The organism is Paenibacillus nanensis (assembly GCF_003583765.1).
Taxonomy (GTDB): domain Bacteria; phylum Bacillota; class Bacilli; order Paenibacillales; family Paenibacillaceae; genus Pristimantibacillus; species Pristimantibacillus nanensis.
Genome location: NZ_QXQA01000003.1, coordinates 1 through 57671, shown reverse-complemented (window position 1 = coordinate 57671; position 57671 = coordinate 1). Strand labels below are relative to the sequence as shown.

The following is a 57671-nucleotide window of genomic DNA, read 5'->3' as shown; positions in this document are numbered from 1 at the left end:
CATGGTTCGTAAAAACATTAATCATTAAATGATTTCCTTAACCTTGTGTTTAGAATAATATCATGTTCCATCAATTGTCAACTACTTTTGTTAAATATTTTATGTTTATATGAAATACTCAACAAAATAGTTTCATTGTTTCACATAAGTACCTTGTCAATAGGCATTTACGTACGATATATTTAATATAAAACTAAAACACTTGGAAGAGGTCGCATGGAGACAATCGTATCTGAGAACAATCTGCTTCTATTCGAAGCGCTCGCCAGCAAAGTCCGCATTAAAATTATTGAATTGCTCGGCCAGGAGCCGATGATTATGAAGGATTTGGCCTCCTCGCTCGGTCTTAGCAACTCGATCATTACCATGCACATCAAAAAACTTGAGAACGCCAATCTTGTCCGAACCGAGATGATCCCCGGCAAGGGCGCTTCTCAAAAGCTGTGTACGCTGGTCGCAGACCGCATCGAAATCGTGTTCCCAAGCAAGGGTCTGATTCCTCGTAATTTCCATATTTGCAACATATCCATCGGCCACTTTACCGACTTCGATGTCAGCCCGACGTGCGGGCTTGCGTCCAAGTACAAGGTGATCGGCGGCGGCTTCGACGATCCTCGGTACTTCCTGGACCCGGAACGCGTGGATGCCAAGATCCTTTGGTTTTCCAAGGGCTATATTACTTACAAAATTCCAAACTACCTGTTGCCGGAAGAACAACCCGAAGAATTGGAAATGACAATGGAGCTCGCCTCGGAGGCGCCTCTTTCGAACGAGCAATGGCCATCGGACATTTCGTTTACGTTCAACGGCTGCCCGATCGGAAAATGGACCAGTCCAGGCGATTTCGGCGGCACGCGGGGCAAATACACCCCGGAGTGGTGGGACATTAACATGAATCAGTACGGGCTCCTAGTCCATATCCGCATTAATAACGACGGCACCTTTATTGAAGGAACCAAAGTTTCGGAATATACGATTCATGATGTCAACATCCGCCGCCTGCAGTGGGAGCTTAAGCTCGAGGTAAAGGAAGACGCGAAAAACATCGGCGGTCTTACGATTTATGGCGCCGGCTTCGGCAACTATTATCAGGACATCGTGTGCAAGCTGACTTATATAGACCGAAAATAATGAAAAAGAGATCCAGTCTTATTGAACCGGATCTCTCTTTCGCTATTTCATATAAATAAACCGCTCTCCCGGAGAGAACAGATGGATGCTGCTGCGCGGATAATGCTTATACATGTAATCAACAAAGTAAGCCGGATTCTCGTCGTTATGCGCGAACAGACCATAATGCATCGGAACGATCAGCTTCGCGCCGATTGCGACGCCAAGCTCGGCGGCTTCCCGGTAATTCATGTTCCCGACGATTCCTTGCCGTTTGCGGATGTAATCCCGTCCGTTTATAGGAAGCAGCGCGACATCGACCGCTTGCGGCTTTAACCAATCCTCCAGCTCCGTAAACCCGACCGTATCACCCGCATGCAGCAGCTTGATCTCGCCAAGCGACAGCACATAGCTCAAATAAAAGTGTTCGCCGTCCTCATCCGTTTCGAACTCTTCATGCTTCGCGGCATGGGCTGCTAGCTTGATCTCGTCTCCAAGCTTAATCTCTTCGCCATGAGAGACGCAGATCAGCTGCTCCTCGCTAAATCCCCATTCCTTCATCAGACCGCGATGCGCCTTGGGCACAATGAATTTGGTAACGGCCGACTTGCCTATCTCTTGAAGCGTAAGCTTATCCATATGGTCCTCGTGATGGTGCGAGCAGACCACATAATCGATATTCATGCATTCAGCCGGCTGAAGCGGCGGCTCGAAAGCGCGCTGCCACGGCTCTCCGGCAAGCTCGTACACCCAATTCGACAGATAAGGATCGAATAATACGGTCGTATCCTTCCACTTGACGAGAAAACCTTCCTGCCCGAGCGACCATAACGCAATGGCTCGTTCAGGCAGCGATGTGCTGTTTAGTTGATCATAGACGGTTTGTTTTGGACGCATTGGTATTATCATCTCCTCATTGGTCGCATGAAAGCCTATCTATACTTTGTTATCGTTTAAACCGGTTAATAGCGCCTTTCAGTTCGATTGCCATTTCATTCAGCGCATTCGACGAATGATTGATTTGTTCCATTACTGCTATCTGTTCTTCGGTTGCTGCCGATATCAATTCGGAGCTTTCAGCCGAACTAGCCGCAATTCGGTCCAGCTCCTTAAGGGACGCATAGATTTGTTCTGAACTTGCCGTCAGCTCCTCCGCTGTCGCCGAAGCTTCTTCGATTTGAACGACGACATGTTGAGCTGCGCCTACAATCTTCTCAAAGGCTGTGCCTGTTTGCTCGATCACATTCACCCCTTGTTCAAACTCGTTGAGACTTGTTACAGTCGAACTGGAAGCTGCTGCGATATCGAGCTGCACCTTTTTCACAAGCTCATTAATTTGCTCGGAAGAGGCTTTTGACATTTCCGCTAGCTTTTTAACTTCTTGTGCGACTACCGCAAATCCTCTTCCTTCTTCTCCTGCTCTCGCCGCCTCGATGGACGCATTCAAAGATAACAGGCTTGTTTGGGAGGAGAGCTCTGTCATTACCGTTACAATGCCACTAATTTCGGCGGACCGCAAGGTTAACGTTTCCATGACATGAACAATTTCTTTCATAGTCTGCTGGACGGCGTGCATTTTTTCGATAGATTGTCCTATCAGTGAATATCCTTGTCTCGCCTCTTCTTCAGACCGAATGGACGCTTCAAAAGCTTTTGACGAAGAATCTGCGATTCTTCCAATCCCTTGGGTCATTTCTTCCATCGCCTTCGAGCTTTGTTCCGTGCTAAGCGCCTGCTTCTCAGTACCCGAAGCGATCAGCACCGTGGATTCGGCAATATTTCGTGACGCCTGCGTCGTTTCTTCAATAGAGGCCCGCAGCGCTGTTGACGCATTCGATACATGATTGGAGCTGACCGCAACTTGCTCGACCAGTGCCTTTAAATACTGCTTCATTTGATTAAAATCGCTTGCGAGACTACCGATCTCATCCTTATTCCGAACTCGCAGCTCTTCCGAAGTCAAATCGCCTGCCGAAACCTTTCGCGTGTCGGCCGCAATTTGCCTTATCGGTCTTGCAATGTGGTTGGCAAACAAAATAACCCCCGCCGCGCCTACGATAATACAAATGATAAGAGTCACAATTGTAGACTGTAATATCTGAGTTTGTCCTGCATTATAATCTTTATAATAAGATCCGGCAACGACGACCCATTCCCATTCCGGCACTTCAAGTGCATAAGTCATTTTTAGCGCTTCTTTTGAGCTATTCGGCAGCGGCCAGTTATAGAAAGTAAATCCGCCGCCGTTTTGTCCTTGTTTGATCACATCCTGAATGTAGTAAAATCCGTCAGAGGTTTTTTTGTCCCAAATATTTTGGCCTTCCATATTAGGATGCGCGATTAAGTCACCAGTTTTGTTAATGACATAATAGTAGCCGTTCGAACCCAAATCGATTCGTTTATTAATGGGTCTAGTGCCGTCCGGCTGTTTAGCGCCTAACATGACAACCTTTGCATTTTCTTGCGCTTCTTCCAGCGTCAGCTGGCCGTTTTTCACCATTTCATTGAATTGCGAGATATTTTGATTGATCAGCTTTACGCTATTTTCAAGGTTCTTCTCAATCAGGTCGTCAGTTGCGCTTTTCGCAGTTTGGTAGCTGGAGTAGCCGACAATTATGGATGGCAAAGCCAATAAAAATATGCAAAATAACAACATTTTCTTAAAGATTGAAAAGCTAAACTGCCAATTAACCCCTTTGTGTTTGTTCAAAATCTCCCTCCCCCAGTTTGTTTGTCTATTAATTGGTACTAAAGAACCATAATGTTCCTCTAAAACATAATACTTTTGCAAAGTGACATAATGCAAATAAACAAAACTATATTTATATACATAGTAGTGGAAGAGAGATTATCCAAGCGGGCAGATTTCAATCCGTCCAAGACCCGGGATGGTCCCTAATGAAGATTAAATGAAAATTGTTCTCAGGCGTTGATTTCCAGACAAAATTACATTATAAATTAAATAAGAGCAATTCTAATTTGCTACTTAAACTTAATCTAAATCTAAGAGGAGATGATCACATGGACACGACAACTTCGGCTAACGCAGGGAAATGCCCATTCATGCACGGCAGCGCTACCACTCTTAAATCTACTGTGACAACCAATCGCGACTGGTGGCCAAACCAGTTAAACCTGAACATTTTACATCAACATGATAGAAAATCTAATCCTATGGGAGAAGACTTTGATTATACAGAAGAATTCAAAAAACTAGACTACTTCGCTTTGAAAGAGGATCTTCGCAAGCTCATGACGGACAGCCAAGATTGGTGGCCAGCCGACTATGGTCATTATGGCCCATTTTTCATACGTATGGCTTGGCACTCCGCCGGTACATACCGTACAGGCGACGGACGCGGGGGCGGCGGCAACGGCACACAGCGCTTTGCTCCTCTTAACAGCTGGCCGGATAACGTCAATTTGGATAAAGCCCGCCGTCTGCTATGGCCCATTAAGCAAAAGTACGGCAACAAGATCTCCTGGGCTGACTTGTTCATTCTAACCGGTAATGTCGCGATCGAGTCCATGGGCGGCAAAACCTTTGGTTTCGGCGGCGGACGCGTAGACGTCTGGCATCCGGAAGAAGATATTTACTGGGGCAGCGAAAAAGAGTGGCTCGGCGATAACCGTTACACCGGCGACCGTGAGCTCGAAAATCCGCTTGCTGCCGTTCAAATGGGTCTCATCTATGTGAATCCGGAAGGTCCTAACGGCAATCCGGATCCGCTTGCAAGCGCCCGCGACATCCGCGAAACCTTCGGACGTATGGGCATGAACGACGAAGAAACCGTAGCGCTGGTAGCCGGCGGCCATACGTTCGGCAAGGCACACGGTGCCGGCGATCCTTCTCATGTAGGTCCGGATCCAGAGGCCGCGCCTATCGAAGCGCAAGGCTTAGGCTGGGCGAGCACGCACGGCTCCGGCAAAGGACGCGACGCGATCGGCAGCGGTATTGAAGGCGCTTGGACCCCTAATCCGACGCAATGGGATAACGGATTTTTCGAAATGCTCTTCGGCTATGAGTGGGAGCTCACGAAGAGCCCGGCAGGCGCACATATTTGGCATGCTGTAAATCCTGCCGAATCGCATCTTGCCCCGGACGCGGAAGATGCATCCGTTCGTGTGAAGACGATGATGACAACCGCGGATATGGCACTCCGTGTTGACCCTGTATACGAGAAAATTTCCCGCCGCTTCTACGAAAATCCGGAAGAGTTCGCTGATGCGTTTGCCCGCGCATGGTTCAAGCTGACACATCGCGACATGGGGCCTCGCGCAAGATATCTAGGTCCTGAGGTCCCAGCGGAGGAATTGATTTGGCAAGATCCTATTCCTGCTGCCGAATATGTCGTAACAGACGCGGAAGCGGAAGAGCTGAAAGCAAAAATTTTGGCATCGGGTCTTACGGTGAGCGAGCTTGTCACTACGGCTTGGGCTTCAGCCAGCACCTTCCGCGGCTCCGATAAGCGCGGCGGCGCCAACGGCGCACGCATCCGTCTCGAACCGCAAAGAAATTGGGAAGTGAATCAGCCCGAACAGCTGGACAATGTGCTGTCAATCCTTGAAGGCATCAAAGACGATTTCGGCAAAAATGTCAGCTTGGCCGATCTGATTGTGCTTGGGGGAACGGCCGCGGTAGAGAAAGCTGCGCGGGATGCAGGCTTTGACGTAACCGTACCTTTCACTCCTGGTCGCGGCGATGCGAAGCAGGAGCAAACGGATGTTGAAAGCTTTGCGGTGCTGGAGCCGGTCGCTGACGGTTTCCGCAACTATCAGAAGAAGCAGTACAGCGTAAGCGCGGCGGAATTGCTCGTAGACAAAGCACAGCTGCTGAACCTTACCGCTCCGGAAATGACCGTGCTGATCGGCGGAATGCGCGTGCTCGGCACAAACTTCGGCGGCACAAAACATGGCGTGTTCACTGAGCGTGTGGGCACCCTTACGAACGATTTCTTCGTTAACCTGCTCGACATGAACGTCGCGTGGAAGCCAGTTGAAGGCGGCGTTTACGAAGGACGCGACCGCAAGACGGGCCAAGTCATACGTACGGCAACGGTTGTTGACCTTGTATTCGGCTCGAACTCCATTCTGCGCGCCATTGCAGAAGTTTATGCCCAGGACGACAACAAGGAGAAGTTTGTACGCGACTTCATTGCCGCATGGGTAAAGGTGATGAATGCGGACCGTTTTGACCTAGTGGCGAACTAATTGCTGCGAATTCGAACTCATTTATTTGGAAAAAGCGTCGACCACTTTGGTTGGCGCTTTTCTTATTGGGAAATGGTTTTGCACTCACGGGCGGGACTTCCATCTCCATGACTCTTTTCATCTGCACGCGAACTCTCAGATTAGATCAGGACTTTGAATGGACCCGATATATTCGTACCCATAGATTTTCCCGGTCACACCTGTTGGAATGGCGCGGAACTTGCCCTTCTCAACCAATTGGCGGCAATATTTGATGACGGTTTGTTTATGCATCTCCAGTTCACTTGCGGCTTTCGGCGGGCAAACGATGCGATCATGCCGAATCGCCAGGAGCATCAACTGGCGTTCAACTTTACCGAATTTTCGGTTGATGATTTCGGTCCCGTCACGGTTCGCAGCGAGATAAGGGGCTAAGATGCTCCTCAACGTAGCAAGCACGAACGACGGATTCTCTTTCATCTCGTCCAATGAGATATGGAACACATGGCAATCTTGCGATTGCAGGAACAACGCTCGGTTCAGATCGGACCGGTATTTGGAACGATCTTTCCCATGTGAACCATAGTCCATGATTTCAAAAACAAATCGCAGCGCCCCTAATATCCAAATAAAGTCCACGAAGTAAGACCGGCCGCGCCAATCTCTAACCTCATATTCAGGATGAAGCCCAGCAAAATGCCCCATCAGCGTCCACCATATCTTTTCTACAAAAAGTTGATTGCCGTACCCATGCCCCCTTAACAATGCGTCCTTCCGCTCTCCACGGCGTCTTGATAGATGCTCCTTTAACCATTTCTCATGTTCGATCTCGAAACTCAAGTCGCGTCACCCTTTCCAGGCAAACAAAAAGCCCCGACTTCCCTTCAGTGTGAAGGAAATTCGGGGCGTGCTTCGCCTCATGATTAATACCTCTATAATACCTGATCCGAACACTTGTTGCAATTCGCATTTTGCACGATGTATCGTATACGCTGCAGACGCCGGGCATCTTCTCGCTTGGTTTTTTACGGTTTTTCCACAAAATTTCGCCTCGAGCACCTCATTCGTACAAACTTCCGCAGCATGCACCTTTCCCGCTCCTTTTTGTACGTTTTTTCGCACAAACTTTCCCCTCAAGCACCTCATTCGCACTCTTTTGTACAATTTTTTCGTACAAACTTCCGCCTCATGAACCTTTCCCGCTCCTTTTTGTACGTTTTTTCGTACAAACTTTCGCCTCGAGCACCTCATTCGTACAAACTTCCGCAGCATGCACCTTTCCCGCTCCTTTTTGTACGTTTTTTCGTACAAAATGCTGCTGCAAGACGTCCACACGGGCACTTTTGTACGATTTTTCGTATAAAGTTCCGCCTCGAGCACCTCATTCGCACCCTTTTATACGATTTTTCGTACAAACTTCCGCCTCATGAACCTCTCCCGCTCTTTTTTGTACGTTTTTTCGTACAAAATGCTGCTGCAAGACGTCCACACGGGAACCTTTGTACGATTTTTCGTATAAAGTTCCGCCTCATGAACTTTTCCAGTTCTTTTTTGTACGTTTTTTCGTACAAAATTATGCTACGGGATAGGCGGGTGCTAAAGTTTGTACGATTTTTCGTTCAATATGCTGCTGTGAGAAGGACAGGCTCTCTCTTTTGTACTATTTTTCGTACAAAATACCCCTGCGGGGCGCACAGGCGACTACTTTTGTACGTTTTCTCGCTCAAAATGGTACTGCGGGATGGGCGGGTGCTCCAGTTTATACGATTTTTCGTACAAACTGCTGCTGCAAGACGTTCACACAGGCACTTTTGTACGATTTTTCGTACAAAATTATGCTGCGGAAAGGCCGAGCGCCTTCTTTTGTACGATTTTTCGTACAAAACGCTGCCGCGGGACGGACGGGCTCTCTCTTTTGTACGATTTTTCGTACAAAATGCTGCTGCGAGGCGCACGGGCGCTCCAGTTTGTACGATTATTCGTACAAACTGCCCCAGCCGGACGCCCAGGCGCCTACCTTTGTACGATTTTTCGTACAAAGCGCAGCTGTGGAGCGCGTAGGCGTTCCAGTTTGTACGATTTTTCGTACAAATTGCCCCAGCCGGGCGCCCAGGTGCGTCGGCCGATTGTATTGCCGCCCGACATCGTTAATGCCGGTCATAATCGACAGCCAATCCGGCTTCAGATCCAGCACGTCCGTCTGCCAGCGTTCCTTCAAATCGCGAACCGTATTGCTGCTTATGCCCATGTTCACGACCCGAATCCCGTACTTTCGGATAAGCTGCCGTCAGAAGCCCGTCTAACAGCGAAACATAGCCTTGCCGAGCGCCCCGAAAAGCCCCTCCCCGTAAGGTCTTGCCCGTTCGCAATCGGTACCCGAATCATCAATCATGACCAGCTTCGATTTTGGTTCCAGCAACATTGCGCAAGCCTCCTTCGACCATATAAAGACGTATTAGTCCTTTGCGTTACTTTCCTCCATTTCAAGGACTGCCGCCAAAAACGCAAGAGCGAGTCCTTGTCCCCAGCCTTGAGCCCATTTCCTGTCGATGCCAAGGTAGCCGGCCATATCCTTCATAACGGCCGTGCCACCCGATACGTTCATGACCCGGCCGTTGTCTGCGATGTTCTCGAGCAGGCCTTCAAGCGCCTTCTGCACGTGCTTCGCGTGCAGCGGATTGTTCTGCGTGACCATCGCCGCCCCAATGCCCGCTGTCGCCGACACCTCGCCATAGGCGTCCGAATAGTTGAGAACCGTACCCCAAAGTCCGTCTTCCTTCTGCAGCTTCTTGATCGCAGCCAATTGGTCCCGCAGAGAGCTCCAAATATGCATCATTGGAGGGTACAGGTAGCCTTCCGGTAAAATCTTGGCTGCCCGGGACATCGTATAGGCCGCCCATGCGTTGGCGCGCGCCCAATAGATGCCGGACATATGGTCCTTCTTAATATGGTTATAGCCGTGATACCACAGCCCGTCGTTTTCATCCTGCAAGTAATTGATATGCCAGAAAAACTGATGCAGCGCATCGTCGATCAGATGCTTCTTATCGAACATAATGCCTGCGCGCAGCATAAAATACGCCGCCATAAACAGCGTGTCCGCCCAGGCCTGCTCAGGGAAGTCGTTGCCTGCCGACACCGTATGCTGAAGCACCCGGTCGCCGAAGCGCAGCGCTTTATTTTCGAGGTAGTCGGTCTTGCTGAAAATAAGCTCGGCATACTTCTCGTGCTTCGTATGCTCATACAACGTGAGCAGCATATGCCCCATCGCGCACGTATTGACCGTCCATCCCGGCAGACCGGCTTCCACATATTCGTCCACCCATGCGATCATCCGATCGAGGTAAGCTTGTTCACCCGTTACTTCAAACGCCCGGCTGACGCCATAGTAAGCGACACCACCAGGCCAATCCCATGTGAGGTCCATGTCGAACGTATACTCGGCCACGCGTCCAACGGCTAGCTTCAATTGAATCGCTTCTGCATTTACCTTCATCCCGTTCATCTCCTCATCTGTCGTTTAAAAATCGCGAGCCCCCGCCGGAAGCAGGGGCTCTGAAATGGAAACACTCTCTACTTATTTAGCTTAATAATCCATACATCATGGCCAGCAAGCTCCGCCTTGCCTCCGTTCAGCTGGCGGTCGTTCAGCAGTTCAACGCCAGCCCGGTCGCCCAGTTCGACCGTAACGGCATCCGCGTTATGGTTTAGCACGAACAAGTAATCTTGGCCGTCCTTGGTCCGGAGCGTCGTCTCCACGCCTTCCGGCACGGAAGGAACAAGAGGCTTGATCCCGCGGGAGGCGCACAGCTGCGACAGCCAGTCTTGAAGGAATGACGCCTCCGGGCTCGTCGCCAAATACCAGGCTTCGCCTTCGCCGAACTTGTTCACGGTAAGCGCCGGCATGCCGCGGTAGAAATCGTCGCCGTATACCGCTTTCACCTCGGCTCCTTCCGAATGAATCAAGTCGCAGAGCATGCCGCATTCATATTCAGGCTTTAAGCCGGAAGCGATGTCCCGTACGACAATCCGATTGCGCTGGCTTGGAAGCAAAGCATCGATTTCTTCCGCCCATATGCCGAGAAGCTTCCGCAGCTCGCCCGGATATCCGCCTGTTTTGACCAAATCGTTCTCGTCGACAATGCCGCTGAAGAAGGTCGTAATGAGTGTGCCGCCGGCGCCTACATACTGCTCCAGCTTATTCGCTACGCCCTGCTTCACCATATACATAACGGGCGCAATGACGAGATCGTAGCCGCTAAGGTCGGCTTCCACGCTGACCACATCCGCCCCGATACCTAAGCGGTACAGCGCGTCGTAAAATTTGTGCGCTTCGTCCACATATTTAAGAGCGACGGAAGGGCCGCTGGACATTTCGACCGCCCACCAGTTTTCCCAGTCGAACAGAATCGCGACCTTGGACTGAACCCGGGAGTCCAGCAGCGAGTCGCCGAGCTTGCCGAGCTCCGCGCCGAGCTGAGCGCATTCGCGGAACACGCGGGTATGCTCGTGGCCGACATGCTCGATGACGGCTCCGTGATATTTCTCGCATGCGCCAATCGACCGGCGAAGCTGGAAAAACATGATCGTATCCGCGCCTCGCGCCACAGCCTGGTAGCTCCACAGCCGCATGACGCCCGGACGCTTCAGCGAGTTGTAAGGCTGCCAGTTTTGCTGGCTCGGCGTCTGCTCCATCAGCATGAACGGCTGCCCGTCCTTCAAACCGCGCATCAAATCGTGCATCATGCCCGTGTAGCTGTGCGGCGTATCGAAGCGCGGGTAGTTGTCCCATGACACAACGTCCATATGCTTCGCCCATTTGTGGTAGTCGAGCTTTTTGAAGGCGCCCATCAAGTTCGTCGTGACAGGAATGTCCGGCGTGTGCTTTTTGACCGCTTCATATTCCAGCTTGTAGCATTCGAGCAGGCTGTCGGAATGGAACCGGGTATAGTCGAGCGAGATGCCCTGGAAGTTCGTTGCCTGACGGCCGTTCATGCCCTCCCATTCCTCGCTTTGGCCGCTAGGCAGCACGATCTCTTCCCAGTCATAGAACGTATGGCCCCAGAATGAGGTATTCCAGGCGCGGTTGAGCTCCTCAAGCGTCCCGTAGCGCGCTCTCAGCCATTCGCGGAAAGCCGCCTCGCAATTGTCGCAGTAGCAATTCCCGGCGCCGCCGTATTCATTGTTAATATGCCAGATGAGAAGCGCCGGGTGATCCTTATAGCGCTCCGCAAGCTTCTCCGCCATACGTGCCGCGTACTTGCGATAGGTCGGACTGTTCGGGCAGGAATTGTGACGCCCGCCGAACTTGCGTTTGTTGCCGTTGAAGTCCACCTGAAGCACATCCGGGTATTTACGCGCCATCCAGGCAGGATGAGCCGCCGTGCTCGTCGCGAGGCAGACGCCGACTCCGCCCTCATGAAGCTTGTCCATCATCTCGTCCAGCCAGTCGAAGTTATAGGTATCCTCATCCGGCTGGTTCTTCGCCCAAGCGAATACGTTCAGCGTCGCCACATCGATGCCGGCCAGCTTGAACATGCGTAAATCCTCGTCCCAAATCGACTTCTCCCACTGGTCCGGGTTGTAGTCGCCGCCGTACCAAATTTTCGGCATTTTCGCGTTAATCATAAGCTCGCACCTCGTCATATATGATAAAACTGCATTTTCTATCTTTATCTTATGGCTTATAATGTCTATATCCAATATAAAAAAAGGGAATACGCGTATAAGAATTTGGAGGTTTTTCAGCATGCGCCTCGTCGTTCCGGCTTCCCCTGCCGAGCTCTTGCCTCTGCAGCTAGAAACGATTGGAATTAAACATGACCAAGAGAAAATTGATCGGCCAAGCGGGTATCCCTACTATCACTGGCTTCAGACGCTGGAAGGTGAAGGCGAGCTGTCGGCGGCCGGCCGCACCTGGAGAATGGCGGAGCGGTCGGGCATCCTTCTCGCGCCGGGCACGCCTCATCGGTACGAAGCAAGGGGCGGCCGATGGCTGACCGGCTTCATTACGTTTCATGGAAGCGCGGCGGCCGGGCTCGTGCAATCGCTCGGCTTTGGCATAGCTGAACATTTTCAATGGGAACCCGGCCAAAATCAGATAACCGATCAGCTGGCAAGCTTGCTCGCATTCGCCGAATCGGGCGTGGATCCGTCAGGATGGCGGTACTCCGCTGATTTGTACCGCTTTCTGACGCTTCTTCGAACCGATGCCCGCATGGACAATCGGCCGTCTATGTCAAAGAGGCTGGAGCGGATTCAAGCCCTGCTGGACTGGCTGGAGAAAGAATTCGCCAACCCGGAAATCGGCCTCTCGGATATGGCATCGCGGCTTGGCATAGGCGAACGGCAGCTGAACGAAAGGTTTCGCGAGCTGTTCGGCCAGACGGCCTACGCCTATTTGATCCAGCTGCGGCTCCGCAAGGCGAAAGAATGGCTTCCTTCCCGGCCGGATTGGTCCGTTCGCCGTATCGGGGAAGCGGTCGGGTTCCGCGACGCAAGCCATTTCGTGGCCACATTTCGCCGGATGGAAGGCATGACGCCCGAGACGTATCGGAGGCTGTACGGCGCGGGGGTTGTTTCGGATCGAAAACCCGATTAGCGGATGCGCAGCGGTATAAACGTCATCTGACGAACGCTCTATGAAAATCCTCGACTTTCGTCGGGCCCCGCTCCCTGCTGCGGTCTATTTCGGGTTGCGGCGTTCTCCGGTACAATAGATCCAAATCTTTTAGAGGAGCGCGGGCAATGGATTATAACCAAAAAGTCCGATTTGAAATTTCGGCTTGGGAGCATCAGTTATTTAAACCGCCCGGGTGGCTGGAGCGAACATCGAAAACGATCGGCAAGCGAATTAATGACATGATTCCCCCCAAGGTTCATGATTTCATGACGGCAACGATAAGATCAATCGTGCGCACGGCGCTGTTTGGAGCGGAATATACCCCATCGAGAGCGGTGCAGCGGTTTTCCCTGGAGCTCGCCGACGAAGAAGCGAAACGATTATTGTCGTTATACCAAAAAATCGCGGCTGCCGAAGGCGCAGGCACCGGGGCGGGCGGCATTCTGCTTAACGTCGTGGACTTCCCGGCGCTTATTGCAATTAAAATGAAATTTTTGTTTGAATTAGCCCATATCTACGGGTACGACACGAAGCATTTTTCCGAGCGGGTTTTTATTCTAAAGGTGTTTCAACTGGCGTTCTCCGGGCAGGAGCAGCGTTTCCATTTGTTAAACTCGATTAAACGTTGGGATAGAGAGAAGGCGCAGTGGTTCTCGGACACCGAATATTATAAAAACATGGATTGGGAGACTTTCCAGAAGGAGTATCGCGACTCTATCGACTTTCGGAAAATGCTGCAAATGGTTCCGGGGATCGGCGCGGTGGCAGGCGCATGGGCGAATTACACCATCCTTGAGGAGCTTGGCGAGTCCGCAATGAATGCGTACCGACTGCGAAGATTGGATGAGGGAGGAGGAGACCAGGGTTAATCCCCGCCGCCTCCCCCACCGCCGTCGCAGCCGCCATCAGAGCTTCCGGAATCTGAATAGCCGCCCGAATAACTATCCCCGCCTCCGTTTTTGCGGCCTGACTTCGGTGCATTCATCGAAGAAACGGCAGCCCATACGATCATGATCAATGTGAATATTAGCAGCAGTGTCGGTATCATTAGCATCCACTCCTTTTTTTGTTGTAAGGAAAGATTATCATGAGATTGTAAAGAAATGATTAATGCAAATGTGTAATTGTGTTAATTTTCTGATAATTCAGACTACAGTCGACAACATAAAAAAGCTCGGCTGCTTGACTCATTCAAGCAAACCGAGCTGCAATCACTGCCTTTATTAGATAAGCTGCGGAGTAATCCGAACCGCCTGCTGCTGGGCCTTCAAGCACAGCTCGGCCGCCATGAACGCATGCTCCTGCGTCATTGCGTTTTCGGTCCGGTTCAGGCAGTCCAGAATCAATTCTCCGAAGAACGGATATCCGACCTGCCCGCTGACATGAAAGTGAAATTCGCCGTCATGGTTAACCAAGTAGACATGATTACTGGACTGCTCCCTGCCGACATCGATGTATTTTCTCACTTCGATATAACCTTTGGTTCCCAATATAAGGGTACGGCCGTCTCCCCACGTTCTGAGACCGTCCGGCGTAAACCAATCGACCCTGAAATACTGCGTGGCGCCGTTGTCCCCAAGAAGGGTCGCGTCCCCGAAATCTTCAAGCTCCGGATAGTCCGGGTTGTCGTAGTTGGCGATTTTACTGTGAAGCACCTCCGCCTTCTTACAGCCGGCATAGAACAAGAACTGCTCGACCTGGTGGCTGCCGATGTCGCACAGGATGCCGCCGTATTTCTCCCTCTCGAAAAACCATTTGGGCCGGGATTTGGCGTTAAGCCGATGCGGCCCGAAGCCCGTCACTTGAATAACCTTTCCGATTGCGCCTTGTTCGATAAGCTGGCCAGCATAGACGGCGCTTTCGACATGGACTCGTTCGCTATAGTAAACCGCGTATTTCCGGCCGGTCTCGCGTACCTTCACGCGGGCCGATTCCAATTGCTCTAGCGTTGTAAAGGGAGCTTTATCCGTAAAATAATCCTTGCCGGCGTCCATCACCCGAAGACCGAGCGCGCAGCGTTCCGACGTTACAGCCGCGCCTGCTACGAGGGAAACCTCCGGATCCGTAAGAATCTCCTCCTCCGAAGCCGCAATTTTCACCCCAGGGTAGACGCTCGCGAATTTCTCAGCCTTGGCGGCATCAGGGTCGAACACCGACTTTAACGTTGCCCCCGCTTCGATCAAACCGTTAACCATGCCGTAAATATGGCCATGGTCCAGCCCAATGGCGGCAATCACAAATTGTCCAGGCCCTACGACCGGATTCGGCTTTCCCTTCGGCGCGTAATTCATGCCGTCGTGCTTCTGCATCTCTCATGACCCCCTTCTTATTTTTTTTCGGCAAAGCTGCCCGTCGTAATGTTCTGATCCGAGAAGTTCTCGACACTGGCGCTCTTCTGATAGAAATAAGGCACGTTACGCTTGACGCCCTCCTGCGTATAGAAAGGATCATCCGGCTGCAGGGGGAGCTGCACCTTCGAGCCCGTGCTTGCGGATTTATAAATGCTCATAATGAGCTCAAGCGTGCTGCGGCCGCTTACTCCGTCTATTAGCGGCGGCGTTCCGGTCTCAATAGCGCCGAGTACGTTGTCTATTTGCGCGGTATGCCCTTCATAAGGCAAATCCGGCAGCTTGTCATACAAATCTTCGATCTGCTTCTCAAGCTCCGCATTCCGCTCGGGAAATCCGTTCGGCCTCGATACCGACGCCGTAACCTTCCAAGGCGCCGAGATCCGCGCGTGTTGCCCTTGGAAAATAAGCTGCTGTTCTTCGCCGTGATGGACGACGGAGCTCGTAATCTGTCCCAACGATCCGTTCGGATACCGAAGCATCGCGATCGACAGATCCTCCACCTCCGCGTTATCGTGGGCGACATTGCTCATGAAGGCTTGAATCTCGCTAGGTCGTCCCAGCATCCACAGCAAGGCGTCCATATGATGCACCGCATGGTTCAGCGTCGGCCCGCCTCCCTCCTTCTCCCAAGTGCCGCGCCACCATAAGTCATAATAGCAATGTCCCCGCCACCAGAAGGAGTCAACCTGGGCATGCAGAATATTCCCCGCCAGTCCGCTGTCCAGAACGCTCTTCAGCTTCATAATTGGGTTTCTGAACCGGTTCTGGGCGATGACCGATAACATTTTTCCGTTGCGGTCCGCCGCTTCAATCATCGCGTCGCATTCCTCAAGGGACGCTGCCATCGGCTTTTCCACCATGACATGACTGCCCGCATTCAGGAAATCGATCGTGACTTCCGCATGTACGAACGGGGGCATACAAATCGATACAAGGTCGATGCCGTCTTCGAGCAGTTCTTTGTAATCCTTCACGACTTTGGCATTCAAACCGAACTGCTCCCGCTTCGCTTCCGCTTTCTCGGGATACAGATCGCACAGAGCGACGATTTGACAACGATCTTTGAACCGCAGATACCCTCCGATATGGGCGGCTGATATCGCTCCGGTTCCGATAATGGCTACTTTTAACATGGCTCTTCCTCCTAGGAATTGATGTCCATACGTAGTATCTTAACCGAGCCGGCTTCCCAATTGTGATACAGCATAGAGGGAAAAATAACGCTAGATTGCGGTTTTTGCTCGCGGATAGACTTGAATTAGCCCCTATGCCTTGCTATATTGGGGGTAGCTTTGAAATCGCATACATCCTTGTGACAATGGGAAGGTGAGTCTCTTGCCGGTCTCGACGAGCAATTTCAGCGAGGTGCCCCTATATTTCGCTTATAGACGCCTTAGCGTAAATAACGAGCATAAAGAGACGTTCCATTCCCACCTTGGCGTAGAGATCTTGTACATCCATCAGGGAAGCGGAACGATGATCGTGAACAATAACAGCTATGAGATTAAGCCGGGGATGCTTTGCATTTTCCAGCCGAATCAGCTCCATCATTTAACGCTAGATTACTCCGACGGCCAAAGCTTCGAACGCTCCTTGGCGATTTTTGAACCGACCATGTTTGAAGCGTATTTCGAGAATTGGCCGGGGCTTCACGCTTTTTACCGTTTTATTTATTTAGGACAGCTGCCCTCCCCATGTCTATACGAGATCAGGGATGCCCGCCTGCTGGACAACCTGTTCAAAAGCATGCACGACCGCTTGCCGGCGCTTAGAGACACGGATAAGCATGAAGAAATTTCTCTTTTCTTAGTCCCCTTATACCGCTGTCTTAAGCAAGAGTGGAGCAGCCTGAATGAGCATCCCGCAGTCTACCGGACCCGCCGCAGAAACGATCAAGTGGAGCATATCCTGAACTGGATTGAGGCTCACTATTCGGAGCCGTATTCCTTGGACGAAATGGCGCGGTCGCTTCATCTGTCACCCTTCTACCTGTCCCGCTTGTTCAAAGAGGCAACGGGAATCAACATTTCCGAATACATCGCGACGCGCAGAGTTCATCAATCCGTGCTGCTGCTGACCACGACAAATAAGCCCGTATCTCTTATCGCGGAAGAGATCGGGCTTATGAATAGCTCATATTTTTGCAAATTGTTCAAATCGCATATGGGAATTACGCCGCATCAATACCGGAAGAGATGGACGAGACATTAACGCTGACGCGTGTGAATGGGTCACCCTTCAATCTCATAACTTCGCACTTCTCAAGATTAATGAAGCCTCTTGAGACGAGTCGCTACAAGTTTGCGGAGCAAACAAGCCTGTATTTAGCCCCCTTGGCCGTCTTAAACGATATGCAGCCCGAGGTAGCCCCCTCTTCAAAAGCGACCGCACTTCCGCTCGCATCCGTCACCTTAACAGCCGACCGCGTATAGACCGCGCACGGTTCGCCGTTCAAAGAATGGATTTCCGCTTCGCTCAGCTTGCCATCCTGCCACTTCATACGCACTTCGAATCCGCCGCGCGCCCGCAGTCCGCTTATTGAACCAAACGACCACGCTTCGGGAAGCGCGGGCAGCAAGTGAAGAAATCCCTGATGAGACTGAAGCAGAAGCTCCGCGATGCCGGCTGTCGCCGCAAAGTTGCCGTCGATTTGGAATGGCGGGTGCGCATCGAATAGATTCGCATAAACGCCGCCCTTCTCCCCCGTATCGGCCTTCACAAGCTGCAACAAATTGGAGATCAGGCGCAATGCTCGATTCCCGTCCTGGAAACGCGCCCATAGGCTGATTTTCCAGCCGAGGCTCCAGCCCGTGCCCCCGTCCCCTCGGCGCTCCAGCGACGTGCGCGCCGCGGCGTACAGCTCTGGCGACTGTTCATGGTCCAGCTGCCTGCCCGGATAGACGCCGAATAAATGGGATACGTGGCGATGATGCGGATCCTCATCCTCGAAGTCTTTGTACCATTCTTGCAGCTGGCCGTATTTGCCAATCCGCAGAGGGAGCAATCGGCCCCGGGCTGCTCTCAGTTCTTCTCGGAATGCTTCATCGGTTTGCAGCGCTTCGGCCGCTTCGATGCAGTTCGTAAATAAATCCCATAAGATCGACAGATCCATTGTCGAAGCCGCGCCGACAGCCGCCAAGGCGCCGCTAGCGTCCCGGAATTTATGCTCCGGCGAAGTGGACGGGCTTGTTATCAGGTTGCCGTGCTCATCCGGAATCAGCCAGTCCAGACCGAACAACGCCGCTTCTTTCATGACCGGATAAGCTTTATTGCGAAGGTAGTCCTCATCCCGGCCGAAAGCGTAATGCTCCCACAGATGCTGGCATAGCCAAGCGCCGGCCATCGGCCAGAACGCCCAGGCCGGATCGCCATGTCCATATTCGCCTACCGGCGCGCTTTGAGCCCAAATATCCGAGTTGTGATGGGCCGTCCAACCGCGGGCGCCGTAATTGATTTCCGCGGTCTTCTTGCCTGTTACCGCCAAGCTGCCGATGTAATCAAGCAGCGGCTGATGGCACTCCTGCAGGTTGCAGGTCTCGACGGGCCAATAATTCATTTCGGTATTAATATTCAGCGTATAATTGCTGCTCCAAGGCGGCCTCGTGTCCTTGTTCCAGATGCCCTGCAGGTTAGCGGGCTGCGTGCCGGGACGGGAGCTGGCGATCATCAGATAGCGGCCGTACTGAAACAGCAGCTCCACCAAGCTTGGATCCGAAGCCCCAAACTCGGTAATTCTTTTGTCCGTCGGCATTTCTTCGGGGCTCACCCGGTCGCCGAGATGAATTTGCACACGGTCGAATAAGCTGCAGTAGTCGCGGATATGCTCGTCCCGAAGCGCTTGGTATGTACGCCCCATAGCTGTGGTCAAGCTGGCGTTCACGATTTCCCCCGGGTCCTTCCCCTCCTTGCCCGGAGAACGGTCAAACCCGTTGAAGCTCGTAGCGGCGCTAAAATATATGGTGACACTCGTTGACTTGCGGACATGGATCCCGTCGGAATCCACCCGCACTTCGCCGTCGTCGGCAATGGCCGTAAGCCTTCCTTCGAAGGACATCGCTTCGCCGTTTTCCTCTTCTTCATATTGAATAGGCTGATCGACGCGATAATAATTGGGCGCGACATAAACCGGCGCCTTGCCGCGAATGATCCACTGGCCGTTCTCTTGGGACGACCGTGCTTGCAGTCTGCCATCCAGACGCGCGGTAAAATTCAGCATGCCTTCATGGCTGGACAGCAGCCTTATCGCGATGATCTGCCCGGGATAAGAGGCGAAATATTCCCTCGAGTACCGAACGCTCCCCACCATGTATTCAGCGCGGGATATGCCCTGCCGCAAATCCAGCTCCCTGCGGTAGGAGTGCGCGTGGTCTCCGTGGCCGAATACAATGGAAATATCGCCAAACGGCAAATACGACTGCGTATAAGGCCCAAGCATCTCCTTGCATAGCCGATCGGCTTCCGCGTACCGGCCTTCCGCCACAAGCCGGCGCACCTCCGGTAGCACTACTTTGGCGCGCGGGTTGTTCCAGTCCTTCGGACCGCCGGACCACAGCGTGTCTTCGTTTAATGGAATGGTTTCTGTCTCGATGCCGCCGAATATCATGGCACCGAGCCGTCCATTGCCAATGGGCAGCGCTTCCGTCCATTCCTTCGCCGGGCGAGAGTATGAAAGCTTCATCTGGTATCCTCCCTTTTTTACAGCTCCACAATCGCTTTAATCACCTTAGACTCCGGTTTCAGCCACGTCCCGAACGAATCTGCCATACGGTCAAATGAGGACCGGTGCGTTATGAATGATTGGATATCCAATGTTTGGCTGCCTAGAACATCCATCACATGACGGAAGTCGGACATGCACGCGTTCCTGCTGCCCATGAGCGTTAGCTCGCGCTTATGAAACTCCGGGTCCGAGAACGTAATATCCCCTTTCACCAAGCCCACAAAAACCAGCTTGCCTCCATGGGCGGCCAATTCGAACGATCTCGTCATCGATGCCGCGTTGCCCGTCGCGTCGAACACGGCGACTGGAAATTCTCCATTCGTTAATTCGGACAGCCTTTCCTTTCCTTCGCATTGAACCGCGTTGACCGTCTCATCCGCCTTCGCCCATTTTTTGCAAAACGCTAGCCTTTCTTCGTTAATATCCATCGCGATGACCCGAGCTCCCGCGTATTTCGCGAACGCCATGACGCCAAGACCAATCGGTCCCGATCCGATAACTAGCACCGTATCGGACGCCCCGACATCGGCCCGACGTACGGCATGCGCGCCGATCGCTAACGGCTCGATCATGGCCGCTTCATCGAACGAGAGCGTATCGGCTTTCAGCAGATGCGTAAGAGGGACAGAAATCCGCTCCCTCATCCCGCCGTCTATATGCACGCCAATCACTCGCATATTGGCGCAGCAGTTTGTGTGGCCGCGGCGGCAGGCGATACATTCGCCGCAATGAAGGTAGGGAATGATCGCGACCTTATCGCCAGGTGCCAGACCTGCGCTATTTTCGCCGATTTGATCAATGACGCCCGATAATTCATGCCCCAGAATTCTTGGATATTGGAAAAACGGCTGATTGCCCTTAAACGCGTGATAATCCGTTCCGCAAATGCCGATTCGCCGAATGGTTACGACCGCATGCCCCTCCGTCAGCACTGGTTCCGGCAAATCCCCTGTCATACGGAATTGTTCAATTGCTTCACATACAATGCCTTTCAATTCGATCACCTCTTTTCCTTAGGCAAGTATATTGGCGTTATATTGAGGCAGTCCGCTGACCCAGGTTCGGTTATGCACCGGCCTAAGAATGTCCAGCACCTCTTTCAACAGCTCTTCGTCCATCGGCTCATCCGTCCATTCCGCGTTTTTTACGATATTTTCCGGGTTGGCCGTACTGACGAGCGTTGTCGGGATGCCGGAGTGGCTCGTCGAGAATTGAACCGCCAGCTTCGCGATGTCCGAACCGCGTTCTGCCGCATGCTTTGCTGCCCGAAGGCAGGCTTCCTTCAGTTTCGTGCTCGCCGGATGCCATTCGGGCGTTCCGCGCGTGCTTAACAGGCCCATCGACAACGGGGAAGCGTTGACGAGACCGACGCCGTGCTTCTCCAATAGCGGAAGCAGACGGAGCAAGGAAGTGTCATTCAACGAGTAGTGACAATAGGAAATAATGGCGTCTACCTGAACCTTTGGAAGCATCTGCTCGAATAATGCGAGCGGCAGGCCGCAAATGCCGGTGAATCGTATTTTCCCTTGCTGCTTCAGGCTGTTCAGAGCTGGAATCGCTTCTTCCAAAATCGTTTCCGGCGGAACAAATTCAATGTCGTGCAGAAAAAGAATGTCCACATAGTCCGTTTGCAGCCTTCGCAAGCTTTCTTCCAAGCTCGCTTCTATTCTCGACCTTGAAAAGTCGAAGGCGTCGATCCCATATCGGCCTGTTTTCGTGCTTAAATAAAAACGGTCCCGAGCGGTTTGTCCGATGGCTTTGCCGAGTACGGCTTCAGCCTTAGTAGCGCCGTAATACGGCGAGACGTCTATGTAATTCATGCCAGCATCGAGAGCTGCGTGAACGGTGCGAATGCTTTCCGCGTCATCCGTTTCACGAAATACGGAACCGAGCGAGGAGGCGCCGAAGCTAAGCGTCGAAACCTCCAATCCTGTCTTGCCTAAAAGACGGTATTTCATATAGCCACTCCCTTACTAAAAAAATTGATCTAGCGTTGCTCGCGTCATTTTATCTTATAAAATCGCTTGGCATTGTCGCCGAATAGCTTAGCCCGCTCCGGTTCGCTCCAAGTTTTAGGCAGCGCTCCCTCCAGCACATTCACCACTTCATCATAGCTTGCGGCAAGCAAACAAACCGGCCAATCCGTTCCGAACATAACCCGCTCTGTACCGAATAAGCGAATTACATGCTCGATATATGGCTTGAAGTGCTCCGGCTTCCACGCCAGATGATCCGCCTCTGTTACCATGCCGGACAATTTGCAATATATATTGGGATGCCTCGACATCCTTTCCATCTGGGAAGCCCATGGCTCGTATAGCTGCTCCGCGATTCGCGGCTTACCAATATGGTCAATCACTCCTCGGAGTCCAGGAACCGCATCGAGCAAGTCGCCCAGCACATCCAATTGGTCCGATTTTACGAGCAGATCGACCGGGATATCCATTTTGGCGTACTCCTGAAGCGCTTCCACGAACGAGCGTTCAAGCACGCGGCTCACGTCGGACATGTCCTGAATCATAATGCGGAAGCCAACAAACTTCGGATGTTTCCGGAAACGCTCAAAATATTCCCAATGTGAGGGATCAAATAGGTCCAGCCAGCCGACAACGCCTAGAATCGAGTCCGACCGGTCGGCCAATGTGAACAAATATTCGGTCTCCTGAATCGTTGGGGCTGCTTGTACGACGATTGTGCCGTCTATGCTGTATTTCGTTAAATGGCTTTCGAGGTCTTCGGGCAAGTAGTCCCGATATAATACGGGCAATTCCTTCGTAATCCAGCCGTAATCGGTACGGGTCATCGACCAATAGTGCTGGTGGGCATCAATCCGCATAGGAAGTCCTCCTCTAGCTTGATAATAATGATTTTACACTTATAATTGGGAATAGAAATATCAAACTATAGCATTTTTATGTCCATTTTTGATATGAAGCTCAAGCTCGTCAACTCTGGGGGGGACTGACCGCATGCAGCCTATCCGCAAACCATTTTCGCTAGATCCGGCGTTTCCGTTCGAGATGGTCTATAGGGGAATTCGCCATACGGAGAATGAACTGCCCGATCATTTGCATGACTTGTACGAAATCGTGTATATCCACGAGGGGAAAGGAACTTTTTTTATCGATCACACCCTGTACGAGAAAGGCCCCGGCGATTTATTCCTGATCCCCGGGAATACGATCCACCGCGCGTTTCCATCATCCGACGGACCCGTCGTTTCGACTGCCGTCTTTTTCGCGCCGTCGCTTGTGCAAGCCGTCTCGCCGATCGATGGCTATCAGCCGCTTAAATGCTTCGAAATCGCGCATAGGCTGAAACATTATAAGGTTGCGTTGACCGAACAAGCGAGATTGCGGATCGAAGCGGCAATCCAGAATATGCGGAACGAAGCAATCGAGCAGGCACCGGGCTATCGCCAAGCGTTATGGCTTCAATTGCAGCAAGTGCTGCTTGAGCTGTCCAGGCATCCGTTTATGAAAGACACGGTCTCCCCCGTAACCGGGTTTGCGCCGAAGTGGATTCAGCATGCGCTGCGGGAGATCGACCGCGACCCCGTCGGGTGTGGCGGACTTGCGGAACTAGCGGAGAAGGCATGCGTCAGCGCCAGCCACTTTTCCCGAGTGTTTAAGCAGCTGACCGGCATGAACGTCACCGATTACGTCAATGCCAAACGGCTTGCCGGTGCGAAGGAGCTGCTGCTTTCATCGGATGATACGATCGAGACCATCGCGCTCCGCTGCGGCTTTCAAGGCATGCGCCACTTCTATGAAAGCTTTAAAAAGCTGACAGGCGTGACGCCCAAAACCTACCGCCGCCAGATGAAAGCGTAGCGGCAGGGGCTACGCTGTATGTTCGCATCACTCTATGGTTCGGGTCTCTCTGCATGTTCGCATCTCTCTGTGGGTCGCGTCTCTCTGCATGTTCGCATCTCTTTGTGGGTCACGTCTCTCTGTATGCTTGCTTCTCGTTCTGCGCCCGTACGTACCCCGCTGCTCTATCTCGTTCTCCTTCTCGATGTGGTGCCTGTACCCTGATGTATGTGTACTGATGCACGCCCTCTTCTGCTATATGCCCGTACCAATATAGGTACGTCCCTCGGCGTATGCTCTTTTGCGCTCTCCTTCTCAACCGTTTTTTTTGTACGATATTTAGTACAAACTCCCGCCCTTTTGTACGATATTTCGTACAAACTGCCCAGTCCTACGCCTCATATGCCCTACTTTGTACGATTTTTCGTACAAATTCCCGCCACTTGTCTCGCAGACGAGCTCCTTTGTACGATTTTTCATACAAATTCCCGCCACTTTCCTCCTACTCGTCCCCTTTTGTACGATATTTCGTACAAACTGCCCAGTCCTACGCCTCATATACCCTACTTTGTACGATTTTTCGTACAAAATTCTGCCACTTCCCTCCTGCTCGCACCCTTTTGTACAATATTTCGTTCAAACTCCCCTGTCCTACCACTCATATGCCCTACTGTGTACGATTTTTCTTATAAATTCCCGCCACTTTCCTCCTACTCGCCCCCTTTTGTACGATATTTCGTTCAAACTCCCCACACGTCCCTCCTACTTGCCCCCTTTTGTACGATTATTTCGTACAAACTGTCCTGTCCTACGCCTCATATGCCCTACTTTGTACGATTCTTCGTACAAATTCCCGCCACTTTCCTCCTGCTGCACCCTTTTGTACTACTCTATGGAACCAGTTGGTAAATACCTGTCTCTCACTCTACTTTCCTGCAGCCACACTTATTTGTACGATCCTCCCATCTACTTCTACTTCTACTTCTATTTCTACTTCTACCCCACTCACTTTCTCTCATGCAAGATCTAGCTTACAAACCTTTCGTCTACTCCTTCTCAACTGCACACTTTTGTACGATTTTACACACGACTCTATGGAACCAGCAGGTAAATGCCGTAAATACCCGCCTCTCATACTACTTTCCTACCACCACACTTATTTGTACGGCCCCCCCATCTACATTCTCTCACTCTCTCATGTGTCAACTATCTTACAAACCGTCGTTGCCCCCCTTCACCTGCCCTTTGTACGATTTTCGTGCAAACTCCCCCACTTCCCTCGCATACAAGCTCCTTTGTACGATTTTTCGTACAAGTTCCCACCGTCCCCCTCGCAAACGAGCTACTTTGTACGATTTTACGTACAATTTCCCGCCAATTACCCCGTGTAAGAGCCTCTTTGTACGATTTTTCGTACAAAATCCTGTCATTTCCCTCGCAGACGAGCTCCTTTGTACGATTTTTCTTACAAAATCCCCTCACGTCCCGCTTACTCGCCCTCCTTTGTACGATTTTTCGTACAAAATCCTGCCACTTCCCTTGCAGACGAGCTCCTTTGTACGATTTTTCGTACAAATTCCCGTCACTTTCCTTACACTCGCACCCTTTTGTACGATTTTTCGTTCAAAATCCTGTCATTTCCCTCGCAGACGAGCTCCTTTGTACGATTTTTCGTACAAAATCCTGTCATTCCCCTCGCAAACGAGCTACTTTGTACGATTTTTCGTACAAACTCCCCTCACGTCCCGCCTACTCCCCTCCTTTGTACGATTTTTCGTACAAGTTCCCACCATACCCCTCGCAAACGAGCTACTTTGTACGATTTTTCGTACAAACTCCTGCCACTTTCACCACACACACATGCGCTGCACGCTAAAAAACGCCAACACAACGTGTTGACGTTTGGGACAGCCGCACAATGACCGGCGACTAGCCGTTGCTGAAATCTAGCGCAAGCCGCTTCAGGCCTAGCAGATTAAAAGCCGTTAGCGGCTGAAGCGCATCTCCCGTTGGCGCAATTCGAATCTGCTCGACCCGCTGCAGCAGCACCTCCAGTGCGATTGCGCTTTCAAGCCGCGCCAGCGGAGCGCCGAGACATGTATGTATGCCGTGTCCGAATGAAGTATGCGGACTCGCTGTACGCGTAATCGTGAACGTATCGGGGTCGTCGAATTTTTTGGGATCGCGGTTTGCCGCGCCCATAAAAAGAATGACCCGCTTGCCGGCTTCGATTGTCGTCCCGCCGACGACGGCATCCTGTGTGGCGACGCGCATCATGAGCTGAACGGGAGCGCGGAATCGCAGCACTTCTTCAATGGCCTGAGGAACCAGCGAAGGGTTGCTGCGGAGCAGCTGCCATTGATCGGGGTGTTCGGCGAAGGTTCGAACCGCATTGGCCAGCAAATTCGTCGTCGTCTCATTGCCGGCAACGAGCAAAATCAAGCAAAAGTTCGCAGCATCGAAATCAGACAGCCGCGCGCCTTCAATCTCCGCTACGGCCAGTCTTGATGCGAGATCGTTTTTCGGGTTGCGCCGCCGCTCTACAATTAACGCTTCGAAATACGAGCTCATCTCAAGAAAAATATTTCCGTGCTCCGGCAACTCCTCGGCACCCGTCAGCAGCCGGTGAGAAATTTCGACGATGACATCCGACCAATACTTGAAGCGTTCCAGGTCTTCCTCCGGAATGCCGATCATCTCCGCGATGACCGCGATCGGATACGGAACGGCGAAGTCCCGTACGAAATCCGGATCTTGTCTCTTCATCATCTCATCCGCCAGTTGTTCCGCTATCGCGCGAAAATTGGGTTCCAGCTCGGCGATTTCCCGTTGAGTAAAAGCATGACTGACGAGCGCGCGGAGCTTCGTGTGGCGCGGCGGATCGATGCCTTGCAGCTGATTCTCGAACGCGTCCGCCAATTTTTCGGACAGGCCGTGATAGACGGCTGAAGAAAAGGTTTGATAATCCCGAAACACCTGCCGCACTTCCTCATAACCGAAAACGAGATAGGCGTCGTGCGATGGACTGAACACGACCGGGTTCGCAGCTTGCATTTGCGCGTACCAGGGATACGGATTTAGCTGCATTTCAATGGACGAAGTCATGATTTCCCTCCCAATATGACCGTATAGAACGATTACTGCATGACTATCGTCCACATTATAACCAAGATAAGGAAAATTCGGTATTATCCAAAAGTAGAAGATTTCGCATCCTTTCGGATAATATCTCCCCCTCTTCCTCCGTGTCATAATGAAGCTGCAAATCTGATGCAACACAGATACAGGAGGTAGAAATACATGCCGCAACCTATTCAAAGCGACTCCAATGCCGCTTACATCAACACGACGATAATCGGAGGGTCTCTGAAGGAATTCCGGGACGATGCGCTTGGCTTCTTCCTGAAGCTGCATAAGCAATACGGCGACCGCTCGATATTCCGGCTCGGTCCCAAACGGTTCCATGCCATATTCGATCCGGAGCTTCTGAAGGAAGTCATGGTAACAAAGGCGGATTTGTTCATCAAAAGCGCCACCTTCGGCGAAATCAAGCGGTTTACCGGCGAGGGGCTGGTGTTGAGCGACGGGGAGCTGCACAAGAGGCAGCGCAGAATTATGCAGCCCCGGTTTACAAGGGGACATATCCAGCATTACGCGGAAAAAATGGGGACCATTACGGATGAGCATTTGCAGCAGTGGAAGCATGGGACGACACGAGAGCTTACGGAGGATTTATTCGGCATCACGTTCGACATCATCGCCCAAACGATGTTCAGCTTTGACAGCCGCGACCGTCTCGACCGCATCGGCCGCGCCTATGAAGTCATCAACCGGATTGCTACGGAGAAGCTCCGCGCTTTGATCCGGCTTCCCCTGCTAATCCCTACCAAGCAAAACCGAGCTTATACAAATGCGATTGAAACGCTCAACGAGATCGTGTACGAGGTGATCGCGGAACGGAGAAAACAGAAAGACTCGCCTAAAGCCGACCTGCTGGAGGGGCTGATGGCCGCCGTAGACGAGACGGATGGGACGGGGATGGACGACGCGCAGCTCCGCGACGAGCTAATGGCGATTTTCTTGGCCGGTCATGAGACAACCGCCAATACACTCGCCTTCGCCTTCGATTACATCATGCGTCATCCGCATGTCGAGGAGAAGCTTACGGAGGAATGGGCTTGCGTGCTGAAAGGAAAAACGCCGACTGCCGACGACTACAGCTCTCTACCCTTTACGCAAAATGTGCTGTGGGAAACGCTTCGCCTTCGTCCCGCCGGATACGTGACGGGCCGCACGGCTACAGCCGACGTCATGATCGGAGATCTGCGCGTCCGCAAGGGCGAATCCTTCATGATCTCTCCTTACCCGCTTCATATGAGCAGCGCTTACTTTGAGGATCCGCATGTTTTCCGCCCGGAGCGGTTCGAGAATGACTATGTCAAAAAGATACCGATGCTGGCCTACTTCCCGTTTGGCGCCGGGCCCCGTTCTTGCATCGGCAACCATTTCGCTATGCTCGAGATGGTCATCATCTTGGCGGCGATTGGCCAGCGGTTCCAACTGCGGCATACGCCCGGCCACCCGGAAGTGCTCCCGGAATCGCTGCTGACACTAAGCCCGAAAGGCGGCATACGCGTAACCGTGTCGCTCCGATAGACGCCTCAATTAGACGCCTTCGATAGACGATCCCGATAGACGCCTTCGATTGACACCTCTGAGTAGACGCCGCTAGGCTAGAGCCGACATGAAAGGGCTGACTGGGCAGGGCTGCGACCGGGTCAGTCCCCGTGCAGCATCCCCGCCAGCTGCATGCGCGAATGAATATTGAGCTTGGTATAAATGGCCATCAGATGCTTTTTAACCGTTACTTCGCTGACGTATAGGGATTGAGCCGCCTCGAGATTCGAATAGCCTGCAAGCACCAGCTCCGCCACTTGCTGCTCGCGTTTCGTCAGCTTTTTCATAATGGCGGCGCGGCGTTCCGCTTTTCCTTCGGAAATGTCGGCCGCCGGCTCTGCCTGCGGCGCCTGCCATTCCAATCCGGCTTTGCGGAACATCCCCTCCAGAAATGACCGAAGCTTGTCCCCTCTCGTATCCAGCGCATAGGTCGGCGCTTCGGTTTTGCCGTCATAATGGTAATGCGCGGCGCCGGCAACGACGCTGAACCCGAAGCCCGGATAGGCTTCACGGCTGATTCCCGACGGGTACGGCGAGCAGACGACAATGCCTCCCGAACAAAAATACGCGTTCATCAGATTAATGACTTCGCTGCGCATATCCGGATTCATAACATCCGAAAAGTCCATTACCCGCATAAACCAACCCTCGGGCTGCTCACGGGGTGTCATGAGCCGCTGTTTCTCCTCCGCCGAAAGACTCGCAAAGAACGGTCTGCTGATCGGATCCTTCTCCATAAAAGACAGCGTGCCGGCATGGATTGGTATAAACACCGCGATGCCATGCACGCCGCTTTGCGAATCCCGCAGCAGCTTGATCGCGGTCGGCTCAAGCCGATAGATCGCCTCGATGTCCAGCAGCGCGACGTTGTAGCGAATCTCTTCAATCGAGTACTCGATTCGAAATTGCGCGCCGGTTACGGGATCAATGCCGACACCCGCGACCGGCTCCGGCCATTTTTGTCTCATTTCGATGTAACGCTTGGCTTCCGCCAGAGACGTCTCCGTGATCGTCTCCCAATAATAGGAGCCTTTCGCCGCGTCATCCGTCAACGCCCGGAGCACGGAAGCCCCGACATAACGGAAAAATTCGGCGTATTCCCACGCTGAGCTTCGCCGCCCTGCCGCAGCCAGTATCGCATCCGCGTAATACGCCGCGCTGCGCTCGCACAGCCGCTTGTAGCGCCCCGGGGTACGTTCTTTCAGACGCGCGCAGGTCGTCTCCCGCATTAAATCGTGGAGCTGCCAGCCCCTCTCCGATTTACGCACGAAGGAAAGCTGAGTCAGCCGGTCGAAGACATCTGCCGCCACCTCTTCTTCAAGCACGTAGGACAAAAGCTCCTGATTGAAATGCCTCAATACGCATGCCGCTTCGACCACGGTGCGCAGCTGGCCGTCCGGCACCTCCTTCAGCCATAAAGCGGCCACCTCTTCGAACCAATCCGTACCGGCCGCAAAGTCTTCATCCTCCTGGTAGCTCTCCGCTGCCGCAGCCAGCGACAATGTTAAAGGATGTCCTTTGGACAACCGCCAGACGTGCTCCACCGAGACGTCCTCCGTTATGCCGCAGCGGCGCAAATATTCCCGGCAATCTCCCTTATCCAAATGCTTCATCGGTATTTGAAGGAGACGTTCCCGCCAGACAGCCGACAACTGCCAGCTGCCCTTCAGCGGATGACGGCCGGCCATTAATACGATCGTGCGCGGCGGCAGCATCGGGAACAATCGCTCACGCAGCCAAGTCTCCATATCCTGCATTTCCTCGAACGTGTCGAAGGCGATGACGACCGGCCTCCGATGCGCGATTCGGCCGATAGCCGCCGTACAACGCTCCCTATCCGACATCGCGCGCTCTTCTCCGCGTTGAAACTCCTCCCGCGGGATCTCTTCCCGCAATTGCCGGAGCAAAGCATCCGTGATCCCTTGCTCCGTATGGACGAAGTCGCGGCTTTCCAAGTGGACAAAGCATGCGCCTTCCTGTGCGGCAAGCGATTTGCATAACCGAAGGAAGGTGCTTTTCCCTACGCCTCCCGTCCCGTATACGTGCAGAAAATGCGCACTGCCCTGCTCTGCGATATCCGTCAGCAGCGTTTGAAAGTGCGCCAGTTCCTTCTCGCGGCCAACTATGAAATATCGTTCCCGATCTTCCATACCGCTCTGCGCCAAGTGGCTGTTATTATCGCTTTTCATATATCCGAACATCCTTAACCGACGAAATGTATTTACTGATTGATTCGGCTTAGTCTATCCAAGTTCCTCTATCCTTGGTAAAAAACTTAAAAAGCAGCATGGATGGACTGCTGGCTGAAGCATGACCTGTACATCAAAAAAACGTCACCCTAAAACGGTGACGTTTCTTTCCTTTATATCGGAATGCTTGATTGCGTTGCGCCAATTGGCGTCGTACTTTCCCTCACGACTAGCTCCGGCTCAATGACCGTCAGCTTCTTCACCTTTTCCTTCATGATGAGCCTATGCAGCACTTGTACCGCGGTAGAGCCCAATTGGTCCATCTGCTGCTTGACGGTCGTCAATTCCGGGTAGATCGCCGACGCTAACGGAATGTCATCGAAGCCGACAATCGAAATATCGTTCGGGACGTTGACTCCTGCTTTCATGGCCGCTTTCAGCGCGCCGACCGCCGTAAAATCGTTTACGCAAAATACGGCCGTCGGACGTTCTTCTTCAGATAGGATCCGCTTCATCAGACGCTCGCCGGACGCCATCGAAAAATCCCCGTACAGCACTCTGGCGCTAGGCACGGAAAGTCCATTGCAGGCCATGACCCGCTTGAACGCTTTGACCTTCTGCGCTGTCGTCGACATATTATCGTTCCCTGCGATAAAAGCGATGTCCCGGTGTCCGGAATCGATCAAATACTGCGTCGCGATTTCCGCCCCTTTAGTCTCATTCGTAATGACACGATAGAGAGATGTGCCGGGCAGGTTGCCGTTAACCAGCACAAGCGGAATACGGTTGGCCGTCTCAACAACTTCCTCGGCAAGCTCGGGCTTGCACCTCGATAAGTTAATGCGGCCGCCAAGGAAAATAATGCCGTCCACCTGTTTCTCCCTTAGAATGTTGAGGTATTGCGATTCCCGTTCATAGTCACCGAGCGTATCGCACAGGAAGAAGGTATACCCCATGTCGCGCGCCATGCGCTCGATGCCGCTGAATACTTCCGGGAAGAACGGATTCGTCACATCGGGAAGAATAACCCCGATCGTCCCCGTCTCCTTCTTCGACAAGCCGCGCGCTAACGCATTCGGTTGGAACTGGTACTGATCGATCAGCCGCATGATCTTCGATCGCGTGCTATCCTTGACCGGCGCCGTATTGTTGAGCACCCGGGATACGGTCGCTACGGAGACATTGGCCTCTTTCGCTATATCGTAGATCGTCACTTGCTTCACGCGGCACACTCCCAGCTTTCGATAAAATATTACATCATCTATCAAAAAGTATATCAAACTTCGCCATAAATGTAATGGGTTTCACTCATCTTAACCGTGCAAATCGACCCGGGCCCGCACAACTTTGAATCCGTCCTCAGTCTCTTCCATTTCATAGATTTTTGCCCTTGAATCCGGAGTCTTGAACGGCTGATGGAGAATCAGCATCCACAAGCCTTCAAACGTCTGGAACAGCATCCCGTGACCGCTGTCACCGTACACGAGCGGCTCCAGCTGTTCCCAAGGCCCCTCTAGCCGGCCCGACAATGACCGCGCCATCGTCTGCAAGTAGCCTTCTTTATTATAGCTGGACCATAACATAATCAAGCGGCCGCCTCGGGTTCGGTACAGCTGGCAGCCGTCGGATACGTAAACGGACGGCTCGACGCCGGGTGTACGTTCGCCGTTAATCCAAGGCCCGTCGGACGCTTTGAACAGATGGATCGGCTCGCCGTCCGCCTCCGACAAATCGTCCTTCAACGGAATCGCTTCGAACGTTCCGTCGATAACCTGCAGCCATTCATGGCAATAAACCATCCATGGCCGCTCGTTTTCGTCGATGTACAAGGTTCCGTCCAGCGTCATGAACGACTCCGGCGGAACGGGGGCATCCGGCTTGATCAGCTCGAACGGTCCTTCCGGCGTATCGGCAACCGCGATGCTCGTTCCCCGAAGGTGATTCGTATGCCAGACCGCGGGCGGCTCGGCAAATACCCGGTCCCGGTTATGCAGCGTAACGAATAAATAATATTTGCCTTTGTACGCATGCACCTCCGGCGCCCATGTGCCGTGCTGCGGATGGGCCCAAGTTCCGTCCGGCACGGTGAACGCGACGAACGGCCCCTCCCAGTCGAGCAAGTCCTTGCTTTTATAGAAAAGAACGCCGCAGCGCGGTAAATCCGTAAATCTCGGAATGCCCGTCGTATAGAGGTAGTACGTTTCGTTATGACGATAAGGCAGCACGAACGGGTCATGCGCGGCAATATCCGCAAGGCGGTGTCCCTTGCGGGGATTCGACGTATCTGAGGCGGCATTATAAATCGGCATCCGTCCCGCTCCTCCCCAACTCGTTTGAAATGAAATTCTGCTTATGCGCCCACACCCGGCCGGACTGCTCGTCGAAGAGCAGCCGCACCTGTTCCGGCGAACGCCCTTCTTCGTCGAACAGGACAAGGACATTATTTTCCTTCAGCCACGCCATAGGCACTTTATAATCCTCTTGCGGTCCAATTTGCCAATATCTTCCGAGATTGATGCCGTTGAGCCATATCGTTCCTTTGCTCATCCCCGTCAGCCTTAGCTTCAGTTTCGCATGAACAGCCCCCGGCAGAGTTGGACTTGCGAACTCGCAAGTATGCCATGCCGGCGCTCCTATCCCGGAATGGCCGGCTGAATCGGCGTTCGGCCTTCCATCATCCACGCTTGCCATGCTCCACGCCGGAATCGCGTCTGCGGCGCGGTACGCGAGAAGCTCCAGTCGCTGAATCGGCGCTTTGACGTACGGCATTTCGATTAGATTGTCTCCTTCGCGGACGAATGCGGAAATATCGACGGACTGGTTCGCGAACCAATTTTGATAGCCTTCCAGCGGCACCTCCGCTCCGTTAATGCGCAGCGGAGCGGCAATGGCGCCTACAAGAGCCGCCCGGTCCTTCCCTTCGATTCGGAACGAACGCGACAGGACCGGATTTCCTTCGACATGCCCAGCTTGATCCAAGTGCACCACCGTTTTTTCCGCTGTCTCCCATCCTTTGCGCAAATCCAGTGCCGAGCCGTCCAAGTACCCCGTTTCGAACAACCCTTTGGCTTCGCCCAGGTAAGGGGAGAAGTTTAACCGGCCCATGTTTTGAACAAGCAGCTGCAGACGGTTCTCGCCCTTGTGAAGGCGAATCTTCAAGGACGCAGAGCCCACCTCGCGAATTAAAGCCGCCTCAGCGCCATTAACATAAACGCGGGCGGTGTCTTGAAGCTTCGGCAGAATCAGTGTTGTCCAGCCCTCAAATTCCCGCTCGATCTTGCTGCTGTACAGCAAATAGCCGAACGGCTGCGAGAAGCTGGAGAAATCCTGCGGCTGCTCCATCGAAACCCCCTGAAGCGAAGCAAGCTCCATCGTCGCGCTTGACCAAGACTTCAGCGCCGGGGGCTGCGGCAGGCTCCCTACCGTCTCACTGGCGAATACGCGGTACTGTCCATCGCTGCCAGGCATCAGGCTCACATCGCCGCTGCCGAATAACCACTGCCCTTCGCCGACGCGCCAAGTCCGGTCCATCTCTTCCGCGCTGAGCACGATTATGCGCAGCGGCTCCCCGCCAATCGCGAGCTCCACGCGCTGGGGCTCTTTGAAATGATAAAAGTCGAAGGAGAGCGATCTCCCGTTCGAACCCTGCGTTGCAAGCAGCGGACGTTCGCCTGTCATCCGAATTTCCTCATCGGCTTCCAGCTCCACAAGCGAACGCTGCCCGTCCTTGGCATAGACGATCAGAGTCCGGATTCCGTCCACGATTTCATTGCATCCGATGCTCGTATTACAGGTGAAACGAACGCCTTCGCTAATCTCGACGGCCACCAACACCGGAACGATTTCCCCTGGATTGACGATAACGGGTATTGTTTTGCCGTTTTCCATCGTCAAATGGAACGTTTCTCTTTCTTGCTTCGCGCTTTCAACGAATAACAGCGTTTGATCCTGAAGCCGACGGCCGCGCACCTTCAAACCGCCGGTCACCCGTATACCGGCTGCGTCCAGCGGTTCCGATGCGAGCAGGAACGGCTCGACCGCGCGAATGAAATACGAAAACCGCTTCGCGGTGAAATATTTCGGAGTCGTTCTTCCGTATTCGTTCAGCGGGGCGTCATAGTCGTAGGAGGTGACCATAAAAATGTCGCTCGCCCCGACCGTTCTTCCGCCGTACCCCGCAAAATTCGTGCCTCCGAAAAACATGTAATGGCTGATCCCGGAGAAGCCCGCTTGAGCGATCTCAAACATCCGTTTCTCGTAAAGCTGCGGTGTCTTCTGGGTCGCGGCCGGCGCTCCCCAATGCTCGAACCAGCCGGTCCAAAACTCGGTCACGACCTTCGGGGTATCCGGCTGCTTCTGAGCGAGCTGCGCGTAATGATGGTCCGCCCCGCTCCAAAAGTTCGCGCCTTCGATTGCCCCTTCCACGCCGCCGACGCAAGTAATAAGCGGCACGTCGATGCCACGCGAGAGCAGACCGTCCCGAAGGTGCTCTAAGTACGCCCGGCCCTGCTCGTCGCTTCCCAAATACCCGTATTCGTTCTCCACTTGGACCAGGATAACAGAGCCGCCGGAGGTGATTTGGCGCGTTCGGACGATCGCCGCGATCCGGTCGAAATACAAATCCACGTATTTCAAGTACACCTCGTTATATTCCCGGAAGCGGATCCCCTGTTTCTTGCCCAGCCACCAAGGAAAGCCGCCGAAGTCCCATTCCGCGCAGATGAAAGGACCAGGCCTTGCGATGACCCATAGACCGAGCTCGGCGCATAAGTCCAGGAAGGCTCCGCAATCCGCGTCGCCTTCGAAATGCCACTCCCCTTCGTTCGGTTCGTGAACGTTCCAAGCGAAGTACGTATCGACGCAGTTCATCCCCGCCAGCTTCGCTTTGACGAGAACCTCTCTCCACTCCTCCTTCGGCATCCGAAAGTAATGAATGGCGGCGCTGCTCAAAAACACTCGCTTCCCATGAATGAAAAAGCTTTTATGATCATATCCGATGATGGATTGCTTCTGGACAGCGGTTAAAGTATTCATAGTCGTTCGCCTCTCATTTCATGGTTGATGGTGAACCGCGCTTATCCGACAATGCCGGATTGCTCCAGATTTTCGACGATCCGTCTCTGCGCAAAGAAATAAATGATAAGCAGCGGCAGAAGGAAAATCAAAGCCGCCGCTTGCTTGACAGAGTCGAAAGCGAAAGTCGTAGCGCCGGGCGCGTCGTACCACGTACGAACCGCGTACAAAATGTTGTTCACGTTCGCGGGGGCGAACGTCGTCGTAAGCTTGATGCTTAAGTACGGACCGTCCGGATGAAAGTATCCGGTATAATACGTGTCTCCGTAGTTCCATACGAACGCGAGAATGCCGACCGTCATGATCGCCGGCAGCGCGTTAGGCAGGCCGATTTTGAAAAACGTTTTATAAAAGCCGCAGCCGTCGATGTAAGCCGCTTCCTCCAGCTCCTTCGGAAGCCCTTTAAAAAATTGCCGGAAAATAAACACAAACATACTCTGCTTAACCCCGAATCCCAATAAGGCGATCACGTACAATGTATAAGGCTGATTGATCAAGTCGATTGTGCTGCCATTGATGGCCGAAATGAGCCCAAAAACGTCAAAATGCTTGAAGCTTAAATATTGCGAAATCAAAAGCGACTGCGGCGGGACAACGAAGGTTACGATGACGAGAAACATGACGAGGTTTCTTCCCCAGAAATTGACCCTGCCGAGCGAATAGCCCGCGATGGCGCACATAAAAATTTGGATTACGGCAATCACAGCCGCATAAGCGACGGATTGCAGCATAGGGACTCCGTTGCCGTACACGAGCCTGATGGCGGCCCTGAAGCTGTCCACGGATAGATCGATCGGCACCCAGATGACATCGGGATTGCCGAGATCCTCCAGGTTGTTGAACACAAAAGGAATCAGCTTGATCAAGGGATATAAAATAGCGAACCCTAACCCGATAATGAGCGAATAAAAGACATAGCCGAAAATAATTTTTCGGAACAGCGCCTTGACGTGATAAGCGGTGATCTGTTTTCTTGTTCGCGTTTCACTTTGCAGCATGGCTGAGCTTCACCACCCGGTTCATGATTAACAGCAGTAAAAGCAAATCGACCAACACGTTGACGAGGTAGACCACCGATAACGCGGAGCCTGCGCCGATATTGTTTTTATTGAAGGCGAAATAGTAGATCTCGGTGGAAATCGAAGATTTGAGAAACATATCGACGAACGTGTAGACGAGCGCGAACAGCGAAATATTGCCCACAAGCGGCAGCGTAATTTTCCAAAAAATTTCATAGCTGTTCGCCCCTTCGATTTTCGCCACCTCGTAAAGAGAATGATTGATCGACTGCAGTCCGGCAAGAAAAATGAGCGTTTGAACGCCGGTCTGCGAAAGCAGCATGAATATATTCGCCGCCAGATCCGAAATAAAAAACGTTACGTCTCTCGGAAGAAAAGTGTACTCCCGCAAAAAGTCGATCAGCATCTCGCTGTCGAAATTGCTGTTCACGACCGCGTCGGCGACGTCCCCGCCCGTTGTAACCATGATCAAATCGACGACAACCTTAAGCCCCAGAACGATAGGAAGGAAGAAGATGACCCTCGCTAACCCTCGTCCTTTGAAATTAACGTTGATCAGAATCGCGCAGAACAAGCTGAAAATGACGATGACAGGAGTATTGATGAAAATGTTCATGTTTTCGTCCGAAAACACTCTTAAAAAAGTCTGGCTTTGACTCGAAACTTCGACATTAAAAAGGTCCTTATAATTTTGAAGGCCGACGAAGTGAAGCACCATCCCGCCCGCATCCGCCACGCCGACTTCATGGAAGGAGTATTTGATTGTATTCACAAGCGGCGTGACGAAAAACAACACGAACCCGATTATCCATGGCAGCACAAAGACGAGGCCGTGAATTTTTTTCATTGTTTTATAGGAAATACGCGTTTTCCGAATCTTGTCTGCTGCACCCTGCATGTCACAACCTCCTTACGGCTTTGGCTTGATGAGATAACCAAGGGCATCTAGATTCGATCCGGATACCGAGACGGGAAATTTATTGTAATTGACGATGACCGAAGCCCCCGATGCGTAGGTCGTTTCGAACACGCCCTCCGCCAGCAGCCGATGACCGGTAATTTCCTTGGAGCCGATGGCGGCGAGCCCTTCGCTATACTCGGTGTACAAGGCTTTCATCTTATCCGCCAGCACCGCATACTGGATCGAGTAATAATCGCTATATTCCGAGTTTTTCAGAACATCGGCGTTCTCCGCGCTGATCGTAAATTTCGGAATGCTCCCGAGCTCAAGCGCTTGCAGCAGGAAGTATTGGCTTCGGTCCGGCGACAGGTTCACGTTCAGCGTCGTATATTCCGCCAGCCCGTTCATGACCAGCTGCCGGAATGGTATCGAGCTGTACATCGTCGCGTAATTGCTGCTCTCTCTGGAAATATCCGTCGCGAAGGCGATATGCCCGATCCGGTCCATATTGGGATTGTCCAGCGCGAGCGTCTTCTGCTCGGACAGCTTCTTCAGATTCTCTTCGACAATCGAACGCGTAACCACCGGATCTACAATTTCGCGCGGATTGTAGTTCGCGTAATACGTGGACCCCATATCGCCAAGCGCTATGTTCGGGTAGGCAGCCGAGCCTTTAAGAAATCCGTCCACCGTATCGCTTAAATATAACGGATTCAGCAGGTACCGTTTGGTGCTGCTGAGATCAAACCAGCCGTTCGCATAGTTATATTTTCTGAATTCGATCGGTTTGCCGTCATAGCCGTGCAGGGCATTGCTTTTGAGCCAGAAGCCTCCGCTTTTATCGGACAGCCGCATAAGGTCGGCATGGAGGAACAGCGTGTCGTTCCCGTCTTCGAAACCGTTCAGCAGCGCTTCAAACTCCTTTTTGCTTCCGTTCTCCCGGACTAATGCCGCTTTGTTGCCGATCGTGTTGTTCATGCCTCCGTTGAAGACGCCCTTATAGTTCACCACCGCATTTACGTCTCCAAGATCCTCCATAATATCGAGCAGCTGGTTGTAAGTCGTCATGGAATGCGGCTCTTTGTAGGGGACGCCTAGAAATCTCTTCTCCAGGGTGACGGTTCCGATGACGTCAAGGAACAGCTTCGGGGCTGCCGTGTAAGCGGGCTCCAAATCGTATGTGTCGATCAGATAGTCCCGGTACGACTTCGCCAAATCGTAATAGGTCACATTGCCGTCAAACAGCTTGTAGCGGACGGTATAGTCGACGGAAATTAAGCCGGTCGCGGCCAGAAAGCGAGCCTCGTTGTCGCTGTACGGCCCGAACACCTTTACTCGCGAATACTGCATCGAGTCGAAGGTGCTGTACACTTTGTTATACAGCGTGCCGCCTGCCGATGTGTCCTTCGTGCCCAGCTGCACTTTCACATAGCCGAGCTCCGCGCCCTTCTCGATAATGCCGAGGTGGCCTTGCGACCTTCCGCCGAGGTCCGTCACATACATGCCGAATACGGGCATGGTCAGATTCTCGGGAAACTCCGGCATCTCGTACAGCGTGTTGTAGTACGTGTTGTCGTACACCGGCCGTTCGTATTCCGGAAATTTGCCGTTGAACGTATTCACCCGGAACAGTGCCCCGGCGCCGTCCGGCACAACGATCTGCCCGTCGTCCACCTTCTCCGCCGACGCCAATCCGAAGGAAGGGAGTACGGCAATGTTCTGGATCGTGTAGAAATCGTTATCGCCTTCGATGGCGTAGGTCGGCACTTTCACGACGAGATCGCCGCGGTCCAGCGTCGCTTCCATGGTCACGACGAATCTTGCCGGCTGCGTAATCGTCACCGCAATTCCAAATTGCTGGTTGTCCGCGATCAGCATCTCGGTCGTATATCCGACGTCCTTCGAGAATTGAATTAAATCCTTAACGAGCGAGAGCGGCGGCAGACCAGAAAATTTGAAAAAGTATAGTCCGTTATCTTCATCCCGCTGATACGCGATTCCGAGCGCTTCTTCATATTTTTTCGCTTGCGCCTCCGTAAGGCTCCCTTCCCCCGCCAGCTGCTTAAGCTTCTCGAGGAAGAGCGTTTCGTAATGCTCGATCGATATTTTCGTCGGCATGTATTCGTTCAGGCGGTACGATTCGGTTTCGAAAAAGTCAAACACGATTTGGGCGCCGTTCTCGATCCGGTTAATCGTATACCGCCCGTTCTGAATCGCATAATTGTACGCGTCCCACTCATACATCGTGCTGTCTTTGCCGAGGAATCGGATCACGATCGGAGATTTCTCGGCATCTCCGCTTTTCCCGTCGTCGTATAAACTGTTCCACGATACGCCGCTTTCGGTATCGACGACTTTCAGATTCAGCGTGGCGGTGTCCAGATAAAGCTCCCTGCCTTCGCTGCTGGAGAGAAGGACCGTGCCGGCATTCGGTTCGATCTTGCCCGTTGGGGCGGCAAGCCCTTCCCGCGAATATTCGGGCAGCGGCTGACGGCCGATCCCGTAATGCTTCATAATGGAGGGAAGAAAGCTAAGCGCGGCAATGACCAGCACAGCCAGAGCCGCCAGTGCCAGCTCCCTCCGGCCGATAGGATGAATTCGAGAGACGACTGCTTCGCTTACGTTCTTGAACATGTGGTCACCACCTCTTCGTCAGTTCCAGGAATACCGCGTATACGAATCCGATCACTTTCCCCACCAGAGTGAAATACAGCATCGAGAGGAAGACGATAAGAATAGCCGAGACGAAGGAAGCCGCCAGCGTCACAATGTTAGTCAAAGCCGTATATTCGTGCGTTACGGATAATCCGCAGAACAGCAGGAATACAAACCACACCGTTCCGATCGCCGTGAACGCGGTGAGCAGCGCCGATTCCTCTTGCGTCACGACGTTGCTCAGCAAGATGCCGAGAAGATCGAAAATCAGCTTTGGAATCAGCGCATAGCTGATCACGATATAGATATCCCCGATGGAGCCGTTGCCGTCAAACAACGTCGTAATACTCCAATTGCTGATCATAAAGAGCAGGAACGGGAACAGCGTCGTAATAAAAATGGCGATGCTGTTCATCGCGAACAGCGGATTGTAGTTCAGGATAAAGCCGGTATACTGGTAGCTCATAATGCCCGTGATGCCGCAGAGAAACATTAAGATTGTCGCAAGCGTAAAGCTTCTCTTCCCCAAAAACTTCACATCGTAAAATCCGTCGAACGGATGGAAGAGCACGCGGAACATATATTTCCCATCTTCAACAATTCCGGCCATAAGTTCGGATCATACCTTTCTTTAGAGCTGATTGGACCTGCCGCATTCGTTAGCCGCTCTTCTTGTTGTATCTGTATTCCGAGTAGAACAAGGCGCCGGCAAGGGCGGCAAACAGGAGGACGAACCACAAGAAATGGTGTTGGATGAACACATTGCGGTATTCCGCAAACGCTTGCGAGTAATACCCCCGGCTGTTGCCGAGCTTCAGGTAATACATAGCCTTCTCGAAGACGTCCTGCATCAGGTAGTTCCGGCCGACACCCGTATACGCGATGTCGTAATTGGCGTTTCTCTCCAGCGTGTCCTCGAAGGCGGCGCCCGCCGCTTCCCAATTGCCGTTAAAGTATTGCTTCTCCGCTTCCAGAGCGGCTTCGCCGAACTCCGTCGGCTGGAAAATGTACGCGCTGCCGAACTGCTTATCCGTCAGTACCAGCTTATCTCCGAACCAGGCGATGGCGGTCGGTTCCTTCACGTTCCCCTTCAGATTGCCGATGGAATTAAAAACGTTCATGATGTCCCCTTCGAAATTATAGAGGAACACCCTGCCCATCGTTTTATCCAAGACCGCGTAAACCCCGTAATCGGAAACCGCGATATCGACGAACTGGCTTTCCGCAGCGGTTACTCGCGGCAGATCGCCTATTACGCGAAAATATCCGTCCTGAATCAGCACGTTTTCGCCTTTCGCGTTAAAGCGGAACACCTTATCCTGGGCCGAGGGATCGAACGTCGTCGCATAGATCAGCCCTTCGGCATCGATGCTTATATTATTGAAGGAAGGCGCGAACAGCTTCTTCATCTTCTCCTTCTGCTTATTGGAAGCGATGGACTTCCAGAAGAAGTCGATCAGGTTGACTCTCGGCTTATTAAGGCCGAAGTATCTGGAGAAGGTGCCGTCGGGATGAATCTCGATGATCCCCTCGTAGCTGCCCTGCACGACGACGCTGATTTTTCCGTTCTTATCGACGACCAGCTTGGAAGGCTTGAACGGCGTTACCCCCACCATGTCTTCAGGCTTTTCGATCGTCCGTTTATAATAGTAGGAGATCCCGTCCAATACGACGATTCGCTCGGCGCCCGTATCCGCAATATACAGCTCCCCCGCCGCCTCGCTGTAAAATACCCCTTCGGGATTCGCTAACATCAGCTGCTTGCCGGTCGATTCGCTCACCATAATTTTTCCGGCTTCGTCCCGGATCAATTTAATGGAAGCATGAAGACGAAGGTCCGTATCGAATACATTGACGCGGCTTTCCGTGGCGTCCGCGATAAAAATTCGATCCTTAGATACATACACATCGTCGAAGCTTCCGACCTTGATTTTATCCATGCGGCTGGCATCCAGCGTGTCTACCCATTCGAAAGCCGGGGGACTCCGTTTGGCGTTCCCCCACGCGTCATAGGTATAATCGCTTTCGAACGTATTCGCGGCGAACGCTCCGCCGGATGGAAAGAGCAAGCAGAACGCACAGGCAAGAAGTGCAGCACGCATATATTTCATCACCGCGGGTCTCTCCTCTCCGGTTGGATTATTCTTTAATGCCTGTCGTGGCCATCGTCTGCAGCACATTGCTCTGAGAGAATATAAACACGGCGACCGGAACGACCAGCATAATGAGCGTAACAGCCGAAGCGACCCCCGTTCTGGCGACGCCGGCATTTACGATTTGCATCAGCGCGTAGCTGATCGGCTTCAGCTTCTCACTAAAAATAAAGCCCCCGCCGGTCGTCCCCCAAAAGTTCTGGAAGGATAGGATGATCAAAGTAATCCATGCCGCTTTGGAGAGAGGCATCATGACCCGCCAAAAAATCGTAAATTCGCTGGCGCCGTCTATTTTGGCCGCCTCGATAAGCGCGTCGGGCACCTGAACCATAAAGTTCAGCATGAGGAACAGCCCGAGCGTAGACCCGATCGAAGGAAGAATGACCGCCCAGTAGCTGTCGATCATATGCAGCTTCGACATGATGACGTAGTTCGGAAGAGCCGTGACGGTGCCGTTGAACATCAGCGAATAGACGATCAGCTTCGACATCGTCTTCGAACCGGGGAACACGTATTTCGCGAGCGGGAAGGCCGCCATCGAGCCGATAATAACCGTTCCGGCCGTGCCTACCGCCGTAAGAAACACGGTATTGAACAAATACCGGGACATCGGAATCCAGGAATTCCCGATAATGATGAGCAGATCCTGAAAGTTCGTCAGCGTAGGGTTCTGCACGAACAATTTGGGAGGGAATATAAAAATTTCGTTAAGCGGCTTGAACGCGTTATTAATAATAAAGATAAGCGGCCAAACGCTGAACAGTCCGAAAAGGCCCAGGAAGAAGGTCAGGGTGAAGTCCCCGAGGATGCTTCGGTTTCTTCGTTTAAACTTTCGGGACAAGTATGCTTTTTTTACCGCGGCAGGAACGACTTCCACCCTAAACACCTACCCTTCGCAGCGCTTTCTGCACGATGATGTTCGTAAATACCATAATAAAGAACAGCACGGTCGCGATCGCCGAGGCATAGCCCATCTCGTAGCGGATGAAACCATAGTCGTGCAGATGCGTCAGAATCGTATGTCCCGCATATTCGACCGAAGGGAAGCCCGCAAGCTCGATCGAGATTTGCGAGACGGACAGCGAGCTCGTAATTTGCATGACCGCCCCGAACAACAGCTGCGGCTTCATCGACGGGAGCGTAATGAACCACAGCTCCTGCCACCGGTTTCGGATGCCGTCGATCTGGCCCGCTTCATACAGCGTTCGGTCCACGTTCTGCAAGCCCGCGATGAACGCCAGGAAGCTTACGCCGAGACTGAGCCACAGCTGCACCAGAATTAGAATCGGGAATACGTACTCCTTTTTATCAAACCAAAGAATCGGTTCGCTGATGAAACCAAGCCTGAGCAGCCAAGCGTTGGCATAGCCGTACATATCCGACGAGAAAATAAGCTTCCAGATCAGATAAGCGTTTCCCGAAATCGAAGGCGCGTAGAACACCAGCGTCATGACGGCGCGTACCTTCGGCGTCAATTCGTTAATCAGCCATGAAAAGACGAAACACATGATGTAGCTGACCGGGCCGGTAATGAGCGCGAAGAACAGCGTGTTTTTTACAGCGATCAGAAAGATGTCGTCGTTTACAATCAGATTAATATAGTTTCCGAATCCGACGAACTTCGGCAGCTCGAGCATATTGAACGACGTGAAGCTGATCACGATCGATGTCATGACAGGGATAACGGTAAACACGACGAAAATAACGGAGAACGGCAGCAGCAGCAAATATTTCTCTTTATGTTTTTTCCAGACGTTTGCGATCGACGTCTCTCCTCTAGTTCTTGCGATGGGTTTCCGACTCGTCTGCATACTCACCTTACTCCTCTATCTGTGGATTCCGACCCGTCATGCGGCTCGCAGGGTCCTCGCTGTAGGATAGATGGAACTCTTTGCGCTTCTTCGTAAGCTCCTGATCGACTTGCTTAATATTCAAATACAGCGCTTCCCTCGGATTTCTGCCGCTCGTCACAACGGAACGGAACGCGTAATCGATCGCTCTCGGCGTCATATAGCCGCCCGGCACCTCGGGAAAACCTACGGCGTCCTCGAACTGCCGCGCCAACTGCTCCGAGTCTTTCGTCGCCCAAGGCAGCTGTTCCAGCACCTCGACGTTCGCCGTAGGATACCTTGCGGCGGACCCCATGACGGACTCGAGCGCATTGGCATACTGGGCTTGGGTGTCCGCATCGATCCACCATTTCATGAAGGCCCAAGCTTCCTCTTTCCGGTTCGAAGCTTCCATCATGATGCTGTCGATCGTGGTCGCGAGAACCGTATTGTCCACACTGCCGTCCTCCGCTTCGGTACCCGGTATCGGAGCAAAGGACCACAAGCCTCTAATCTCGGGAGCGAAAACCTCGAGCTGATTGTACGTCGTATACGGCGCAATTCCGACCGGCATCGCCCCGGTTCGGAACCGGTTAGGGAAGTCGGCGGTTACAGGCAAACGATAGGTTGTAAAAAATCGGGTGACCTGATTGAACGCGCTCATCGCTTCATCTCCGATTAACCCGCTCCGAATCCCGTAATCGGCGCCGCTGCCTTGATACAGATCTCCGCCGTGCTGATAGACCAGCGACGGATACAGCTCCTGGCCGTTCATGTAAAAGTCATAGTTGTTCGCATGGAGAACCGAGATGACATGCTCGACCTCGTTCCAAGTCTTTGGCGGCTCAAGCCCCAGCTGATCCAAAATATCTTTGCGGTAAAACATCATTAAAAAGGTCGATTGCTCGGGAAGTCCGTAGATCCCGTTTTCATAAGTTACCGTCCTCCAGGTACTTTCTTCAAAATGGCCGCGAAGCTCCTCGAACCCGTCCAGCTTCGACAAGTCCACTAAGGCGTTCCGCATGGCGAAGTTCACGACCGTTGCCTGCGGTACGGCGAGGGCGACATCCGGACCGTTGCCCGCAAGCGTCGCCGGGAGAATCACATCCTCCGGAATCAGCTGCAGCTCGACCGGAATGTTCGAATTCGGCGTAAAGCTTTGATCGATTAAATTTTTAATGACCTGCGCCTGATCGCGGCCGGCTGCAATCCACACTTTGATGGCATTATCTTGCGCGTCGTCCCCCAGCATGGTCTCATCCACGAAGAACGTCGACAGAAAGCGGACCGCTCCGTAATAGCTCCGAACCAATGGATTCGGCTTCGCGTCCGGCAACTTGGCCTCCGGCGCGGATAACGTAAAGCTGTCGAGCTGAAGAGGCATCTCCGAAATCGTTGTTATCCAAGTGCCGAGCGAGGAAATGTTGTTTTCCATTGTGGCGAGCTCCGTAATCACATCCTCAGGCTTTTGGCTCAGCCGCTCCGCCTGCACTTGCATTTTTTCGATCATGGCCGTTTTTTCGCCTTTCTCGCCGGTAATTCTCACGAGCTCGGCAACGACTTTTTTCAGCCGCCCGCTTTCCGCTTGCAGCGTTTCCGCGTAATTCGGAATTTTTTTCGTAATCTCGTAATCGATGTAACGGTCCGGGACGACTCCGGTAATCTGCACCGTCTTGCGATAGAGATCGTTCAGGATGAAGACGCTCTTCTCCACTTCCGATAGCGGCATCGCGAAGTCTCCGAGCACGACCTCCAGCGAAATCGTATTCTCGCCCTGCTTCAGAGGGATGAGAAAATCTTCTTCGCCATTGCCGGGCACATAATGCACGAAGCCGGAATGGAAGGCGAACGGTATCGCCGCCGCTTCGCGGAACGGAACCTCGCCGTTCACTTTCAATTGCCGGTACGACATGATGCCTCGATTCGTATTCTGCGCTCCGCGGAAAGAAAGGCGGTACAGCCCCTCCTCCGGCACGGCGATGCGCCAGGTCATGAAGTCGCCGGGCGTTCTCCAGCTGGTTCCGCCGATCGTGTTCAGCTTGATCTTATACGGATGGTAAGGGACGGTTTTGGGATTGCTGTAGTCAGTTGTCAAAATGACATCGACCGACGATTTTTCAATCCCAATCGTGTAATCGTCCGTCCGTTCCGCTTGATAGACCAGGTTGGCCCCTTCGTAAACCTTGTAGCGCTGCTTCCATTCCTTGATGATGTCCGCGTAAGCCATCACTTCCGGCGCCGCTTTCAGCGTAATTTCGCGGATCTCCATCGGTTCCTTCACCGATTCGAGGGAGAGGGTATGCGTTCCCGCGTTCATATAAAATTTGTAAGGATCCAGGCTTCTCTTCCGCGAATCGCTTATATATACCGTCATCGGCTCCGGTTTTTCCACCGCGTTCGGACGGATTTCATTCCCATCCTTCTCCGCGATGTCGCCGCTGTTGTCCCACACTCGATGGAAAATCAATTGATTCATGCCGTCAAACAAGCTTTGGTCGTCGATATACAGCTTTCTTTCGATTTTCGAGTTCGTCCCTGCGGAAGGCACATACGTAACCTCGATATTGTAAAATCCGGCTTCCTGCACCTGCACATTCCATGTGATGGTACCTTCTTCGCCGGTTACGACCGCGCCGTTCACAACGCTGGCCTCCATGCCGGCCGAAGCCTTGTACGTCGATATGTCAACCTTGATCGTAGATGAAGCCATCTTCCCGTCATACCCATTACTGTCGAGGTACGCGTGATAGGATTCTTCGAAATAGTCTTGCCGGTCTGCGGACGCATCCGCAGTAACCGCATTCGCGCCGCCAGCTCCCAGCGCGGATATGAACATGACAAATGCCAGCAATGTCAGAAGCGCATAAATAAACATTTTCTTCATCATGGACATACCCCTGGACCCTCCATTTATAGCCGCGTGGTGCTATGAATCGCCTCATAGCACCCGCAGCTTGTAACGATGTACTACCCGAGACTATTCAACGGTTACCGCAATCGTCAGATTCGCGGCGTTGCCGGCGAAGTCCGTGACGGTAAGCGTTACGTCATAGGTGCCAGGCGTCGTCACGTCAAGGCTTCCGATATCCGCCGTAATATTGCTCTTCAGGTCGAAGCCGTCCTTATCGACGGCCTGCTCGACAAAGTCGTTCCCCCAATTGATGGCGGAGGCGTCTTCATCCACTTTCACCTTGCGGTACTCCGCTTTCGCCGTAAGGGTCGGCGGCGTCGTGTTATTCGGGTCGTAGACGATAACGGCATACGATGTTTTCCCTTCGTTGCCGGCCGCATCCTTGACCGATAACGCAAGGCCTCCGTCATATTGGCCGACGGTATCGAATTTCACCGTCGAGACATCTACCGTTACGTTGCCGAATGGCAGCTCTCCGTCGATGCCGTCCTGCGCCTTCACGAACGTGTCCCATTTAATCGAGGACGGATCCGTTCCGGCCGCAACGGCAATTGGAACGCCGGTCGTCGCGTAGGTCGGCGGCATATTGTCCTTGGATTCTCCGGAGCCGATCGTTTGTTCAACGGCGGCCATCGAGTCCAGAATGACGTTCTTCTGCGCATCGATCGCTCCCGCATACTTCGGAGACCCGTTCAATCCGTACAAGGAATTGCCTAGAATCGTGTCGGTCCACATTCCGCTCCAAGGCATAATCGTCGCATATTCGTTCGGGCTGCTTCCCGATATTCCCGTAAACGCTTCCATAACAGCCTCTCCATATTGCTCGTTCGTGACATCAAATCCGTAATTGATCGCCGTATTTTTCGCCTGCTTCTCGAAGAAATCCAGCGCCTTATCGCTGCTCGCCAGCGTTTTGTAGACCGTCGACCAATAAAGTCTGAACGCCTTCAGCGCCAGCTCGGTCTTTTCCTTTGGCACGCCTTTCAGAACGGCGAATTGGTTGTTCGGGAAAATGACCTGCTCGTATTTCGGATCATCTGCCGCCAAATCGTCCGGTCTCGGGAACGGCACGATACCCATGGACTCTCCGCGGGATGCCAGCGATTGGCCCGCCCCGTTCGAAAGCCACGGCACCATATTCGTGAACACCGTCTCTCCGTTGCCGAAGTCGCTTCCGTTCCACGTCCATCCCGGAACGGACGTGTCTTCGCCATATCTGGTCGACATCATCAAATTTTTCGACATCAGCCTATCGAGATATTCGACCGCTTCCTTCGCTTCGGCCGAGTCGGCTGTCAGACCGTCGGCGCCATATACAGCCCCGCCGTTGGCGTGAATCGCTTGGAACGCGGTATAGCGGTAATCCGTCTGGAACGCCTTGATCGGCACGTCCGTCCGGACCGGCGACATCTTGTTCGCGTAATATTCGTTGACCTTGGTCAAATAATCCTCGAACGCGGACCATGTCCATTTCCCTTGCTTCCACAGATCGTGCGGATACACCGTTTTGCCGTTTTCCTTCAGCGCATCGACCTTATCCAGATAAGAAATGTTGTAAACGAGCGGCCACGCATTCACGAAATCGAGAATATAGTTCAGGAAGTACTTATTGCCGAACATCTTGTCGCCGAGCATCCAAGCGTCGTCCGGATCGCTGAAGATACTCTCATATTCATCCAGCGGCTGAAAAATGTTCTGCCCGATCAAGGTTCCTTGCGATCCGCCCCAAAGCAGCGCAACATCGACAATCGGAGCATTCGCGAGCACCGATTTCAGCAGCGACTCTCTCAGGTCGCTCGGGTATTGGACCCACTGGATTTCAACATTCAGCTCGTTCAGTACGGCTTCCTGGGCTTTCTGTCTGGCAAGCAGCTGCTCCGGCGGCATTCCCGGCTCGCCGGTTACGGGATCCTTCCAGTTCGGGTCGTCTCCCGCCTGCCAATGGGTGCCGAACACGATTACGGTCGGTTCCCCTGTTCCCCCTCCGCCGGACGGCTGCGGCGATTGCTCCGCCGTTTTGCTTTCTTGAGGTGTTGCCGAGGGCCCGCTGCTGTTCGAATCTTTGCAGCCGGTTAATACAGTGAAGAATAAAGCGAGTACCATGAAAAGTGCAGCAAGCTTTTTTTGTTTATTTGCCATTTTCGATCCTCCCTATGTTTTCGACTTACAGAAAACGAGACTTCCCTGCCTGAACAACAAAGGTTGTTACAGATTCCGGCGGAAGAGTATAACCTTCGAGCCCGTTCACCTCCTTCACGAGGTCGAGGTTATGCGCCTCGGACGTCTCGTAAACTTGCGTCTTTTTCCCTTCCAGTTCCTCGAAGGCAACCGGCTTTTCTTGCTTTGAAGGATTAATCGCCACGATTACGGCTCGATCTCCTTCCGGGCTGACGTAAGCGGTTGTGAGCACGTCGCTATCTTCAATATCGGCTTCGATCCTGTGGTAGCCCGGCTTAACGAATTTGGAGTAATTGCCGAAGCTCCACATTCGCTTCGCGGTGCCGAATTGCTTCGTCTGAGGATTCACATACACCAAAGCATCCCGGTAGTCGCCTTTGGCGACCGCCAGCCACTGCTCCCATGTAGACACCGAAAGAATCGTCATATCCTCATGAATCGTTCGCGCCAGCACGAGAGCCGCCTCCATGCTTGCGGCGTTGCCGTTAAGCATCTCGCACCACTCGGTCTGGTGCAGCGGGAGCATATTTTCGAATTGGGAGAAGTATTCCGCGGCAATTTCCTTATCCTTAGCGCTCGACCAATACGAATGCACGGCATAAGCGTCAATGTGCTTAGAGAGCACTTCGTCGCTCATGATTCGCTTATACATCGTAAGCGTGTACTCAGGGTCGTTCCATGCGCCGGATTCCGCTATCAGCAGCTTAACGGGAAGCTTCCTAGCTTCCAGCTCCTGCGCTACTTTTCTTGAGAGGCTGATCACCTGCTCCGGCTCGTAATGGCAGCCTTCCTGGCCGTTCTTCCATTCCCATTGCGGTTCATTAATCGGGCTTAAGTATTTGACCGGCACGCCTTCCTTGACGAATAGCTCCGTAATATCCACTAGGTACTTGGCGAATTCGTCTTCATTCTCCGGCGGGAGATTCGACTTCCCGTTTGGTTCTCCCGAGGAATACCCCGACAACGTCAGCCTTGCAGGAGGACTATTGGCGAACAGCACGATGTCCGCTCCGCGCTTCGCCGCTTCCTTCATCGCATGAACCGCGTTTTTGTCCCGGCTCAGATCATATACGCCCGGCGATACTTCGACCGTCTCCGTCGTGCGCCAAGGGTCGGTTGCGACCGCCGGTTTGCCGGCCCCGATGTTGTAGCGGTAAATGTTGAGGCCGATTCCTTTCTGCTCGTCGTACAGCAAATCCATGATTTGATCAAGATTATCCCAGCCGCCGACCTCTTGCGCCCACCAAGCGCCTGAGGCTCCGAATCCGTCAATGCTTTGATACCTCCTGTTATAATCAAGCGTTATCTTCTGGCCCATACTGCTGCTCCCCTCTCCGTTTTCTTCTGTACCGGTTCTCGAGCCCGGCGGCATCGCAAGCAAGAAAATCATGACGCTGCATACCGCCAAGCAGCCAAGCCCGACAGCGTATTGTTTCTTAGAAATTTTCACATTGCCGCTCCTCTCCCGAGCACCGGACGAATTTATGTAACGGGTTACATAAAGCGCTTACATTTTAAATTGAAACAAATTCATCGTTGCTGCTACTAACTGATAATAAGGGGTTTTGCTTTCTCCGCTGACTGGTAATCAGGAGTTCTTCAGCTTCTTCTGACTGTAAATGAGGCAATACCGCCGTTAAATGAAACCAGTTACATGTAACGGGTTTCATAACGGCTAAAAAAAAGAATGAGGATGTTATGCAGTGCTCGCAAGCTCTTTGTGAAAGGGGTTTCATTTTTGTTAATGCTATTTTATTCCGCGATTCCGCGTCTGTCAATCACTGGTACCGAAATTTTTTTTGGGGCGCTTTGAATCATTTGTTTTCCTTCCACGCCAACCGTATATGTGTTTCTATATTTATGTTTTTTAAGACGAAATATAACTGCAAAAAAAGAGAGCATGAAGCCCGGATCTACGGACTTCATACCTTCATTCGCAGCAATCTTACAGGAGTGTTTTCGTCATTATAATATCCGTCTGCTCCTCATCGCCCATATAGAAGGAGTGCGCTCCTGTCGGGATAAACCCCATTTTTTCGTAAAAGGCGATCGCGTTATCATTTTTTTCCCAAACGCCAAGCCAAATCTTCTTTTTATTTTGCTTTGCCGCAATTTCCATAGCTGTATGGATTAAATAATGGCCAAGCCCCTGTTTATGAAACTTGCTGCGAATATATATCCTTTCGATTTCAAGCGAGTCTTCGCTCATTTTTTCAGATTGTGCATCATTGCTGTTTACTTTTAAATACCCGGCGATCTCACCGTTCGAATACACAAAATAAAATTCGGAGGAAGGATGGGTTAGCTCCCGTGTTAATTGTTTGACGTCAAACGCCCGTTCTAAGTAGGCCTTCATGTTCTCCGGTGAATTTTGATTCTTGAAGGTCTCATAAAAAGTCTCTATACTCATTTTTTGGAGTAAGGGTAAGTCATCCGTTGTGCATTTTCTGGCAGTTATCGTCATTATTTTTTATCCCCTCTCGTAAAAATTAATAACTTCTCTTATTCCCCTTCTTTACAAACTCCCAGTCCTTTTCTATATTTTTCCTGACCCTAAGGAGCAGGTTATACAAGGTTTCCGCTTCATTCTCCGAGAACCCGGTTAGCGCGATCTTATTGGAGTATTCATGTTCGTTGATGATGAAGGGGTACACGGTCTTCCCTCTCTCAGTAGGAAATAATCTCTTTATTTTTTTGTTGGCTGGATCATCCGCTTTTTCAATAAAACCGTTTAGCTCAAGTTTTTTGATCGCACGGGCAGCGGTTGTCCGGTCTACCTTTATCATTTCGGCTAGTTTTTCTTGAATCATGCCCGGGCTTTCGACGATTCGCACGAGATATACATACTGTCCTTTTGTAAGGTCATATTCTTTAAATTCAATATTGCTTATGGAATCCAATGACCTGGCGATCATGCCAATTTCGCGTAAAATTTCCTTCATCAAGTCAACTCCAATGCTCTTCCTTTTCAAATGGGCTTAGTGAATCGTAACGCATTTTTGTTGCATTTGCAACATTTTTGTAATCATAAAAAAACACCCGCCCTAATGGAATCGGACGGATGTATTCGGAGTGATGGCAACGTTACTTCCCGCAAAATTTCACAAATGCCTCAAATAATTGAAAGTTACTCGGATCAGACTTGTAACTGAATTCCGGATGCCATTGCACGGCAAAAACAAACGTTTTATCCCGCATCGTTACCGCTTCGATCAAGCCGTCCTCAGCCTTTGCAACGGCAATCAAGCGCTCCGAAAGCTTCTTTATCCCCTGATGGTGATAGCTGTTGACTTTTAAGGTTTCTTTTTCAACGATGCGGTATAAAGGATTGCCCTTTTCGATGTAAATGCTGTGGCTTGGTTCCGAATACGGAGGCGATTGTTTGTGTTGCACTTGAATATCGGATACGAACTGAGTCGGAAGATCCTGGTAAAGAGAACCTCCAAGCAGGACATTAAAGAGCTGAATACCTCGGCATATTCCGAACGCCGGCTTGTCCAGCTCGACTACCCGACGAAAGAGGACCGACTCCATCACATCCCGCTCGCTGCAAATATCGCCGCAGACATCTGCTGCTTCCTCGCCGTATAGCTCGGGATTCACATCATGTCCACCTGTAAACAGAAAACCATCGAACATGGCCGCCATTTCCGATATAACATCCGCATTCGAAGTTAACGGAAGCATGAATGGAATTCCGCCGGCTTCTTCAATTCCTTTCATGTAACCTGGCAGCATCCAATAGCTTTGCTTGTCCCCATCGTACAAAGGCAATACTCCTATTGTTGGTCTCTTCATGCCCATTCCTCCCCATATACTTTCTCAATTTTTCTATTTGTCTACTTCTATTCTATACGAAATCAAGAGGTGGTTGTTAAAACTTGTTGGGTTAACGAAGCAGGAGCACATGAGAGGAAGCCTATTGACACTTTATCCGTACAGGTGATACATTGTGTATGCACGATATACACAATTTAAATAGGAGGGCATAACATGCTGGCGTTAGAAATTAAACATTTAAATAAAGAATACGAGCATTTTCGTTTAAAAGACGTCTCATTTCAGCTGGAGAAGGGTTACATCATGGGCTTTATCGGCGCTAACGGCGCGGGTAAAACAACAACCATTAAGTCGATTTTGAATCTGATCCGATTGGACAGCGGCGAGATCCGCATCTTTGGGCGGGATTTGAAGCAGCACGAGCTCGAACTGAAACAGGTAATCGGCTCCGCATTCGGGGACATCGATTTTTATACGCGAAGCAGGATCAGAACGTTAACGAACGTGATCAAAAGATTTTATCATCACTGGGATGAAGATGCCTACAACAAATATTTAAAGAAATTCAATCTGAATGAAAACAAAAAAATAGCCGAGCTCTCAACCGGAATGAAGGTTAAATACAGCTTGGCCCTAGCCTTGTCGCATGGCGCGAAGATTCTTATTCTCGATGAGCCGACCAGCGGCCTGGATCCTGTAGCAAGGGATCAACTGCTGGATATTTTCCAGGAGCTTGTACAAGATGGCGAAATCAGCATCCTGTTCTCTACCCATATTACTTCCGATCTGGAGAAATGCGCTGATTATATTACGTATATCGATAACGGTCAAATTATTAACAGCGCGGTGAAAGAGGAGTTTATCGATACCTATCGCTTGGTGAACGGGAAAGAAGAGCAATTGCATTTGGTTCAAGATAAGCTGATTGCTTATAAGACGAATTCTTTCGGGTTTACGGGCTTGATCCATACCGTTGATTTCGATCCTTCATGGGATCTGCGATCGGCGCTGCCAAATCTTGAGGAGATTATGATCTATTTCTCGAAAAAGGAGAGTCTGCATGTATAGCTTATTGATAAAAGAATTAAAGCTCAGCGTAAGTCCTATCTTCTATGTTATGCCCTTCTTAACAGGCGCATTGATGCTTATTCCGGGATGGCTGTATTTCCTTGTTGTTCTCTACTTTACTTTCATCACGGTACCGAATATGTTCGGAGGCTATAAATCGCAAAACGATTTGATCTTTACCAGTATGCTTCCTGTAACCAAAAAAGAAATCGTAAAGGCGAAGGTGGCCGTAATCGTTATCTTGGAATTGCTGCACATTGTCGTTGCCATGATCTATGGTCTTATTAGCATACTTTTGTATCCGAATATGGATTATTTATTTTTCAAGCCAACTTTAGGTTTTTGGGGACTCAATTTCGTCATGATGGCGATCTTTAACCTGATTTTTATCGTAATGTATTTCAAAACGGCTTATAAGTACGGTGCTGCAACGTTTGCGGCCGTGGCGGCCGCCCTGCTGTTCGCCGGCGGAGCGGAATGGCTCGGCATACAAAACTCGTTCGTGTCCGACCTTCTGAAAGGTACGGGAGCCGACAACATCGCCGTCCAGCTATTGATCCTGATCATGGGTGTCGCAATATTTGCGATAATGACGATTATCGCTTATCATATTGCCAACAAACGGTTTGAGAAAGTGGAAATCTAATGAACATTGCAATTTCGAACGCGTCAGAAAAACCCATCTATCAGCAGCTCTTTGAACAAATCAGCGCACAAATCCTGATGGGAGAGCTTGAAAGCGGGTATAGCTTACCGCCTATTCGCCAAGCTGCAACCGAGCTGCGCATTAGCATCATCACCGTCAAAAAGGCGTGGGAAGAACTCGAAAGGCTTGGCTTGATCTATACCGTAACCGGCAAAGGCTGCTTTGTTGCCGAGCTCTCTCGCGATGAGATGCTTCAAAAACGCAACGATATGATCCGAAAACAGATGGCGATCGATACGTCGTACTACAAATCCTTTGGTCTTACCATCGAGGAAGTAATGGAGCTTCTAAGGGAGATTTATTGAGAGACCCGCATAATTTATTTTCAATTACAACCACTTCGACCCTAAAGTGGTTTCTTTATTTTGTCTTATTTCAACGCTGCATATGTAATGAAATGATTACACGTGATTCTAAAATGAGTATCCCGGTCGGCGTCTGAACCTTCCTCTTCAGGCCGGGTCGCGCATCATCGAATGCTTCGACCGAAAGGTTCAGACACTCTCCCAGTTGGGAGAGGAACGTCACCAGACCATTTCGGATGGCGGAGCCATCATCCGAAATGGTCTATGCACAACAAAAAACCTACCGTATCGACTACGGTAGGATATCTGTGCTTGGCGACGTCCATTCCGCACCGGGATGAATACTCTTCGCAGAGTTACATCAACGGTCGGCGTCTGAGCCTTCCTCTTCAGGCCGGGTCATGCATCATCGAATTGCTTCGATCATAAGGTTCAGACACTCTCCCCGTTGGGAGAGAAACGTCGCCATGCGAAACAAAAAACCTGCCACAGATAACTGTGACAGGCATTCGTGCTTGGCGACGTCCATTCCGCACTGGGATGAATACTCTTCGCAGAGTTACATCAACGGTCGGCGTCTGAACCTTCCTCTTCAGGCCGGGTCATGCATCATCGAACTGCTTCGACCGGAAGGTTCAGACACTCTCCCAGTTGGGAGAGAAACGTCACCAGACCATTCCGGATGGCGCAGCCATCATCCGAAATGGTCTACGCACAACAAAAAACCTACCGTATCAACTACGGTAGGTTATCTATGCTTGGCGACGTCCTACTCTCCCAGGACCCTGCGGTCCAAGTACCATCGGCGCTGGAGGGCTTAACGGTCGTGTTCGGTATGGGAACGCGTGGTTCCCCTCCGCCATCGCCACCAAACAGTGTTTTTCGATGACCGTGCTCCCTGAATTTCTTCAGAAAAGACACAACCATGCAAAGCTTGCGCCTTGAAAACTGGATACGAAAGTTTGCTGAACTTTAGCTTGTAATTGGGGTCCCCGCAAAGTATCAGGAATAATCCTCGAAGCATTCGCTTCACTTTGTGGGGTATCATTTAGGATAAGCCCTCGACCGATTAGTATTCGTCAGCTCCACACATTGCTGTGCTTCCACCCCGAACCTATCAACCTCGTCGTCTTCAAGGGGTCTTACGAATTGGGAAATCTCATCTTGAGGGGGGCTTCACGCTTAGATGCTTTCAGCGCTTATCCCGTCCGTACTTGGCTACCCAGCGGTGCTCCTGGCGGAACAACTGGTACACCAGCGGTACGTCCATCCCGGTCCTCTCGTACTAAGGACAGCTCCTCTCAAATTTCCTACGCCCGCGACAGATAGGGACCGAACTGTCTCACGACGTTCTGAACCCAGCTCGCGTACCGCTTTAATGGGCGAACAGCCCAACCCTTGGGACCTACTTCAGCCCCAGGATGCGATGAGCCGACATCGAGGTGCCAAACCTCCCCGTCGATGTGGACTCTTGGGGGAGATAAGCCTGTTATCCCCAGGGTAGCTTTTATCCGTTGAGCGATGGCCCTTCCATGCGGTACCACCGGATCACTAAGCCCGACTTTCGTCCCTGCTCGACTTGTAGGTCTCGCAGTCAAGCTCCCTTATGCCTTTGCACTCTGCGAATGATTTCCAACCATTCTGAGGGAACCTTTGGGCGCCTCCGTTACTTTTTAGGAGGCGACCGCCCCAGTCAAACTGCCCGCCTGACACGGTCCCCGCACCGGATTCACGGTGCCGGGTTAGAACTCCGATACGATCAGGGTGGTATCCCAACGGCGCCTCCACCGAAGCTGGCGCTCCGGCTTCCTAGGCTCCCACCTATCCTGTACAGATCGTACCAAAGTCCAATATCAAGCTGCAGTAAAGCTCCATGGGGTCTTTCCGTCTTGTCGCGGGTAACCTGCATCTTCACAGGTATTAAAATTTCACCGGATCTCTCGTTGAGACAGCGCCCAAGTCGTTACGCCATTCGTGCGGGTCAGAATTTACCTGACAAGGAATTTCGCTACCTTAGGACCGTTATAGTTACGGCCGCCGTTTACTGGGGCTTCGGTTCACAGCTTCGGGTTACCCCTAACCGCTCCCCTTAACCTTCCAGCACCGGGCAGGCGTCAGCCCGTATACTTCGCCTTACGGCTTCGCACAGACCTGTGTTTTTGCTAAACAGTCGCTTGGGCCTTTTCACTGCGGCCCCCTCGGGCTATTCACCCTACCGAGGCACCCCTTCTCCCGAAGTTACGGGGTCATTTTGCCGAGTTCCTTAACGAGAGTTCTTCCGCGCGCCTTAGCATGCTCTGCTCGCCTACCTGTGTCGGTTTGCGGTACGGGCACCTAGATCTAACTAGAGGCTTTTCTCGACAGCCGGAGTACATGACCTTCGCTACTGCAATTTTCGCTCCCCATCACAGCCCAGCCTAAC

General features: G+C 52.1%; 42 protein-coding genes and 2 rRNA genes. 10 read left to right on the top strand and 34 right to left on the bottom strand.

Going from position 1 to position 57671, the window contains the following annotated elements; all coding sequences use genetic code 11:
- Positions 1-216: 216 nt before the first annotated feature.
- Complete coding sequence (locus D3P08_RS06485) at positions 217-1131, top strand: ArsR/SmtB family transcription factor (RefSeq protein ID WP_119598649.1); 915 nt, start codon at positions 217-219, stop codon at positions 1129-1131.
- A gap of 42 nt (positions 1132-1173) precedes the next feature.
- Here the strand turns inward: D3P08_RS06485 and D3P08_RS06480 are convergent, their stop codons facing one another.
- Positions 1174-2007, bottom strand: coding sequence for an MBL fold metallo-hydrolase (locus D3P08_RS06480; RefSeq protein ID WP_162848384.1), 834 nt, complete (start codon positions 2005-2007; stop codon positions 1174-1176).
- 49 nt (positions 2008-2056) lie between these two features.
- Positions 2057-3820, bottom strand: coding sequence for a methyl-accepting chemotaxis protein (locus tag D3P08_RS06475; RefSeq protein WP_119598647.1), 1764 nt, complete (start codon positions 3818-3820; stop codon positions 2057-2059).
- Between the two features lie 311 nt (positions 3821-4131).
- Here D3P08_RS06475 and katG point away from each other — a divergent pair, with 311 nt between their 5' ends.
- Positions 4132-6321: a catalase/peroxidase HPI gene (katG, locus tag D3P08_RS06470; protein ID WP_119598646.1), complete on the top strand. Its 2190-nt coding sequence runs from the start codon at positions 4132-4134 to the stop codon at positions 6319-6321.
- 135 nt (positions 6322-6456) lie between these two features.
- Here the strand turns inward: katG and D3P08_RS06465 are convergent, their stop codons facing one another.
- The 5 genes from D3P08_RS06465 to D3P08_RS06445 all read right to left on the bottom strand — a co-directional run bounded on the left by D3P08_RS06465 (position 6457) and on the right by D3P08_RS06445 (position 11928).
- Positions 6457-7140 (bottom strand): hypothetical protein, encoded by a 684-nt coding sequence (locus tag D3P08_RS06465; protein ID WP_119598645.1) that lies wholly within the window; start codon positions 7138-7140, stop codon positions 6457-6459.
- A 1135-nt stretch (positions 7141-8275) separates the two neighbouring features.
- Complete coding sequence (locus tag D3P08_RS28050) at positions 8276-8578, bottom strand: GDSL-type esterase/lipase family protein (RefSeq protein WP_420819022.1); 303 nt, start codon at positions 8576-8578, stop codon at positions 8276-8278.
- A gap of 21 nt (positions 8579-8599) precedes the next feature.
- Positions 8600-8722 (bottom strand): hypothetical protein, encoded by a 123-nt coding sequence (locus D3P08_RS28045; protein WP_420819017.1) that lies wholly within the window; start codon positions 8720-8722, stop codon positions 8600-8602.
- Between the two features lie 33 nt (positions 8723-8755).
- Positions 8756-9796 (bottom strand): glycoside hydrolase family 88/105 protein, encoded by a 1041-nt coding sequence (locus D3P08_RS06450; RefSeq protein WP_119598643.1) that lies wholly within the window; start codon positions 9794-9796, stop codon positions 8756-8758.
- 77 nt (positions 9797-9873) lie between these two features.
- Entirely contained in the window at positions 9874-11928 is a 2055-nt protein-coding gene (locus D3P08_RS06445; protein WP_119598966.1) for a beta-galactosidase, read from the bottom strand.
- 121 nt (positions 11929-12049) lie between these two features.
- On the opposite strand from D3P08_RS06445, the gene D3P08_RS06440 reads away from it, so the two are divergent.
- Together D3P08_RS06440 and D3P08_RS06435 are read left to right on the top strand one after the other, a co-directional pair.
- Positions 12050-12901, top strand: a complete 852-nt coding sequence (locus D3P08_RS06440) for an AraC family transcriptional regulator (protein ID WP_119598642.1) — start codon at positions 12050-12052, stop codon at positions 12899-12901.
- 146 nt (positions 12902-13047) lie between these two features.
- Complete coding sequence (locus D3P08_RS06435) at positions 13048-13791, top strand: EcsC family protein (protein ID WP_119598641.1); 744 nt, start codon at positions 13048-13050, stop codon at positions 13789-13791.
- Here D3P08_RS06435 and D3P08_RS06430 read toward each other — a convergent pair.
- The 3 genes from D3P08_RS06430 to D3P08_RS06420 all read right to left on the bottom strand — a co-directional run bounded on the left by D3P08_RS06430 (position 13788) and on the right by D3P08_RS06420 (position 16406).
- Positions 13788-13970 carry a hypothetical protein gene (locus D3P08_RS06430; protein ID WP_119598640.1) on the bottom strand — a complete coding sequence of 61 codons (183 nt, stop codon included), beginning with the start codon at positions 13968-13970 and terminating at the stop codon, positions 13788-13790. The genes D3P08_RS06435 and D3P08_RS06430 overlap by 4 nt on opposite strands.
- A 175-nt stretch (positions 13971-14145) precedes the next feature.
- Positions 14146-15231, bottom strand: a complete 1086-nt coding sequence (locus D3P08_RS06425) for a Gfo/Idh/MocA family protein (protein ID WP_119598639.1) — start codon at positions 15229-15231, stop codon at positions 14146-14148.
- 17 nt (positions 15232-15248) lie between these two features.
- A complete protein-coding gene (locus D3P08_RS06420) occupies positions 15249-16406 on the bottom strand; it encodes a Gfo/Idh/MocA family protein (RefSeq protein WP_119598638.1) in 1158 nt (385 codons plus the stop codon).
- 202 nt (positions 16407-16608) lie between these two features.
- Here D3P08_RS06420 and D3P08_RS06415 point away from each other — a divergent pair, with 202 nt between their 5' ends.
- Positions 16609-17484 carry an AraC family transcriptional regulator gene (locus D3P08_RS06415; RefSeq protein WP_119598637.1) on the top strand — a complete coding sequence of 292 codons (876 nt, stop codon included), beginning with the start codon at positions 16609-16611 and terminating at the stop codon, positions 17482-17484.
- An 82-nt stretch (positions 17485-17566) separates the two neighbouring features.
- On the opposite strand, the gene D3P08_RS06410 is transcribed toward D3P08_RS06415, so the two are convergent.
- The 4 genes from D3P08_RS06410 to D3P08_RS06395 are packed head-to-tail and all read right to left on the bottom strand — an operon-like array spanning position 17567 to position 22829.
- Positions 17567-19951, bottom strand: coding sequence for a glycoside hydrolase family 95 protein (locus tag D3P08_RS06410; protein ID WP_119598636.1), 2385 nt, complete (start codon positions 19949-19951; stop codon positions 17567-17569).
- A gap of 17 nt (positions 19952-19968) precedes the next feature.
- On the bottom strand, positions 19969-20988 hold the full coding sequence (locus D3P08_RS06405; protein WP_119598635.1) for a zinc-binding alcohol dehydrogenase family protein: 1020 nt from the start codon (positions 20986-20988) through the stop codon (positions 19969-19971).
- Positions 20989-21006: 18 nt separating this feature from the next.
- Positions 21007-21951 (bottom strand): aldo/keto reductase, encoded by a 945-nt coding sequence (locus D3P08_RS06400; RefSeq protein ID WP_119598634.1) that lies wholly within the window; start codon positions 21949-21951, stop codon positions 21007-21009.
- A 44-nt stretch (positions 21952-21995) separates the two neighbouring features.
- Entirely contained in the window at positions 21996-22829 is an 834-nt protein-coding gene (locus D3P08_RS06395) for an amidohydrolase family protein (protein WP_119598633.1), read from the bottom strand.
- Between the two features lie 133 nt (positions 22830-22962).
- Between D3P08_RS06395 and D3P08_RS06390 the strand changes: the two genes are divergently transcribed.
- A complete protein-coding gene (locus D3P08_RS06390; RefSeq protein ID WP_119598632.1) occupies positions 22963-23826 on the top strand; it encodes an AraC family transcriptional regulator in 864 nt (287 codons plus the stop codon).
- Between the two features lie 1908 nt (positions 23827-25734).
- On the opposite strand, the gene D3P08_RS06375 is transcribed toward D3P08_RS06390, so the two are convergent.
- Positions 25735-26910 (bottom strand): cytochrome P450, encoded by a 1176-nt coding sequence (locus D3P08_RS06375; RefSeq protein ID WP_119598629.1) that lies wholly within the window; start codon positions 26908-26910, stop codon positions 25735-25737.
- 195 nt (positions 26911-27105) lie between these two features.
- On the opposite strand from D3P08_RS06375, the gene D3P08_RS06370 reads away from it, so the two are divergent.
- Positions 27106-28461, top strand: a complete 1356-nt coding sequence (locus D3P08_RS06370) for a cytochrome P450 (protein ID WP_119598628.1) — start codon at positions 27106-27108, stop codon at positions 28459-28461.
- Between the two features lie 122 nt (positions 28462-28583).
- Here the strand turns inward: D3P08_RS06370 and D3P08_RS06365 are convergent, their stop codons facing one another.
- The 17 genes from D3P08_RS06365 to D3P08_RS06285 form a co-directional block, all read right to left on the bottom strand.
- Positions 28584-30671: a helix-turn-helix transcriptional regulator gene (locus D3P08_RS06365; protein ID WP_119598627.1), complete on the bottom strand. Its 2088-nt coding sequence runs from the start codon at positions 30669-30671 to the stop codon at positions 28584-28586.
- 173 nt (positions 30672-30844) lie between these two features.
- A complete protein-coding gene (locus D3P08_RS06360; RefSeq protein WP_119598626.1) occupies positions 30845-31894 on the bottom strand; it encodes a LacI family DNA-binding transcriptional regulator in 1050 nt (349 codons plus the stop codon).
- Positions 31895-31984: 90 nt separating this feature from the next.
- Entirely contained in the window at positions 31985-32980 is a 996-nt protein-coding gene (locus tag D3P08_RS06355) for a glycoside hydrolase family 43 protein (RefSeq protein ID WP_119598625.1), read from the bottom strand.
- Positions 32967-35705: a beta-galactosidase gene (locus D3P08_RS06350; RefSeq protein WP_119598624.1), complete on the bottom strand. Its 2739-nt coding sequence runs from the start codon at positions 35703-35705 to the stop codon at positions 32967-32969. Before D3P08_RS06350 ends, D3P08_RS06355 begins: the two co-directional genes overlap by 14 nt.
- Positions 35706-35746: 41 nt before the next feature.
- The gene (locus tag D3P08_RS06345; protein WP_119598623.1) at positions 35747-36742 is read right to left on the bottom strand and encodes a carbohydrate ABC transporter permease; all 996 of its coding nucleotides are present in this window, start codon (positions 36740-36742) and stop codon (positions 35747-35749) included.
- Entirely contained in the window at positions 36729-37661 is a 933-nt protein-coding gene (locus D3P08_RS06340) for a carbohydrate ABC transporter permease (protein ID WP_119598622.1), read from the bottom strand. The genes D3P08_RS06345 and D3P08_RS06340 overlap by 14 nt, the downstream gene beginning before the upstream one ends.
- Before the next feature lie 12 nt (positions 37662-37673).
- The gene (locus D3P08_RS06335) at positions 37674-40298 is read right to left on the bottom strand and encodes a DUF5696 domain-containing protein (protein WP_119598621.1); all 2625 of its coding nucleotides are present in this window, start codon (positions 40296-40298) and stop codon (positions 37674-37676) included.
- A gap of 4 nt (positions 40299-40302) precedes the next feature.
- Positions 40303-40929, bottom strand: coding sequence for a YIP1 family protein (locus tag D3P08_RS06330; protein WP_119598620.1), 627 nt, complete (start codon positions 40927-40929; stop codon positions 40303-40305).
- Between the two features lie 49 nt (positions 40930-40978).
- On the bottom strand, positions 40979-42433 hold the full coding sequence (locus D3P08_RS06325) for an NHL repeat-containing protein (RefSeq protein ID WP_147381779.1): 1455 nt from the start codon (positions 42431-42433) through the stop codon (positions 40979-40981).
- A 25-nt stretch (positions 42434-42458) separates the two neighbouring features.
- A complete protein-coding gene (locus D3P08_RS06320; RefSeq protein ID WP_119598618.1) occupies positions 42459-43349 on the bottom strand; it encodes a carbohydrate ABC transporter permease in 891 nt (296 codons plus the stop codon).
- Position 43350: 1 nt separating this feature from the next.
- A complete protein-coding gene (locus tag D3P08_RS06315) occupies positions 43351-44283 on the bottom strand; it encodes a carbohydrate ABC transporter permease (RefSeq protein ID WP_119598617.1) in 933 nt (310 codons plus the stop codon).
- A gap of 7 nt (positions 44284-44290) precedes the next feature.
- Positions 44291-47188 carry an extracellular solute-binding protein gene (locus D3P08_RS06310; protein WP_162848383.1) on the bottom strand — a complete coding sequence of 966 codons (2898 nt, stop codon included), beginning with the start codon at positions 47186-47188 and terminating at the stop codon, positions 44291-44293.
- A gap of 90 nt (positions 47189-47278) precedes the next feature.
- The gene (locus D3P08_RS06305; RefSeq protein ID WP_119598615.1) at positions 47279-49351 is read right to left on the bottom strand and encodes an immunoglobulin-like domain-containing protein; all 2073 of its coding nucleotides are present in this window, start codon (positions 49349-49351) and stop codon (positions 47279-47281) included.
- A gap of 25 nt (positions 49352-49376) precedes the next feature.
- Positions 49377-50840 carry a glycoside hydrolase family 30 protein gene (locus D3P08_RS06300; protein ID WP_119598614.1) on the bottom strand — a complete coding sequence of 488 codons (1464 nt, stop codon included), beginning with the start codon at positions 50838-50840 and terminating at the stop codon, positions 49377-49379.
- Positions 50841-51335: 495 nt separating this feature from the next.
- On the bottom strand, positions 51336-51854 hold the full coding sequence (paiA, locus tag D3P08_RS06295) for a spermidine/spermine N(1)-acetyltransferase (protein WP_119598613.1): 519 nt from the start codon (positions 51852-51854) through the stop codon (positions 51336-51338).
- 25 nt (positions 51855-51879) lie between these two features.
- Positions 51880-52332 carry a MarR family winged helix-turn-helix transcriptional regulator gene (locus D3P08_RS06290; RefSeq protein WP_119598612.1) on the bottom strand — a complete coding sequence of 151 codons (453 nt, stop codon included), beginning with the start codon at positions 52330-52332 and terminating at the stop codon, positions 51880-51882.
- A 142-nt stretch (positions 52333-52474) separates the two neighbouring features.
- Positions 52475-53188, bottom strand: a complete 714-nt coding sequence (locus D3P08_RS06285) for a gamma-glutamyl-gamma-aminobutyrate hydrolase family protein (protein WP_119598611.1) — start codon at positions 53186-53188, stop codon at positions 52475-52477.
- A gap of 195 nt (positions 53189-53383) precedes the next feature.
- On the opposite strand from D3P08_RS06285, the gene D3P08_RS06280 reads away from it, so the two are divergent.
- From D3P08_RS06280 to D3P08_RS06270, 3 genes are read left to right on the top strand one after another with little or no spacing between them, the layout of a single operon-like run.
- On the top strand, positions 53384-54238 hold the full coding sequence (locus D3P08_RS06280) for an ABC transporter ATP-binding protein (RefSeq protein ID WP_119598610.1): 855 nt from the start codon (positions 53384-53386) through the stop codon (positions 54236-54238).
- On the top strand, positions 54231-54884 hold the full coding sequence (locus tag D3P08_RS06275; RefSeq protein ID WP_119598609.1) for an ABC-2 transporter permease: 654 nt from the start codon (positions 54231-54233) through the stop codon (positions 54882-54884). The genes D3P08_RS06280 and D3P08_RS06275 overlap by 8 nt, the downstream gene beginning before the upstream one ends.
- Complete coding sequence (locus tag D3P08_RS06270; protein ID WP_119598608.1) at positions 54884-55249, top strand: GntR family transcriptional regulator; 366 nt, start codon at positions 54884-54886, stop codon at positions 55247-55249. Before D3P08_RS06275 ends, D3P08_RS06270 begins: the two co-directional genes overlap by 1 nt.
- 756 nt (positions 55250-56005) lie before the next feature.
- Here the strand turns inward: D3P08_RS06270 and rrf are convergent.
- Both rrf and D3P08_RS06260 read right to left on the bottom strand, forming a co-directional pair.
- Positions 56006-56122, bottom strand: a 5S ribosomal RNA gene (rrf, locus tag D3P08_RS06265).
- 176 nt (positions 56123-56298) lie between these two features.
- Positions 56299-57671: ribosomal RNA gene (locus tag D3P08_RS06260) — 23S ribosomal RNA — on the bottom strand; the annotation flags it as partial.

What these genes read in the sequence shown, in the direction of transcription:
- D3P08_RS06350 (WP_119598624.1), bottom strand. Translation starts at nt 35,705, where the DNA reads ATGAATACTTTAACCGCTGTCCAGAAGCAATCCATCATCGGATATGAT.
- D3P08_RS06315 (WP_119598617.1), bottom strand. Translation starts at nt 44,283, where the DNA reads ATGCAGACGAGTCGGAAACCCATCGCAAGAACTAGAGGAGAGACGTCG.
- D3P08_RS06330 (WP_119598620.1), bottom strand. Translation starts at nt 40,929, where the DNA reads ATGGCCGGAATTGTTGAAGATGGGAAATATATGTTCCGCGTGCTCTTC.
- D3P08_RS06270 (WP_119598608.1), top strand. Translation starts at nt 54,884, where the DNA reads ATGAACATTGCAATTTCGAACGCGTCAGAAAAACCCATCTATCAGCAG.
- paiA (WP_119598613.1), bottom strand. Translation starts at nt 51,854, where the DNA reads ATGACGATAACTGCCAGAAAATGCACAACGGATGACTTACCCTTACTC.
- D3P08_RS06340 (WP_119598622.1), bottom strand. Translation starts at nt 37,661, where the DNA reads ATGCAGGGTGCAGCAGACAAGATTCGGAAAACGCGTATTTCCTATAAA.
- D3P08_RS06435 (WP_119598641.1), top strand. Translation starts at nt 13,048, where the DNA reads ATGGATTATAACCAAAAAGTCCGATTTGAAATTTCGGCTTGGGAGCAT.
- D3P08_RS06450 (WP_119598643.1), bottom strand. Translation starts at nt 9,796, where the DNA reads ATGAAGGTAAATGCAGAAGCGATTCAATTGAAGCTAGCCGTTGGACGC.
- D3P08_RS06370 (WP_119598628.1), top strand. Translation starts at nt 27,106, where the DNA reads ATGCCGCAACCTATTCAAAGCGACTCCAATGCCGCTTACATCAACACG.
- D3P08_RS06400 (WP_119598634.1), bottom strand. Translation starts at nt 21,951, where the DNA reads ATGAAATACCGTCTTTTAGGCAAGACAGGATTGGAGGTTTCGACGCTT.
- D3P08_RS06310 (WP_162848383.1), bottom strand. Translation starts at nt 47,188, where the DNA reads ATGATGAAGAAAATGTTTATTTATGCGCTTCTGACATTGCTGGCATTT.
- D3P08_RS06480 (WP_162848384.1), bottom strand. Translation starts at nt 2,007, where the DNA reads ATGCGTCCAAAACAAACCGTCTATGATCAACTAAACAGCACATCGCTG.
- D3P08_RS06430 (WP_119598640.1), bottom strand. Translation starts at nt 13,970, where the DNA reads ATGATACCGACACTGCTGCTAATATTCACATTGATCATGATCGTATGG.
- D3P08_RS06335 (WP_119598621.1), bottom strand. Translation starts at nt 40,298, where the DNA reads ATGTTCAAGAACGTAAGCGAAGCAGTCGTCTCTCGAATTCATCCTATC.
- D3P08_RS06365 (WP_119598627.1), bottom strand. Translation starts at nt 30,671, where the DNA reads ATGAAAAGCGATAATAACAGCCACTTGGCGCAGAGCGGTATGGAAGAT.
- D3P08_RS06390 (WP_119598632.1), top strand. Translation starts at nt 22,963, where the DNA reads ATGCAGCCTATCCGCAAACCATTTTCGCTAGATCCGGCGTTTCCGTTC.
- D3P08_RS06410 (WP_119598636.1), bottom strand. Translation starts at nt 19,951, where the DNA reads ATGAAGCTTTCATACTCTCGCCCGGCGAAGGAATGGACGGAAGCGCTG.
- D3P08_RS06355 (WP_119598625.1), bottom strand. Translation starts at nt 32,980, where the DNA reads ATGCCGATTTATAATGCCGCCTCAGATACGTCGAATCCCCGCAAGGGA.
- D3P08_RS06285 (WP_119598611.1), bottom strand. Translation starts at nt 53,188, where the DNA reads ATGAAGAGACCAACAATAGGAGTATTGCCTTTGTACGATGGGGACAAG.
- D3P08_RS06440 (WP_119598642.1), top strand. Translation starts at nt 12,050, where the DNA reads ATGCGCCTCGTCGTTCCGGCTTCCCCTGCCGAGCTCTTGCCTCTGCAG.
- D3P08_RS06345 (WP_119598623.1), bottom strand. Translation starts at nt 36,742, where the DNA reads ATGCTGCAAAGTGAAACGCGAACAAGAAAACAGATCACCGCTTATCAC.
- D3P08_RS28045 (WP_420819017.1), bottom strand. Translation starts at nt 8,722, where the DNA reads ATGTTGCTGGAACCAAAATCGAAGCTGGTCATGATTGATGATTCGGGT.
- katG (WP_119598646.1), top strand. Translation starts at nt 4,132, where the DNA reads ATGGACACGACAACTTCGGCTAACGCAGGGAAATGCCCATTCATGCAC.
- D3P08_RS06420 (WP_119598638.1), bottom strand. Translation starts at nt 16,406, where the DNA reads ATGTTAAAAGTAGCCATTATCGGAACCGGAGCGATATCAGCCGCCCAT.
- D3P08_RS06485 (WP_119598649.1), top strand. Translation starts at nt 217, where the DNA reads ATGGAGACAATCGTATCTGAGAACAATCTGCTTCTATTCGAAGCGCTC.
- D3P08_RS06305 (WP_119598615.1), bottom strand. Translation starts at nt 49,351, where the DNA reads ATGGCAAATAAACAAAAAAAGCTTGCTGCACTTTTCATGGTACTCGCT.
- D3P08_RS06290 (WP_119598612.1), bottom strand. Translation starts at nt 52,332, where the DNA reads ATGAAGGAAATTTTACGCGAAATTGGCATGATCGCCAGGTCATTGGAT.
- D3P08_RS06280 (WP_119598610.1), top strand. Translation starts at nt 53,384, where the DNA reads ATGCTGGCGTTAGAAATTAAACATTTAAATAAAGAATACGAGCATTTT.
- D3P08_RS06275 (WP_119598609.1), top strand. Translation starts at nt 54,231, where the DNA reads ATGTATAGCTTATTGATAAAAGAATTAAAGCTCAGCGTAAGTCCTATC.
- D3P08_RS06395 (WP_119598633.1), bottom strand. Translation starts at nt 22,829, where the DNA reads ATGCGGATTGATGCCCACCAGCACTATTGGTCGATGACCCGTACCGAT.
- D3P08_RS06375 (WP_119598629.1), bottom strand. Translation starts at nt 26,910, where the DNA reads ATGACTTCGTCCATTGAAATGCAGCTAAATCCGTATCCCTGGTACGCG.
- D3P08_RS06425 (WP_119598639.1), bottom strand. Translation starts at nt 15,231, where the DNA reads ATGCAGAAGCACGACGGCATGAATTACGCGCCGAAGGGAAAGCCGAAT.
- D3P08_RS06445 (WP_119598966.1), bottom strand. Translation starts at nt 11,928, where the DNA reads ATGATTAACGCGAAAATGCCGAAAATTTGGTACGGCGGCGACTACAAC.